Annotated in this window: 38 protein-coding genes and 1 pseudogene; 9 read left to right on the top strand and 30 right to left on the bottom strand. The window is 48.2% G+C overall.

Annotated elements, in window-relative coordinates:
* The coding region (locus BEB54_RS22965; protein ID WP_105282291.1) for a type III effector at positions 1-2,275 on the bottom strand (2,275 nt) is incomplete at its 3' end.
* A gap of 297 nt (positions 2,276-2,572) precedes the next feature.
* Here BEB54_RS22965 and BEB54_RS22960 point away from each other — a divergent pair.
* Positions 2,573-3,763, top strand: a complete 1,191-nt coding sequence (locus BEB54_RS22960; RefSeq protein WP_077900846.1) for a pentapeptide repeat-containing protein — start codon at positions 2,573-2,575, stop codon at positions 3,761-3,763.
* 141 nt (positions 3,764-3,904) lie between these two features.
* Here BEB54_RS22960 and BEB54_RS29465 read toward each other — a convergent pair.
* From BEB54_RS29465 to asnC, 25 genes and pseudogenes are all read right to left on the bottom strand, one after another.
* Positions 3,905-4,665: pseudogene (locus BEB54_RS29465) on the bottom strand (type III effector protein); the annotation flags it as partial.
* A gap of 277 nt (positions 4,666-4,942) precedes the next feature.
* Positions 4,943-5,668 (bottom strand): phosphate signaling complex protein PhoU, encoded by a 726-nt coding sequence (gene phoU, locus BEB54_RS22950; RefSeq protein WP_000377789.1) that lies wholly within the window; start codon positions 5,666-5,668, stop codon positions 4,943-4,945.
* A gap of 14 nt (positions 5,669-5,682) precedes the next feature.
* The gene (gene pstB / locus BEB54_RS22945; protein WP_000063126.1) at positions 5,683-6,456 is read right to left on the bottom strand and encodes a phosphate ABC transporter ATP-binding protein PstB; all 774 of its coding nucleotides are present in this window, start codon (positions 6,454-6,456) and stop codon (positions 5,683-5,685) included.
* Between the two features lie 90 nt (positions 6,457-6,546).
* Positions 6,547-7,437: a phosphate ABC transporter permease PstA gene (pstA, locus tag BEB54_RS22940; RefSeq protein ID WP_001252002.1), complete on the bottom strand. Its 891-nt coding sequence runs from the start codon at positions 7,435-7,437 to the stop codon at positions 6,547-6,549.
* Positions 7,437-8,396 (bottom strand): phosphate ABC transporter permease PstC, encoded by a 960-nt coding sequence (pstC, locus tag BEB54_RS22935; protein WP_000741620.1) that lies wholly within the window; start codon positions 8,394-8,396, stop codon positions 7,437-7,439. The genes pstA and pstC overlap by 1 nt, the downstream gene beginning before the upstream one ends.
* Positions 8,397-8,481: 85 nt before the next feature.
* Entirely contained in the window at positions 8,482-9,522 is a 1,041-nt protein-coding gene (gene pstS / locus BEB54_RS22930; RefSeq protein ID WP_000867152.1) for a phosphate ABC transporter substrate-binding protein PstS, read from the bottom strand.
* 246 nt (positions 9,523-9,768) lie between these two features.
* Positions 9,769-10,842, bottom strand: coding sequence for a fimbrial protein (locus BEB54_RS22925; RefSeq protein ID WP_032185530.1), 1,074 nt, complete (start codon positions 10,840-10,842; stop codon positions 9,769-9,771).
* A gap of 9 nt (positions 10,843-10,851) precedes the next feature.
* Positions 10,852-13,374: a long polar fimbrial usher protein LpfC-O113 gene (gene lpfC-O113 / locus BEB54_RS22920; protein WP_032185531.1), complete on the bottom strand. Its 2,523-nt coding sequence runs from the start codon at positions 13,372-13,374 to the stop codon at positions 10,852-10,854.
* 24 nt (positions 13,375-13,398) lie between these two features.
* Positions 13,399-14,130, bottom strand: coding sequence for a long polar fimbrial chaperone LpfB-O113 (gene lpfB-O113, locus BEB54_RS22915; protein ID WP_105277592.1), 732 nt, complete (start codon positions 14,128-14,130; stop codon positions 13,399-13,401).
* Between the two features lie 47 nt (positions 14,131-14,177).
* Positions 14,178-14,750, bottom strand: a complete 573-nt coding sequence (lpfA-O113, locus tag BEB54_RS22910) for a long polar fimbria major subunit LpfA-O113 (RefSeq protein WP_032185533.1) — start codon at positions 14,748-14,750, stop codon at positions 14,178-14,180.
* 305 nt (positions 14,751-15,055) lie between these two features.
* Positions 15,056-16,885 (bottom strand): glutamine--fructose-6-phosphate transaminase (isomerizing), encoded by a 1,830-nt coding sequence (gene glmS, locus BEB54_RS22905; RefSeq protein ID WP_000334093.1) that lies wholly within the window; start codon positions 16,883-16,885, stop codon positions 15,056-15,058.
* A gap of 161 nt (positions 16,886-17,046) precedes the next feature.
* Positions 17,047-18,417, bottom strand: coding sequence for a bifunctional UDP-N-acetylglucosamine diphosphorylase/glucosamine-1-phosphate N-acetyltransferase GlmU (gene glmU / locus BEB54_RS22900; RefSeq protein WP_000933745.1), 1,371 nt, complete (start codon positions 18,415-18,417; stop codon positions 17,047-17,049).
* Between the two features lie 352 nt (positions 18,418-18,769).
* Positions 18,770-19,189, bottom strand: a complete 420-nt coding sequence (locus BEB54_RS22895) for a F0F1 ATP synthase subunit epsilon (RefSeq protein WP_001251965.1) — start codon at positions 19,187-19,189, stop codon at positions 18,770-18,772.
* A gap of 20 nt (positions 19,190-19,209) precedes the next feature.
* Positions 19,210-20,592, bottom strand: coding sequence for a F0F1 ATP synthase subunit beta (gene atpD / locus BEB54_RS22890; RefSeq protein ID WP_000190506.1), 1,383 nt, complete (start codon positions 20,590-20,592; stop codon positions 19,210-19,212).
* Between the two features lie 26 nt (positions 20,593-20,618).
* Entirely contained in the window at positions 20,619-21,482 is an 864-nt protein-coding gene (atpG, locus tag BEB54_RS22885) for a F0F1 ATP synthase subunit gamma (RefSeq protein ID WP_000896498.1), read from the bottom strand.
* Positions 21,483-21,532: 50 nt separating this feature from the next.
* On the bottom strand, positions 21,533-23,074 hold the full coding sequence (gene atpA, locus BEB54_RS22880; protein WP_001176745.1) for a F0F1 ATP synthase subunit alpha: 1,542 nt from the start codon (positions 23,072-23,074) through the stop codon (positions 21,533-21,535).
* Between the two features lie 12 nt (positions 23,075-23,086).
* A complete protein-coding gene (gene atpH / locus BEB54_RS22875; protein ID WP_001288587.1) occupies positions 23,087-23,620 on the bottom strand; it encodes a F0F1 ATP synthase subunit delta in 534 nt (177 codons plus the stop codon).
* A 14-nt stretch (positions 23,621-23,634) separates the two neighbouring features.
* Positions 23,635-24,105 (bottom strand): F0F1 ATP synthase subunit B, encoded by a 471-nt coding sequence (gene atpF, locus BEB54_RS22870; RefSeq protein ID WP_001052219.1) that lies wholly within the window; start codon positions 24,103-24,105, stop codon positions 23,635-23,637.
* A 61-nt stretch (positions 24,106-24,166) separates the two neighbouring features.
* A complete protein-coding gene (gene atpE, locus BEB54_RS22865) occupies positions 24,167-24,406 on the bottom strand; it encodes a F0F1 ATP synthase subunit C (protein WP_000429386.1) in 240 nt (79 codons plus the stop codon).
* Positions 24,407-24,452: 46 nt separating this feature from the next.
* Complete coding sequence (atpB, locus tag BEB54_RS22860; RefSeq protein ID WP_000135618.1) at positions 24,453-25,268, bottom strand: F0F1 ATP synthase subunit A; 816 nt, start codon at positions 25,266-25,268, stop codon at positions 24,453-24,455.
* Between the two features lie 8 nt (positions 25,269-25,276).
* Positions 25,277-25,657 (bottom strand): F0F1 ATP synthase subunit I, encoded by a 381-nt coding sequence (gene atpI / locus BEB54_RS22855; protein WP_000116699.1) that lies wholly within the window; start codon positions 25,655-25,657, stop codon positions 25,277-25,279.
* 616 nt (positions 25,658-26,273) lie between these two features.
* Entirely contained in the window at positions 26,274-26,897 is a 624-nt protein-coding gene (rsmG, locus tag BEB54_RS22850; protein ID WP_000932851.1) for a 16S rRNA (guanine(527)-N(7))-methyltransferase RsmG, read from the bottom strand.
* Positions 26,898-26,960: 63 nt separating this feature from the next.
* The gene (gene mnmG, locus BEB54_RS22845) at positions 26,961-28,850 is read right to left on the bottom strand and encodes a tRNA uridine-5-carboxymethylaminomethyl(34) synthesis enzyme MnmG (RefSeq protein WP_000499784.1); all 1,890 of its coding nucleotides are present in this window, start codon (positions 28,848-28,850) and stop codon (positions 26,961-26,963) included.
* Between the two features lie 378 nt (positions 28,851-29,228).
* Positions 29,229-29,672: an FMN-binding protein MioC gene (mioC, locus tag BEB54_RS22840; protein WP_000763742.1), complete on the bottom strand. Its 444-nt coding sequence runs from the start codon at positions 29,670-29,672 to the stop codon at positions 29,229-29,231.
* A gap of 89 nt (positions 29,673-29,761) precedes the next feature.
* The gene (asnC, locus tag BEB54_RS22835; RefSeq protein WP_000432970.1) at positions 29,762-30,220 is read right to left on the bottom strand and encodes a transcriptional regulator AsnC; all 459 of its coding nucleotides are present in this window, start codon (positions 30,218-30,220) and stop codon (positions 29,762-29,764) included.
* Positions 30,221-30,371: 151 nt separating this feature from the next.
* Between asnC and asnA the strand changes: the two genes are divergently transcribed.
* Complete coding sequence (gene asnA / locus BEB54_RS22830) at positions 30,372-31,364, top strand: aspartate--ammonia ligase (RefSeq protein ID WP_000845107.1); 993 nt, start codon at positions 30,372-30,374, stop codon at positions 31,362-31,364.
* Positions 31,365-31,368: 4 nt separating this feature from the next.
* Here the strand turns inward: asnA and viaA are convergent, their stop codons facing one another.
* Both viaA and ravA read right to left on the bottom strand, forming a co-directional pair.
* The gene (gene viaA, locus BEB54_RS22825; protein ID WP_105277590.1) at positions 31,369-32,820 is read right to left on the bottom strand and encodes an ATPase RavA stimulator ViaA; all 1,452 of its coding nucleotides are present in this window, start codon (positions 32,818-32,820) and stop codon (positions 31,369-31,371) included.
* The gene (ravA, locus tag BEB54_RS22820; protein ID WP_001353548.1) at positions 32,814-34,310 is read right to left on the bottom strand and encodes an ATPase RavA; all 1,497 of its coding nucleotides are present in this window, start codon (positions 34,308-34,310) and stop codon (positions 32,814-32,816) included. Before ravA ends, viaA begins: the two co-directional genes overlap by 7 nt.
* A gap of 222 nt (positions 34,311-34,532) precedes the next feature.
* Here ravA and kup point away from each other — a divergent pair, with 222 nt between their 5' ends.
* The 7 genes from kup (at position 34,533) to rbsR (ending at position 42,436) form a co-directional block, all read left to right on the top strand.
* Complete coding sequence (gene kup, locus BEB54_RS22815) at positions 34,533-36,401, top strand: low affinity potassium transporter Kup (RefSeq protein WP_000102332.1); 1,869 nt, start codon at positions 34,533-34,535, stop codon at positions 36,399-36,401.
* A gap of 166 nt (positions 36,402-36,567) precedes the next feature.
* Positions 36,568-36,987 carry a D-ribose pyranase gene (rbsD, locus tag BEB54_RS22810; protein ID WP_046081400.1) on the top strand — a complete coding sequence of 140 codons (420 nt, stop codon included), beginning with the start codon at positions 36,568-36,570 and terminating at the stop codon, positions 36,985-36,987.
* Positions 36,988-36,994: 7 nt separating this feature from the next.
* Entirely contained in the window at positions 36,995-38,500 is a 1,506-nt protein-coding gene (gene rbsA / locus BEB54_RS22805) for a ribose ABC transporter ATP-binding protein RbsA (protein ID WP_000387771.1), read from the top strand.
* A 4-nt stretch (positions 38,501-38,504) separates the two neighbouring features.
* Positions 38,505-39,470: a ribose ABC transporter permease gene (gene rbsC / locus BEB54_RS22800; protein WP_000211858.1), complete on the top strand. Its 966-nt coding sequence runs from the start codon at positions 38,505-38,507 to the stop codon at positions 39,468-39,470.
* Between the two features lie 24 nt (positions 39,471-39,494).
* Complete coding sequence (rbsB, locus tag BEB54_RS22795; protein WP_001056273.1) at positions 39,495-40,385, top strand: ribose ABC transporter substrate-binding protein RbsB; 891 nt, start codon at positions 39,495-39,497, stop codon at positions 40,383-40,385.
* Positions 40,386-40,510: 125 nt separating this feature from the next.
* A complete protein-coding gene (gene rbsK / locus BEB54_RS22790; RefSeq protein WP_001361088.1) occupies positions 40,511-41,440 on the top strand; it encodes a ribokinase in 930 nt (309 codons plus the stop codon).
* Between the two features lie 3 nt (positions 41,441-41,443).
* On the top strand, positions 41,444-42,436 hold the full coding sequence (gene rbsR / locus BEB54_RS22785; protein WP_105277588.1) for a ribose operon transcriptional repressor RbsR: 993 nt from the start codon (positions 41,444-41,446) through the stop codon (positions 42,434-42,436).
* On the opposite strand, the gene mdtD is transcribed toward rbsR, so the two are convergent.
* Both mdtD and BEB54_RS22775 read right to left on the bottom strand, forming a co-directional pair.
* The gene (mdtD, locus tag BEB54_RS22780; RefSeq protein WP_001280843.1) at positions 42,402-43,829 is read right to left on the bottom strand and encodes a multidrug transporter subunit MdtD; all 1,428 of its coding nucleotides are present in this window, start codon (positions 43,827-43,829) and stop codon (positions 42,402-42,404) included. The two genes, rbsR and mdtD, sit on opposite strands and share 35 nt — an antisense overlap.
* Positions 43,830-43,851: 22 nt before the next feature.
* A complete protein-coding gene (locus BEB54_RS22775) occupies positions 43,852-44,544 on the bottom strand; it encodes a FadR/GntR family transcriptional regulator (RefSeq protein WP_001131177.1) in 693 nt (230 codons plus the stop codon).
* Between the last annotated feature and the right edge of the window lie 204 nt (positions 44,545-44,748).

Genomic DNA, 44,748 nt, shown 5'->3' with positions numbered 1-44,748 from the left:
CCTGGTAAGTTCGTATTTCATCATCTATTTTATCAATATCAATCTTAAAGTTATTTAATTTTCTTTGTATATCATTACGCGTCAAATTATCTTTGTTTTCACTAACTAGTTGTGCTTTCTCTTTCACAATTTTATTATGTTCTTTTGTTAATTCGTTAATTTTTTGCAATATATCCTCGTAACCCTCATTGGACTCTTTTACTTCCTGATAATATTTGGTTAAACTTTCCTTGTTAATTTTAAATATACCTGCTAAATTTTGAAAATCGAAAGCAAAATTATTGAGTGCTGAGTCGTAAAGTTCTTTAAAAGATTTTATTTTTTCTAGTTGATTTTTTAGCTCTATTTTGTCTATATCAACATCGTCAAATAGGTGGACAAGATCTTTAAATTTGAAATTTAAATTTCTATCAAATTGGTTATGAGACTCTTGCCTTTCTTTTCGGATAAATTCTTCTGAATATTTAAGATTTTCTTGTGCATTTGACTGCGAAATTTTTTCTTTTATGACAGATTCAACAAAGTTAATTCTGTCACGTCCCATCATATTGTTAATGATGTGTTGTGCCCTACTATGAATATCTTTGAAGATAAAAAAATTAACTTTTTCAATATCAAAAGAAAATTCCTCTTTAAACGATCCATTTTCATTATAGAGTGCGGCCAAAAACGACTGTAATTCTGCAAATGCTTTTTCATATATTAGCCGAGTATTTGGCAAGGATTTTTCAAGTTCCCCTATGTCTTTATATAGAGCATCTGCCTGATTTATGAAATTAGGTATTTGTTCTTTACTTATAGCTCCGTCTATATTCATATAAATGTATTTTTTATCGGTAAGACTACCTTGTGAATAAATTGTAGCAGAATCGATAGCACAGCCTTCGAGTCTGTCCTCTCTGTAACAATAGCCCAGATCCGCCCCGTGCAAACGACTATTTTTAAAGAAAATGTTATTATTCTCTGTATTTTCATTGCTATATGAAGAGTTAATACCTTTATTAATATTGTCTGCACATTTAATAAAATTATCATCTAACTTAAGAGTTCTCGATCTTCTTTCAATGCGTTCAGAAAAATACTCAATGGGGTTAAACATATATTTACCTGAACCAGCTTCACCAAGACCACTGTTTATTTTAATATAGTTCAAAGTACAATTATTAAATACTAGCCCATGATCCCTCCCCCTGATGTAATTATTATTAGACTTGTTGAATGAGTTTGCCAAAAATTTCATTCCAGGAGCTTCAAGTCCTGTGATATCACAGTTATAAAAATGACTCAGAAGTATACTCGATCCAGGACAACTACCTCCCTGAATTGTACAGTCTTGAACAAAAGACTGCATAAAGAGATAAGCCCCTAATTTTTCTTGGATATTGACGGGTTGTTTAACGGTGTAGACTTGAGACGTCTCACAACTATAATGATTTATTTCGCATTTAGAAATAAAACAACCTTTAAACATACCTATTATTGATTTTTCATTTCCTGACTCTGCAGTTTTTTCATTAGGATCATAAAAATGTATGTTGTTGAACTTACAATCTTCGAAATAACAATTTTCAAAAACTGGGCCTTCAAGGGTCGGAGTTTCTATATTTCCTGAAAAAGTTACATTTTTAAAACTACAATATTTTAATGAATTTAATACATCTTTAGGCAACGAAGTTAAATTGATAGTTGTATCAAAAACAGGAATTTTATTTTTAATAAGCGTCGTAAGTTTTACAGCATTATCAGAAAACTTTAATCTCTTCATGGGAGAATTATCAAAATGTAAATCATCAAGATAGTTATCAAGAGTGAATCTTTCAGAAAAAACTTGATGCTTATCGGCCTCATTTACAGTCTCCCCCGTGTAGAGATTAAAAGATCTACACACAACCACTTCATTATTTTCATTTGTGGTAAAATCTGTAGTAGTACTAAATCGCCATTGTTCTTCTACTTTGGCCAGAGATTTAATATTCTTGAACATCTCCGCTTTATTATCATTTTTTGTCACAAATTCGTAAATTAAGCTTTTAACTTGTTTAATATGCGATCCGGGAAAAAGATCGCGAATAAACTCCCACAGTGTACGTTTTTTAAATAATGCCCCATTACCATCCAGAATATTTTCAATATCCTTAAAATTTACATCGTATTTCTTATTATTAATATCTAAAGTAACCTTGTCAGAATATCCGTTATGCTTATGCTTCTCATTTTTCACCTCTGAAAAGGGATTAGCATTTATAAGAACATCTGATCTTAATTTAGCAACCATAAATCCTCCGATGTGCAATATTAGGGTGTTTAAAAATAACGACATCTAGATTGTTAATTAACACTACCGCTAGCCAGGTTAGCAACAAGTGTTACTTATATTACCAGTGAAGACTATAAAAAATAGCTCATTTCCCCCGATTTAATCCAGGGTGTTTACCCTGGATTCCCAATTTTTAGGCATAACGAATCATCCCTCAGGTAAACCGCAATATCTGAAAATGAGCGATTTTTTATAGCTGGTTATATTGTCAATGTTAGAATAAATAGATTTTATAATATGTTACCAAGGTGATTTATGGAAAATCTTATTGGCACTCCACCAAACTATGCAGTTTCCTATAAGAATATAGACAAGAAGCAACGGGAATATTTATGTCATCTCAATCACTTTTCTAAATTGCCTGACGATTTTTTGATAACTGGTCCAAGAAAAGACCTTTTTGATTATCAACGTATTTTAGATTGCGCATTTTCAAATTTACAGCATTTACTTCCTAAAGGACAATTACAGAAGATACAACAGAGATTAGACTCTCTTATGTACAAAAACAAGTTCCATCGTTTTCATGTTTTTTTATTAAAACTGTGCTCAAATACTTGTATTCCAGCCCCATCTGCCGATAACACTGTCTTTGATAACAAAATGCCATTTATATTAAGTGAGGAACAGATCGATGAAATTTCTTTTTTAAACGCATATCACATAGAAAAGAAAGGAAATAAAGACATTATTACATTGGATTTCGTTAGCAAGGATCATGCTCAGCAACTTAATTTTAGCACAACCATAGCATCAAAAAATGATTGCCTTCATATATATACAATAAACAACTATAACGCACAGATTATATTCGAAGAGGATTTAAATTTATATCCCAGTGAATTATCTCAATCATCACATTGGTGTTATCAGTTAATAAAAAACATGATTTCGTTATATTGTAGATGGACTAACAATTATGGAATCAATAAAACCTGTGCTTTTGATTTTAAAAACAATTCATTTTCTAACTCCAGGTTGGAGTTTATATCGTTTATTGCATGTTCTTTTTCACATGCCGATATGAATTATTCGATATTTCAAAATGTTAATCTTGATATGTGTGAGATACGTAATTGCAATTTTGACAAGTCAGAAATGAATTTCATTTCGTGCGTAGGAACAAATTTTAGTGATTCCACATTCGATAAAGTCAGAACAAAAGCGCAACTAATTAAGACACCGAGAGAATGGTCTGATAATATTTTGAAGTATTGGTTCTCAAGCTCTAATAAACGTAATATCCTCTTCACCCTTAATACAATATCTGATAGAGTCATAAAATTAAAAGGAGTCAAAGATATATTATCGTCATTGGTAGACCAAAAAGCTAATATTTATAGTGTAAGGCAAGAGCTTCTGGATTATCTTAATGATGATTTATATAAAAATGATAGAGAGATTACTTTTTATAAAGAATCACTACTGTTATTTTGCTCTGAATAACCAAAAAGATTAACTACAGCACTCTATTTTGTGTTTATATCCGTGTCAGGAAACAGGCTCATTTCAGCAGGATAAAACCGTAGAGTGCGATTGCGATGAACAAGAGATACCGACTTATTATTTAGTCTATTTTATTGCGTTAACTAATAAATGTTGTAAATTTACCAGCGCCTTTTCCCAATTATCAATCACATTAACATCTTTTTTTCTTGAATGAATTTCCATTAACTTTTTTATGAAAGATGAAATTTCATTTTCAGCTACAGCACTTTGCATGTCCATATAAGCAGGTGTTTTACTTTGTGTTTTTGAAGCAAAATCATAACTTAACCTGGTGGTTAAAGTAATATCACAATCATACAGGTTAATTCCACCGGCTAACTTGCCCAAGCAAGTATAATATAAACAGCAATGGCTAAGTTTTAAACACTTATCTATTTTATCATTTATATGGTTATTAGCTTTGACATTTGGGAAAATATTATTGTATATAAGCCTGAAAGAGTTTTATCCAGATTAAGTTTATTTTCACTTTTTCCAAAATATTTTCTTGGATCATGATCAAGTAAATCTTCAAGAATTCCATTTCGTTTGCATGTCATATTAGCATAACTAAAATCACAATCATCAAAATGATTATCATCGCTATAATCGCCTCTACCTTTTCTATAAAACGAAGTTTCTATAAAATCCATTTCTACACCATTAAACTTTTATATATTGCAACATAATAAACTACTTGCAATAATACTTGCTTCTTTACACTCTCCATCTTGAAGATTACAGCCATATATAAATTACTGCATAAACAAGTATGCACCGACAGTCTTACCTACTGCAGGTTCTTTATTTACAGAGTATATTTTTGATGTCTCTATCTTGAAATTTTTCATTTCACATTTGTTGTGCTTTGACATAGGGCTTTTACCCTGGTTTCTGTTTTTTTCTGTGAGGGTTACATTATTAATAAAAAAATAACAAGAATGTTTTTTAGAACAGAGCACTACATTAATATTCAAAAATTTGAATGAAATAATGTACATGCAATCTATTGGGAATAGCATCAAGGGGAGTTTGTGAGGCAATTTTTAGAGAAAATGTATATCTACCCGATAAATATGCATTACCGGGCTGATTGCCAGATGCGGCATAAAAGCCTTATCTGGCAATGTGTTAGCGTTACTCTTTCGGGTCTTTTCCCGCCAGCAGTTTATCCAACTCATCACCACCGACGTGACGGAAATCCTGACCTTTCACGTAGTAGAAGATGTATTCACAAATATTCTGGCAGCGGTCGCCGATACGTTCGATAGAACGTGCACAGAACAGCGCGGTAAGGACACTTGGAATAGTCCGCGAATCTTCCATCATGTAGGTCATCAGTTGACGAACAATACCTTCGTACTCCTGATCGACTTTTTTATCTTCCCGATAAATTCGCACCGCTTCGTCAATATCCATACGCGCGAACGCGTCCAGCACGTCATGCAGCATCTGGATAGTGTGACGCCCCAGTGATTCCAGACTTACCAACAATGGCTGATGCTGCTGGGAGAATTTCTCCAGCGCAGTACGGCAGATTTTGTCCGCCACGTCGCCAATACGCTCCAGCTCGGCAATGGTTTTGCTAATCACCATCACCAGACGCAGGTCGCTCGCCGTCGGCTGACGTTTGGCGATAATGCGCACGCAGGCTTCATCGATCGCCACTTCCATCATATTGACGTTTTTGTCGCCTTCGATCACCCGCTTCGCCAGATCGCTGTCCTGGTTATGCATCGCGGTGATCGCATCAGAAAGCTGCTGCTCCACCATGCCGCCCATGGTCATCACCTGCGTGCGGATGCTTTCCAGTTCGGCATTGAACTGGCCGGAAATATGTTTATTAAGATTGAGACTGTCCATAACGCACTCCTGAATCAACCGTAACGACCGGTGATGTAGTCTTCTGTTTGTTTCTTCGCTGGCTTGGTGAACAGATCGTCCGTGTTGCTGAACTCAATCAATTCGCCCAGGTACATAAACGCCGTATGGTCGGAACAACGCGCAGCCTGCTGCATGTTGTGGGTGACGATCACTACGGTGTAATCCTGCTTTAGTTCGGTGATCAGCTCTTCAATACGCCCGGTAGAGATAGGGTCGAGCGCCGAACACGGTTCGTCGAGCAGCAGCACTTCCGGGCGAATGGCGATACCACGCGCAATGCACAGACGCTGTTGCTGACCACCAGAGAGAGAGTAACCGCTCTGGTGCAATTTATCTTTGGTTTCGTTCCACAATGCGGCTTTGGTCAATGCCCACTGCACGCGCTCGTCCATATCCGCACGGGAGAGCTTCTCAAACAGACGAACACCAAAGGCGATGTTGTCGTAAATGGACATCGGGAACGGCGTCGGTTTCTGGAACACCATGCCCACTTTCGCACGCAGCAGGGCGATATCCTGAGTGTTAGTCAGGATGTTGTCGCCATCGAGCAAAATCTCACCTTCCGCACGCTGCTCCGGATACAGTTCAAACATTTTGTTGAAAGTACGCAGCAGCGTCGATTTACCGCAGCCGGACGGCCCGATAAACGCCGTAACCTGGTTTTTGGCGATATCCAGGTTGATGTTTTTCAGGGCATGGAATTTGCCGTAGTAGAAGTTCAAATTACGAACCTGAATTTTACTCGGGGCAGTTTCAACCATACTCATTGCAATCTTTTCCTCATCGTGCCTGATGCACTTCGCTAATCAGGCTTACCGTAGGCCGGATAAGGCGTTCACACCGCATCCGGCAAAGTGTTAACCGTGTTTATTCTTCGCAAAAACAACGCGCGCCAGAATGTTCAGCAGCAGGACGCACAGGGTAATAATCAACACCCCGGCCCAGGCCAGTTGCTGCCATTCTGCAAATGGGCTCATCGCAAACTTAAAGATCGTCACCGGCAGGTTGGCGATCGGCTGCATCATGTCCGTGCTCCAGAACTGGTTGGAGAGCGCAGTAAACAGCAGTGGCGCGGTTTCACCAGCAATACGGGCAATCGCCAGCAGGATACCGGTCATAATCCCGGACACCGACGCTTTTAGCGTAATCGCGGAGATCATCTTCCACTTCGGCGTACCCAGCGCATAAGCCGCTTCACGCAGGCTGTCCGGCACCAGTTTCAGCATGTTCTCAGTGGTGCGGATAACAATCGGTACCTGCAACAACGCCAGGGCAATCACGCCCGCCCAGCCGGAGAAGTGCTCCATTTGCGCCACCACGATGGTGTAAACAAACAGACCAACCACAATCGACGGCGCGGAGAGCAGAATGTCGTTAATGAAGCGAATCACTTCTGCCAGCCAGGATTTACGTCCATATTCCGCCAGGTAAATCCCCGCCATAATGCCCAGTGGCGTACCGAATACCGTGGCCCACAAAATTAACAGGCCGCTACCCGCCAGGGCGTTCGCCAGACCACCGCCTTCCGTATTTGGCGGCGGCGTCATTTCAGTGAACAGCGCCAGCGACATACCATCGATACCGCGAGTGATGGTGGACATTAAAATCCAGATCAGCCAAAACAAACCGAAAGCCATCGTCGCCATTGAGAGCGTCAGTGCAATACGGTTTTTGAGGCGGCGACGCGCCTGCATTTTGCGGCGGGATTCTGCCAGTGCCGCAGTGGTTTGCGTTTCAACCATAGCCATTAGCGTGCCCCCTCATTCTTAGCCAGGCGCATAATCATAAATTTCGATGCAGCGAGGACGATGAAGGTAATCACAAACAGGATCAGGCCCAGTTCCATCAGTGCGGCAACGTGCAGACCGGATTCCGCTTCAGCAAATTCGTTCGCCAGCGCAGAGGTGATACTGTTGCCCGGCATGTACAGCGAGGCGCTGTCGAGCTGGTAGGTGTTACCGATGATAAAGGTCACCGCCATGGTTTCACCGAGCGCGCGCCCCAGACCCAACATGATGCCGCCGATAACCCCATTTTTGGTGAACGGAAGAACGATACGCCAGATAACTTCCCAGGTGGTGCAGCCGATACCGTAGGCTGACTCTTTCATCATCACCGGGGTTTGTTCGAATACATCGCGCATTACCGCTGCAATGTACGGAATAATCATGATGGCGAGGATCACGCCTGCCGCAAGGATACCGATACCAAAGGCCGGGCCGGAGAACAGCGCGCCAACAATCGGGATATTCGACATGATATTGCCGACCGGCTCCTGGAAGTAAACGGCGAACAGCGGCGCAAAGATAAACAGGCCCCACATGCCGTACACGATACTTGGAATGGCTGCCAGCAGCTCAATGGCGATACCCAGCGGGCGCTTCAGCCAGCCAGGCGCAAGCTCGGTCAGGAACAGGGCGATACCGAAACTCACCGGGACGGCGATCAGCAGCGCGATAAACGAGGTCACCAACGTACCGTAGATCGGCACCAGCGCCCCGTAGATATCGTTCGGCGCATCCCACTCTTTGGTCCACAGGAAAGCCAGACCAAATTTCTGAATGCTCGGCCAGGAGGAGATGATCAGAGAGACAATAATGCCACCCAACATCAATAGCACAATCAGCGCCGCCAGTTTTACCAGCACGCTGAAAATTATGTCGCCCTTTTTACCCGGTGGGTTAAAAGCAGGCTTGGTTGCAGCCATAAGTTACTCTTCAGTTAAACGCGTTTACAAAGTCATTTTGTAATGCCGGATAAGCCGTTAATGCCTTATCCGGCATGGTGTTTTATTAGTACAGTGGCTTGCCGCTACTGTCTTTAATATTGGTCTTCCACGCAGCGCGAACTTGTTCAACTACGCTATCCGGCAGGCTGGCATAATCCAGGTCGTTCGCCTGTTTAGCCCCGGTTTTGTACGCCCAGTCGAAGAACTTCAGCACTTCTACACCCTGCTCTGGTTTCTTCTGATCTTTGTGGACCAGAATGAACGTGGTTGAGGTAATAGGCCATGCATCTTCGCCTTTCTGGTTGGTCAGATCCTGAGCGAATGTTTTGCTCCAGTCTGCGCCTTTTGCTGCATTAGCGAAGTTTTCTTCGGTCGGACTAACCGGTTTACCATCAGCGGAGATCAATTTTGTGTACGCCAGGTTGTTCTGCTTAGCGTAAGCATATTCAACGTAACCAATTGCACCCGGCAGACGCTGAACGAACGCGGCGATACCGTCGTTACCTTTACCGCCCAGACCAATCGGCCATTTTACGGTAGAGCCCGTACCAACGTTGTTTTTCCATTCTTCGTTCACTTTCGCCAGGTAGCTGGTAAAGACGAAGGAAGTCCCGGAGCCATCTGCGCGGCGCACTACAGCAATGTTCTGTGACGGCAGTTTTAAGCCCGGATTCAGTTTGGCGATGGCTTCATCATCCCACTTTTTGATTTTGCCCAAGTAGATGTCGCCGAGGGTTTTACCATCCAGCACCAGTTCGCCAGATTTTAGCCCCGGAATGTTAACCGCCAGCACAACGCCGCCAATTACGGTCGGGAACTGGAACAGACCTTCCTGAGCCAGTTTTTCGTCAGACAGCGGCGCGTCAGAAGCACCGAAATCAACGGTGTTGGCGATAATCTGTTTTACGCCGCCGGAAGAACCGATACCCTGGTAGTTAACTTTATTACCGGTTTCTTTCTGGTAAGTGTCAGCCCATTTGGCATACACCGGCGCAGGGAAGGTTGCACCTGCACCTGTCAGGCTTGCTTCTGCAAACACAGAGAAAGCGCTCATCGATAAGGTCGCGGCGACAACAGTTGCGACGGTGGTACGCATAACTTTCATAATGTCTCCTGGGAGGATTCATAAAGCATTGTTTGTTGGCTACGAGAAGCAAAATAGGACAAACAGGTGACAGTTATATGTATGGAATATGACAGTTTTATGACACAACGAGATTTATGCGTAATTTATTGATTTTTATAACCAGGCAAAAAGAAAAACCATGTCATCTTTTTGTCATGTCATGTGCAAATAGGTTAGAAAGAGGTGTCTGATGACAACGGTGCGAGGAGCACCGTTGTCCTTTGATTAACGAACAATTTCGATGGTGATAGTTGCCGTAGCGGTAAATGTTCCTGGCGCGGGTCGTGCACCAGTGAGGCTCGCAGGCGCAGCAGAAAAAGTTACATTGCCAGCTTTCTCACCAATAACGCTTGTTGCTCCCATATCAGTTGGTAGTTCGCCACCGTTTACGTTGATTTCCCTGTTATTTTTATCGTAGACTTTTATCCCTACATTTGGGTTTGATGTTACAACCATCGAATTATCGCTACTGGGTTCAGTAGCATAAAAAGAGGTAGTGATATCATCCGTATTCATTATTCCTAAATACTCACACTTAATAGTGACAGTTTTGGTGATTTTATGCGCTGACACAGCACTCCCGACAACAGATGAAAAATCTGCGGCTGGAATAGTACTAAAATCAAAATTAATTGGCTGTAAACTATTAATTTCACAACTTTGTGGCGCAGTGATGTCTCCACGAACATAAACATCAGCCATCGGCTGTGAATAATCAATCGGTGTGTCACGGCTGATAGTTCCGTACAACTTCGCAACAAGCGTTGTGGGAATAGTTACCTTTCCCGCAAAGGGTTTTTTAATATAAAAATAAATCTTAGCCTTGGCACCACTAGAAATATCTAATGGCTCCTCTCTTCCACACTTATATACTGTAGTTACATCAGGATCATTAGCATGATACTCGAATGGTGCATTAACAAATCCGACCCCTAAAAGATCAATTGCTATACCCACATCCAGATGTGGATTAAGATTATAGTAATTTACATTAGAATGAACCCCAGCATAACTTAAAGCATCATTTATTTTTGCCGTGTAGTAAATATAGGGAAATTCACCGACCTTTCCTGTATTACAGTGACAATGTGCCGGATAAGACCCGCCATTAGTTACTGTTGTATTAAATGTGGTCCCCGCTTTATTCTGAGTTGCCGTAATAACATATCCAGGAAAATCAAGCACACTATGAAAAACGCCATTATCCGGAGTACAGATACCTTGAGGGGCCGCAAGAGTCGTACTCGTGTAAAAAATGGCGACAATAGAAAAACACCACAACAGAATATTATTTCTCATAAAAAACCTTTAATTACAGGTGACACTCTGCTCAATTAAACCATTCTCATTTTCTGGTACTGAAAGTGAGTAGCCAAAGGTACATTTCGTGACTGCGTCTCCTCCCCAGGATAAAGTGACCTGCCCTTTATCTGACAGACCCGAGAGATAAAGCTCACCAGAATCACCGACTATTCCTGAATCGGCGGTACTTGTGTTTTGAACTGAGGCAATGGCGCCAAAAGGTGCCGGTTTACCATTTGCATTTACCACTCTGAAAAGAACACGGTAACCCACATGCGTCACAAACTCCGCTTTAACCACTGCGCCGCGAGTGGGGACCATCGTAACGACGGTATTATCGAGTTCAACATTCGACTTAGAGAAATAGTTGTCGCTGATCGCTACCCGGTTTTCATCATAAGGATTTAGCTGTGTCTTAACCGTGTAACCACGCCAGTCTGTTGCCGCCCCGCGCATATTATCAATTTCCAGACCTGCGGCTCCCGGTGCTTTAATAAGAGCGATGGTTTCACCCAGTTCCTGGCTAAACGTTATCCCTTCACTATGCGCCAGAATGCCACCCCGGATACCATAATTGAGTCGCTGAGAATTTTGGCTGTAGTTATAACTGCCGTTTAACGTGCCGTAGGTACCGTCATAGGTCAGCGACATATTACCGCCTACTTGATCATCGCGGCTGTTATAGGACTGCATGAGATTCCAGGAGAGATTATTTTTCTCCAGCGCCGTACCGCTAAGACCAAGTTGATGCGAGCTACCAGAATCATCATTTTGCGAAACCGAATAGGTGGCATAACTATTTCCCCACCAGCCCGATAATGGAACTGATAAAGAGAGCATGTAGATTTGTTCGCTGGTGTTATCATTGGCATAACTATTACTGGTCCCTTGCCGGGCCGTATTGGAATAACTCCACGAGACGTTCCACGAGAGTCGCTTCCAGCTACTGCTGTAACCAAATTGGATTAATCGTTCGACATCATCTGTGTGCCAATATTGCTGGCGGCTTAATGTCAGGTATAAGTTGCCATAATCTCTGCCCAGCGATTGCGTTAACGTTCCTTCCACACGGCTGCGACGGTTTCCGGTTTGCCAGAAATCTTCTGGACTATTTTGCCGGGAGGCCCATTCATTGAGGGTATAGTAGCCTTCGGTGGAGTAACGATAGCCAACCAGGCGTAAGCTGGTGTCTGTATCGTCAAAACGTTTTGAATACAGAAAACGATATGACTGACCCGTTTCCGTATCATCATCTGCAAATTTCGCTCTGGCATGTGTCGCATCTAAAGAGATGGCTCCCAGAGCACCGAGATCTTTACCTACCCCCAAAGCAACAGAACCATACTTTTCAGCAGCCTGTACGCCACCATACAAGGTAAAACCGTGGGGCAAGCCATGAAGGATCTGTGCCTGAAGCACGTCAGGAGTAAAACCATCTTCATCGCGCAGTTCCCCCACGCTAACATCTACATCGGTCTGACCTTCACGTTTGAGGATTGCCAGCGACGCATAAGGCTGGGTGAATCGTTGTTCACTACCATCTTCTTCCTTAATAGTCACATCCAGGTCGCCGCCTGAGCTGGCAGTATTGAGGTCGGTGATTTCAAAGGCACCTTGTGGAACGGCTGACTGATAAATTACGTAGCCGTTCTGTCGAATGATGACGGTGGCGTTAGATTTTGCAATCCCACGAACCACAGGCGCGAAGCCATTCTGGCTGGCGGGTAACATATCTTTATCAGTATAAAGTCGTGCACCACGGATTTGCGTGCTGTCGAAAATATCGCTCGCCGTCCACGTATCGCCAATCATAATCTGGCTTCTTAACGCAGCAATATCACGTTGTATCCAGGTACTGATAGAGTTGTATTCCGCACGACCATCGGTGGTGTTCAAGGTGCTGTAATTGCGGAGTCGCCACGGCCCAATATTGAGTCCGTTACGCAGGTTGAGATAACTGGTATCGGTCTCCTGTGAGCTGTAATCCGAGCGCAGAGTATGTGAACCGGAAAAATCGTAGTTGATAGTCAGTGCGTTAATTCCCTCATCCCAACGCGTGGGGCTTATGTAATCGTAAGCCATCGCATCCATATAGATCTGGGGAATGGTGATATTCAGTTGCAGCTTATCGCCGTCCAGTTGCCATGTTGAGCCTTCAATGCGTGGTGCAGGGTCAATACAGGCCTGGTCATCCACTTTATTGAGCGATTTCAGCGCGTCAACTTTTACACCAAAGGAAGTCAGCGTTTTTTTAACCGCGACAAAGCAGGCGTGCAGATCGGCATCAGGGTTATCCTGAACAAAAGTCACATCCTGCCGTTCGAACATTTTGCCATTGATAAAAATATCAACACTGTAGACGCCGGGAGGTATGTGATTCGCTTTGTTAAACTGGCGAATATCGACTCCGGATTGATGGTCTATTTCCAGCAGCGCCGGATTAAATATGCTGACCTCGGCCATCACACTTTGCGAGAAAACGAGACATGTCCCTGCCGTCAGACCAACTGCTATTCTGGTCGTAACCATAATTCGCCTATCCTTATGCAATGCTTACAACGCTTGCTTTAATGGTTCGCTTATCGCACCGTAATCATTAATAAATCGCCAGGTCATTTGGCTACCCGAAGAATTAGCAGGCAACGGTAACGTGAGCGTCTCGAAAGGGCGGATCATGTTAAGAGGTACATCATGGCCATCAACAATGACATCCATCACGCTGATATGAATCGGGTTAGGGTTCTCAGCAATAAGATTTCGGCCTTCCCGATGCCACTTCACCTTTGGTGCGGCATCTTCGGGAATCATGCGGATAGATGCCGGTCTCCAGAAAAGCTTAATTCGCGTTTTAACGGCGATTTCCAGCGAGTTCGCTTCTTTGTTGCTCGCAGAGGGTGGAATATTTTTGATATTTAGCCAGAAGACAGACTCTCGATCCTCTGGTAATGACAAACCTTTAGTGTGGACAATACGTAATATTTTTTCTTGCGCGGGTTCTAACCGTGATACCGGAGGAATAACAATAAATGGCGCTTTAGTTTTATCATCTTTATTAAACGGATCCACCCATGCCTGGATGAGATAAGGAATTTTTTCTTCCTTACTAAATACAGAAATAGATTTATCAGCATTATTACTCAAATAAACAACCCGTGTACCGCCAATGACAACACCTGCACAGGTCAATGTCGGCTGGAGGAAAAAGATGCTTAGAATAATAATCCTCAATAAATTACACGAAATTGTTGTTTTAAAGAGCCTAATTAAACAACTTTTTCTGGACATAACGACTCCCTGGCCAAAGCCAACTGAATAAAAAGGCCCTGTATTAATTATTTCTTATATTCGACGGTGAATTGTGAATCCGCGTTTGCTGTACCCGCCGTTACGGTCGCATTGGTAGCAACATAGCGTGCAATAAACTTCATTTCAGCCTTACCGTCAGCGTCGATTGTGCTATAAGCAGAGTCATTATAAAGTTTAACCTGAGAATTATCCGCCCGGTTAAAAATACGAATACCGACGCCGGTTGCCGCAATCGCTTGTCCTGTACCGGTAAAATCGCCAGGTGTACCTGATGTCAGCGGTGTACCCACTTTCAGGTCACCGTCTCCACCAGGTGCTTCAGTACCATCGAAACGGACGGCTGCCTGAGTATAGGTTGCTGGGCAATTTTCCAGTTTAATACTAAATTGCTGTGGTGACGCCAGGCTGCCTACTCCTGAAAACGCACTTTTACTGACCTTACCAAGAGGTACTGTTTGATCGGCGGTATCGGAAGTCACTTCGCATGTGCTATCGACAATTTCACCGACAAAGTGAACAACGCCATCTTCTGCAAGTGCATTTCCGGCTAACATTAAAGATGCCAGCGTAATTGCACCGCCAATAATATTACGTTTCATACAAACTCCATTGATATAATATATCCTTCAGTCTAAATCATAACTTAAATTAATAAGTGATTTTATGATTCAGAGGCATAGTACACCAAAGGGGTATTTTTATCTAAAAATAATATTAATTATGCGAAATTAAATATAAATTTATTATATAAATATTATTAAAACAGTAAAAAATCAAGTGCGTAATAGGACATCACCAATAATTCAGAATATATTTATATTAATTTGTGCATCAATAATAAACCGTTGATACACTTTATAAAAAAGGCCGCCCGTCGGCAGCCCTTTTATATCAATGATGAAAATTACTCAACCGTTACCGATTTTGCCAGATTACGCGGCTGGTCAACGTCAGTGCCTTTAATCAGCGCAACGTGATAAGCCAGTAACTGCAGCGGAACGGTGTAGAAGATCGGTGCAATAACCTCTTCCACATGCGGCATCTCGATGATGTGCATGTTATCACTGCTCACAAAACCAGCATCCTGATCGGCAAAGACATACAACTGACCGCCGCGCGCGCGAACTTCTTCAATGTTGGATTTCAGTTTTTCCAGCAGTTCGTTGTTCGGTGCGACGACGATAACCGGCATATCCGCGTCAATCAGCGCCAGCGGACCGTGTTTCAGTTCGCCTGCTGCGTAGGCTTCCGCATGAATATAAGAGATCTCTTTCAGCTTCAATGCGCCTTCCAGCGCAATTGGGTACTGATCGCCACGGCCCAGGAACAGCGCGTGGTGTTTGTCAGAGAAATCTTCTGCCAGAGCTTCAATGCGTTTGTCCTGAGACAGCATCTGCTCAATACGGCTCGGTAACGCCTGCAGACCATGCACGATATCATGCTCAATGGAGGCATCCAGACCTTTCAGGCGAGACAGCTTCGCCACCAGCATCAACAACACGGTTAACTGAGTGGTGAATGCTTTGGTGGACGCCACGCCAATTTCCGTACCCGCATTGGTCATCAGCGCCAAATCGGATTCACGTACCAGCGAAGAGCCAGGAACGTTACAGATTGCCAGCGATCCAAGGTAACCCAATTCTTTTGACAGACGCAGACCCGCCAGGGTATCCGCGGTTTCACCGGACTGCGACAGAGTGATCATCAGGCTGTTACGACGCACGGCTGATTTGCGATAGCGGAATTCAGAGGCGATTTCAACATCGCACGGAATACCTGCCAGCGCTTCAAACCAGTAGCGGGAAACCATACCGGAGTTGTAAGAAGTACCACAGGCGAGGATCTGAATATGCTCAACCTTCGACAGCAGTTCGTCGGCGTTCGGTCCCAGCTCGCTCAAATCAACCTGACCGTGGCTGATGCGCCCGGTAAGGGTGTTTTTGATCGCGTTCGGCTGTTCGTAGATCTCTTTCTGCATGTAGTGGCGGTAAATACCTTTATCGCCCGCGTCATATTGCAGATTGGATTCGATATCCTGACGTTTCACTTCCGCGCCAGTTTTATCGAAGATGTTTACCGAACGGCGAGTGATTTCCGCAATATCGCCTTCTTCAAGGAAGATAAAGCGACGGGTCACTGGCAACAGCGCCAACTGGTCAGAAGCAATAAAGTTTTCGCCCATGCCCAGGCCAATCACCAGCGGGCTACCAGAACGAGCCGCCAGCAGGGTATCCGGGTGACGGGAGTCCATAATTACCGTACCGTACGCGCCGCGCAGTTGCGGAATAGCACGCAGAACAGCCTCACGCAGAGTACCGCCTTGTTTCAGTTCCCAGTTCACCAGGTGTGCAATCACTTCGGTGTCGGTTTCAGAAACGAAGGTATAGCCACGTGCTTTTAACGCTTCACGCAGCGGTTCATGGTTTTCGATGATGCCGTTATGCACCACCACAATGTGTTCAGAAACATGCGGATGCGCATTCACTTCTGAAGGTTCGCCGTGCGTCGCCCAGCGAGTGTGAGCAATCCCGGTGCCGCCATGCAGAGGATGTTCTTCCGCTGCCTGGGCCAGCATCTGGACTTTACCGAGGCGACGCAGGCGGGTCATATGACCTTCTGCATCTACAACCGCCAGACCGGCAGAGTCATATCCGCGGTATTCCAGACGACGTAAACCTTCAAGAAGGATTTCTGCTACATCACGTTGCGCGATCGCGCCAACAATTCCACACATAGTTTTTGATTCCGATTTATATCGTTGTCGGTCAACCTGTATGCCCGTTTTTCGGGCGCCCCGAGCCTTTGTAGAGAGTGGGGTTATTTTTATAGTTACTGCTTGTGGGCGGGAGATTATGTTATCTCCTCACCCCATATGGCCGGATTACCCAGCCAGAATTACTTTTTCTTTACCGGACGACGCCAGCCTTCTTTTTGCGACTGCGGCACACGGCTGATTGCCAGAGCATTTTCGCCAACATTACGCGTCACAGTTGTACCCGCAGCAATGGTTGCGCCTTTGCCTACCGTTACCGGGGCCACCAGCTGAGTATCGGATCCAACAAACACATCGTCGCCAATAATGGTTTTAAATTTATTGGCACCATCGTAGTTGCAGGTAATGGTTCCTGCGCCGATGTTGACGTTATCGCCAATTTCCGCATCCCCCAGGTAAGTCAGATGACCAGCTTTCGAGCCTTTACCCAGACGCGCTTTTTTCATCTCAACGAAGTTACCGACGTGTGCGCCTTCCAGCAACTCAGCACCAGGACGCAGACGGGCAAACGGGCCAATGGTACAGGCCGCTGCCAGATTCGCATCTTCCACAACGGTATACGGGCTAATTTCGCAATCATCGCCAATCACGCTGTTTTTAATCACGCAACCGGTGCCGATTTTCACGCGATTACCGAGAGTCACGTTGCCCTCGATGATAACGTTAGTATCAATTTCAACATCGCGCCCGTGAGTAAGCGTACCACGCAGATCAAAACGCGCCGGATCGCGCAGCATAACGCCTGCTAACAGCAGCTTTTCAGCTTGTTCGGACTGATAAACGCGCTCCAGTCGGGAGAGTTGCAGGCGATTATTCACGCCTTCTACTTCGCTTAAACGTTGCGGATGAACGGCAACAATTTCACGTCCTTCCTGATACGCCAGCGCAATAATGTCGGTGATGTAGTATTCGCCCTGCGCATTATTATTGGTTAGCTTCGCCAGCCAGCGTTTCATATCTGCGCCGTTGGCGATCAGAATGCCGGTGTTGATCTCCTGAATCTGACGCTGCTCGTCGGTGGCATCTTTGTGCTCAACAATGCCGGTAACTTTGCCGTTTTCACGGGTGATACGTCCATAACCGGTCGGATCATCCAGTTTCACCGTCAGCAGACCAATGCCACCCTGCGGTTTAGCATCACGCAGGCGCTGGAGTGTTTCAACAGAGATCAGCGGCACGTCGCCGTAGAGCATTAAAATGTCTTCGTCATCGGCAAAAAAAGGTGCGGCTTGCTGCATTGCATGGCCCGTACCCAGCTGTTCTGCCTGAAGCACCCAGTTCAGGTTATCGTCTTTCAACGCCTGTTTAAGCAGATCGCCGCCGTGACCGTACACCAGGTGAACGTGCGCTGCGCCTAATTCATTCGCAGCATCAATGACATGCTGAACCATCGCTTTCCCGGCAAGGGTATGCAGCACTTTCGGAAGATCGGAATACATGCGCGTGCCTTTACCTGCGGCAAGGATCACTACGCTCATAGCATTATTCAACATACGCGTCCTGACTGTAATTTGAGAACGAATTTAAACCGCTTCACCTTGAAAAAACTACATTTTTTTCATCGTGAAATGGACAGAGGATAAATTGTTCAATAACGGATTATCCCCGCTGACGAAAGTGCCATTTTCGACCATCGTCACGCCTTTTGTCTGCAGAAAATTAAGGCAGTACCTTCATTTAAGCGTCAGGTGGATGTTTTTGCTCTTATTTCGATCAATGAATAAACGGGAAACAGGGGGGTTTTATATCAGCAGGATCTATGTGAACGCTCTTCAGGACGGGTCAATACGCGTAAAAAAAAGCCAGCCTGTTTCCAGACTGGCTTTTGTGCTTTTCAAGCCGGTGTTACATCGCTTTTTTGGTCAACTCGATAACGCGCAACTGCGCGATCGCTTTGGCCAGTTCCGCAGACGCCTGAGCGTAATCTACGTCGCCGTGAGAGCTGCTAATGTGCTCTTCAGCCTTACGTTTCGCTTCCATGGCTCGCGCTTCGTCGAGATCCTGGCCGCGAATTGCGGTGTCGGCCAGAACGGTCACGTTGCCAGGCTGCACTTCAAGAATGCCGCCAGACAGATAGATAAACTCTTCGTGACCGTGCTGTTTCACGATGCGAATCATACCAGGCTTAATGGCGGTGAGCAGCGGTGCGTGGCCAGGGTAAATGCCCAGTTCACCTTCGCTACCCGTTACCTGGATTTTCTCGACCAGACCAGAGAACATTTGTTGCTCTGCGCTGACGACGTCCAGGTGGTAAGTCATTGCCATATCACCCTCCGATTAAGGCGTTAAAGTTTTTTGGCTTTTTCCACAGCTTCTTCGATGGAACCGACCATGTAGAACGCCTGCTCCGGCAGGTGATCGTATTCGCCTTCCATGATGCCTTTAAAGCCACGGATGGTGTCTTTCAGGGAGACGTATTTACCCGGAGAACCGGTGAATACTTCTGCCACGAAGAACGGCTGGGACAGGAAGCGCTGGATCTTACGAGCGCGCGCTACCACCAGTTTGTCTTCTTCAGACAGTTCATCCATACCCAGGATGGCGATGATGTCTTTCAGTTCCTGATAACGTTGCAGGATGGACTGAACGCCACGCGCGGTGTCGTAGTGTTCCTGACCAACCACCAGCGGGTCCAACTGACGGCTGGTAGAGTCCAGCGGGTCAACGGCCGGGTAGATACCCAGAGACGCGATCTGACGGCTCAGTACCACGGTTGCGTCAAGGTGCGCAAAGGTGGTTGCCGGAGACGGGTCAGTCAAGTCATCCGCAGGTACGTATACCGCCTGTACGGAGGTGATAGAACCAGTTTTGGTGGAGGTGATACGTTCCTGAAGAACGCCCATCTCTTCCGCCAGAGTCGGCTGATAACCTACCGCTGAAGGCATACGGCCCAGCAGTGCGGATACTTCCGTACCGGCCAGGGTGTAACGATAGATGTTGTCAACGAACAGCAGAACGTCACGACCTTCGTCACGGAATTTCTCAGCCATGGTCAGGCCGGTCAGTGCAACGCGCAGACGGTTTCCCGGCGGCTCGTTCATCTGGCCATATACCAGGGATACTTTGTCGATAACGTTGGAGTCGGTCATTTCGTGGTAGAAGTCGTTACCCTCACGAGTACGTTCACCTACGCCCGCAAACACAGAGTAACCGGAGTGCTCGATCGCGATGTTACGAATAAGCTCCATCATGTTTACGGTTTTACCTACACCCGCACCACCGAACAGACCGACTTTACCGCCCTTAGCGAACGGACACATCAGGTCGATAACTTTGATACCGGTTTCCAGCAGTTCCTGAGAGTTTGACAGCTCTTCGTAGGAAGGTGCTGCGCGGTGAATCGCCCAACGCTCTTCTTCACCGATCTCGCCTTTCATGTCGACCGGTTCACCCAGTACGTTCATGATACGACCCAGAGTCGCTTTACCTACCGGGACTTCGATCGGGTGTTCGAGGTCTTTTACATCCAGACCGCGACGCAGACCGTCGGAGGAACCCATTGCGATGGTACGCACGATACCGCCGCCGAGCTGCTGCTGAACTTCCAGCACCAGACGCTCATTACCATTTTGCACCTCAAGAGCATCGTACACGCGCGGTACGGCATCCTGAGGGAATTCGACGTCAACTACGGCGCCGATTACCTGGACAATCTTTCCAGTAGCCATCTTAAATCCTCTACGAAATAACCTGTTTAAACCGCGGCGGCCCCCGAGACGATCTCGGTGAGTTCCTGAGTAATGCTGGCCTGACGAGCTTTGTTGTATACCAACTGCAGCTCTTTAATCAGGCTGCCGCCATTGTCGGTCGCGGCTTTCATCGCCACCATACGGGCGGCCTGCTCGCTGGCCAGGTTTTCAACCACGCCCTGATAAACCTGAGATTCGACATAACGACGCAGCAGGGTATCCAGCAACGCCTTCGGATCGGGTTCGTACAGGTAATCCCAGGATTTATGTTTCAGATCATCATCATCTGATGCCGGTAACGGCAACAGCTGGCTGATGGTCGGAACCTGAGACATGGTGTTAATAAATTTGTTGCTGACAATGTAAAGCTTGTCCAGACGGCCTTCATCGTAGGCCTGCAACATCACTTTTACCGGACCGATCAGTTCGGACAGGGAAGGGTTATCCCCCATGCCGGTGACCTGGGCAACAACATTGCCGCCCACGGAGTTGAAGAACGACACGCCTTTTGAGCCGATCATTGCGAGGTCGCATTGAACGCCTTTGTCGGTCCAGGTCTTCATTTCCGCCAGCAGTTTTTTGAACAGGTTAATGTTCAAACCACCGCACAAACCACGGTCGGTCGACACCACCAGGTAGCCCACGCGTTTAACGTCGCGGTCTTCCAGGTATGGGTGCTTATATTCCAGATTACCGTGTGCAAGGTGACCAATCACTTTGCGCATGGTTTCTGCATAAGGACGGCTGGCCGCCATGCGATCCTGCGATTTACGCATTTTGGAAGCGGCGACCATCTCCATCGCTTTAGTGATCTTTTGCGTGTTCTGGACGCTTGCGATCTTACTACGTATCTCTTTTGCGCCGGCCATGAGCTTCTCCTCAATGCCTTGCGGCCTGCCCTAAGGCAAGCCGCCAGACGTTACCAGGATTGGGTTGCTTTGAAGGAATCGAGGATGCCTTTCAGCTTGCCTTCGATTTCGTCGTTGTAGCCACCGGTCTGGTTGATCTCTTGCATCAACGGAGCGTGATCACGGTCGACGTAAGCCAGCAGAGCGGCTTCGAAGCTGCCGATTTTCGACAGTTCAACATCCGCCAGGTAACCACGTTCTGCTGCGAACAGAACCAGAGACTGCTGCGCAACGGACATCGGCGCATACTGTTTCTGTTTCAGCAGTTCGGTCACTTTCTGACCGTGGTCAAGCTGCTTACGTGTTGCATCGTCAAGGTCGGATGCAAACTGAGAGAACGCTGCCAGTTCACGATACTGTGCCAGAGCGGTACGGATACCACCGGACAGTTTTTTCATGATCTTGGTCTGTGCTGCACCACCAACACGGGATACGGAAATACCCGGGTTAACCGCAGGACGAATACCGGCGTTGAACAGGTTGGTTTCCAGGAAGATCTGACCATCGGTAATGGAGATTACGTTAGTCGGAACGAACGCAGAAACGTCACCCGCCTGAGTTTCGATAATCGGCAGCGCGGTCAGAGAACCGGTTTTCCCTTTCACTTCACCTTTGGTGAAGGCTTCAACGTATTCGGCGTTAACACGCGCAGCACGCTCCAGCAGACGAGAGTGGAGGTAGAATACGTCGCCCGGGAATGCTTCACGTCCTGGCGGACGACGGAGCAGCAGGGAGATCTGACGGTAAGCAACAGCCTGTTTAGACAGGTCATCGTAAATGATCAGCGCATCTTCACCGCGGTCGCGGAAGTATTCGCCCATTGCGCAACCGGCATACGGCGCCAGGTATTGCAGTGCAGCGGATTCAGACGCGGTTGCTACCACAACGATGGTGTTAGCCAGTGCGCCGTGCTCTTCCAGTTTACGTACCACGTTAGAAATAGTGGACGCTTTCTGGCCGATAGCGACATAGATACATTTGATACCGGAATCGCGCTGGTTAATGATGGCATCGATTGCCAGTGCGGTTTTACCGGTCTGACGGTCACCGATGATCAATTCACGCTGACCACGACCGATTGGGATCATGGAGTCAACGGCTTTATAACCGGTCTGTACCGGCTGATCTACGGACTGACGTTCGATAACGCCCGGGGCGATAGCTTCTACAGCAGAGAAGCCGTCGTGATCCAGCGGACCTTTACCGTCGATTGGTGCACCCAGAGTGTTAACCACACGGCCCAGCAGGCCACGGCCAACCGGAACTTCCAGGATACGGCCAGTACACTTAACTTTCATGCCTTCGGCAAGGTCAGCGTACGGCCCCATAACAACCGCACCTACAGAGTCACGCTCGAGGTTCAGTGCGATAGCGTAACGGTTACCCGGCAGGGAGATCATTTCACCCTGCATACAATCGGCCAGGCCGTGGATGCGGATAACACCGTCACTTACAGAAACAATAGTACCTTCGTTGTGAGCTTCACTCACAACATTGAACTGAGCAATGCGCTGCTTGATCAGTTCGCTGATTTCGGTGGAATTCAGTTGCATGCTCCAGTCCCCTTAAGACTGCAAGACGTCTGCAAGGCGCTCAAGACGACCGCGTACGCTGCCATCAATGACCATATCACCCGCTCGGATGATAACGCCTGCCATTACAGACTTATCGATTTTGCAATTCAGCTTAACTTTGCGTGACAGACGTTTTTCCATCGCAGCAGAAATTTTCGCGAGCTGTTGTTCACTCAACGCGGCAGCGGAAATGACGTCTACCTCAGCGGTAGCCTCACTCACAGCACGCAGGTGAATAAACTGCTCCAGAACATCCGGGAGCGCGTTAAGACGACCATTTTCAGCCATAACCCGAATCAGGTTCTGACCGTTTTCGTCCAGTTGCTCACCACAAACTGCGATAAACGACTCGGCGAGCGTTTCTGGCGCAAGCGCGCCAGAGAGAAGCTCTGCCATTTGTTCGTTTTTGGTTACCTCGGCGGCAAACGCCAGCATGTCCTGCCAGCGTTCTACACTTTGGTGTTCGACGGCAAAGTCAAAAGCTGCTTTGGCGTAGGGGCGAGCTACCGTAATAAATTCAGACATCAGCCCCTCCCTCCTTACAGTTCAGCGACAAGTTTATCCACGATGTCGCTGTTAGCAGCTTCATCCACGGAACGTTCGATGATCTTCTCGGCGCCAGCAACAGCCAGGATAGCAACTTGCTTACGCAGCTCTTCACGGGCACGTTTACGCTCGGCTTCAATTTCCGCCTGCGCCTGGGCCACGATTTTAGTACGTTCCTGCTCTGCTTCAGCTTTAGCTTCGTCCAGAATCTGCGAGCGGCGTTTGTTCGCCTGCTCGATGATTACCTGGGCTTCCGCTTTCGCTTTTTTCAGCTGGTCGGTCGCGCTGGCCTTTGCAAGGTCAAGGTCCTTATGTGCTCGTTCTGCGGAAGCAAGGCCGTCAGCAATTTCTTTTTGACGTTTTTCGATGGCTGCCATTAATGGCGGCCATACGTACTTCATGCAGAACAGAACGAACAGGACAAACGCGATGGCCTGGCCGAGGATTGTTGCGTTAAGATTCACAGCACAATGCCTCTATTTAGTTAACGTTCTGATATTGCTCTTTAAATAAAAGCAACGCTTACTACGCGACAGCGAACATCACGTACAGACCCAGACCTACAGCGATCATCGGGATAGCATCCACCAGACCCATAACGATAAAGAACTGAGTACGCAGCAGAGGAATCAGATCAGGTTGACGCGCTGCGCCTTCCAGGAATTTACCCCCGAGGATGCCGATACCGATCGCAGCACCGATTGCCGCCAGACCCATCATCACAGCGGCAGCCATGTACAGCAGATCCATATTCAGGTTTTCCATGACAGTCTCCAGTTTGTTTCAGTTAAAACGTAGTAGTGTTGGTAAATTAATGTTCTTCAGACGCCATCGACAGATAGACGATCGTCAGAACCATGAAGATGAAGGCTTGCAGCGTAATGATCAGGATGTGGAAAATGGCCCACGGCACATTCAGGATCCACTGTGACCACCACGGCAACAGACCAGCAATCAGAATGAAAATCAGCTCACCGGCATACATGTTACCGAACAGTCGCAAACCGAGTGAAACTGGTTTGGACAGCAGGCTTACCCCTTCAAGGATTAAGTTGACAGGAATGAACGCCCAGTGATTGAACGGCTGCAGCGTCAACTCTTTCGTGAAGCCGCCGATGCCTTTCATTTTGATGCTGTAGAACAGAATCAGGATAAATACGCCCAGTGCCATAGACAGCGTTACGTTCACGTCCGCAGACGGAACCACACGCAGTGCCGGCAGACCCAGTACATGTTCAGCGATGTACGGCAGCAGGTCGATAGGCAGTAAGTCCATCAAGTTCATCAGGAATACCCAGACGAAAATCGTCAGGGCCAGCGGAGCAATCAGCTTGCTCTTGCCATGGTACATGTCTTTCACGCTACCATTAACAAAGCCGATCACCAGCTCAATCGCGGTCTGAAACTTACCTGGCACGCCGCTGGTCGCCTTTTTGGCTACACTACGGAATAAAACCAGGAACAACAGACCCAGCACCACCGAGAAGAACATGGAGTCAATATTGATTGTCCAGAAGGTGGCTGGGGGGTTATGCGGATCCACCAGCGAGAATGTACGCAGGTCCAGCTGAAGGTTATTCAGGTGGTGTCCTATGTAATCCTGCGGCGTCATATTTTCTGAAGCCATGATGCCTTTTACCCTTTGTTGTTAATTACAGCCGGTGCCAGTATCTGAACCACCAGCACCAAAACCCACGTAACGATCAGCGGCAAGAATACCGCCTTTAAAACCGCCAACGCCACCACCAGTAACACCAACATCGCCAGAACTTTAAAAGCTTCGCCAAATGCGAATGTCCAGGCCACCCGGCCTTTCGCTGGTGTATGTGCCTGGTGACGCCAGGCAAATATCATAAACAAAACGTTAGGCAGAAAGACTGCCAGGCCTCCACTTAATGCAGAGACGCCCCAGAAGGGGTCTTTGAGGCTGAACAGCAATCCACTTGCTATCACCACCAGTAACTGAACGAGCAGAAGCTTCCGAGCAACGTTTCGACTCACGAGCGACACAGACATCACGTTTTTCACTCCTGCTCCCTTCGAGGTATGCCGCGTGTCGTATAAAACTTTCTTTAAGGCTTAGAGTCAAGCATCAAAAAGCGGTCAAATTATACGGTGCGCCCCCGTGATTTCAAACAATAAGTAGCCAAAAGGTGAATAAATGTTTAAATATTTTTCCAGTGCATACAATTGCGACTTTTCTGCTAACGCTGTTCGATCATGAAAAACTGTAAATAACGCGTAAACACTGGCGATAAAGCGTGCTTCAGATCACATATTGAGCATGTTCGCGCACAGCATATTTATTTACTTGGCAAATGATGCCATTGCAAGTTTATGATATTTAAGTCCAAAAACAGACACTCTTTTAATAAGTGACACTTACACAACAAAAACCACCCATTGACATTTTTAATAATATTTTAACAGATGATTATGGTTCTTAGCGCCGATTTTTAGCAGCCTGATATTTTCACTGCTGACTTATTTTCTGCTTACCCAAAAAAGCCACGTTAGGTCGTTGATGCAAAAGAGTGAACGTGGCGTTAAATGTAACCAGTTATATCAGTAGAAAACCTGGTTGTTGTTAACAGTCTAACCGGTCATTTTTTTATGTTTTTTTTGATAAAAATTAAATTTTATTTGCTTTAATCACCACCAGATGACGTTCGCCATCCAGGGCCGGAACGTGAAGTTTAACCACTGATTCGACCTGATATTCTTCGGGCAACAAAGCGATTTCATCTTCCGGTATTTGGCCTTTCAGCGCGTAGAAACGACCTTGCTCACCAGGAAGATGGTGGCACCAGCTCACCATATCGTTCAGAGAGGCAAAGGCGCGGCTAATTACGCCATCAAATGGCGGCTCAGAAGGAAACTCTTCTACCCTGCTCTGTACTGGCTCAATATTCTCCAGTTTAAGCTCATGTTGCACCTGACGAAGGAAACGCACGCGTTTACCAAGGCTATCCAACAACGTGAAATGGGCTTCAGGACGCACGATAGAGAGTGGAATGCCAGGCAGTCCTGGTCCGGTGCCGACATCGATAAACCGATCACCTTGCAGATACGGTGCCACCACAATGCTATCGAGAATATGGCGTACCAGCATCTCATTAGGATCGCGGACCGAAGTCAGGTTGTACGCTTTATTCCATTTATGCAGCATATTCACGTAGGCAATTAGCTGGTTTTTCTGGTGATCGGTAAGCGAAATTCCTGCGTCTTTCAGCAGAGAGGAGAGTTTGTTGAGCACGGTGATTACCTGTTCTTGATGCGTAGCCCGGTAAGCGGGTGCTTACCAGGCATTTTTAATGCGTTATGCGCTACGACGCAGCATACCCTGTTTTTTTAGCCACACCAGTAGAATGGAGATGGCAGCAGGCGTGACGCCAGAAATACGCGAAGCCTGACCGATAGAAGCCGGTTTGTGATCGTTAAGTTTGGCGATCACTTCGTTAGAAAGACCGGATACCTGGCGGTAATCCAGCGTCGCTGGCAGCAAGGTATTCTCGTTACGCTGCTGCTTTTCGATCTCATCTTGCTGGCGCGCAATATAACCTTCGTATTTAACCTGAATCTCAACCTGTTCCGCCGCCTGTTCGTCTGTCAACGCAGGGGCAAAAGGCGTCAGCATGGTTAATTTTTCATAAGTCATTTCCGGACGACGCAGCAGATCTTCACCACTGGCTTCACGGGAAAGCGGCGCAGTCAGGTGAGCATTCACTTCGGCTGCAGCTTCCGCCGACGGGGTTACCCATGTCGATTTCAGACGCTGACGCTCACGCTCGATATTCTCAAGCTTCTCGTTAAAGCGCGCCCAACGTTCGTCATCCACCAGGCCCAGTTCACGACCGATTTCAGTCAAACGCAGATCCGCATTATCTTCGCGTAGCATCAGGCGATATTCTGCACGCGAGGTAAACATACGGTACGGTTCTTTGGTTCCTAAAGTGCACAGGTCATCAACCAGTACACCGAGATACGCCTGAGAACGTGCCGGAGCCCAACCTTCTTTGTCAGCAGACAGGCGAGCAGCGTTAAGACCAGCCAGCAAACCTTGCGCAGCGGCTTCTTCGTAACCGGTAGTGCCGTTAATCTGACCAGCAAAGAACAGCCCCTGGATAAACTTGCTCTCCAGCGTCGGTTTCAGGTCGCGAGGATCGAAGAAGTCATACTCAATGGCATAACCCGGACGCACGATCTTCGCGTTTTCCATCCCCTGCATGGAGCGGACGATTTGCATCTGCACATCGAACGGCAGGCTGGTGGAGATACCGTTCGGATAAATTTCGTTAGAGGTCAGCCCTTCCGGTTCAAGGAAGATCTGATGCTGATTTCTGTCGGCGAAGCGCATGACTTTGTCTTCGATCGACGGGCAGTAGCGTGGGCCGACACCTTCGATCACCCCTGCGTACATTGGGCTACGATCGAGGTTACTGCGGATCACATCATGGGTTTTCTCGTTGGTATGAGTGATATAACACGGCACCTGCTGGGGATGCTGGGACGCATTGCCCATAAACGAGAATACCGGCATTGGGTTATCGCCATGCTGTTGCGCCAGCACGCTGAAGTCGATAGTACGCGCATCAATACGCGGCGGTGTCCCGGTTTTCAGACGACCAACGCGCAGCGGCAGTTCACGCAAACGGCGAGAGAGCGGAATGGACGGCGGATCACCAGCACGGCCACCGCTGTAGTTATCCAGACCGATATGAATTTTACCGTCGAGGAACGTCCCAACGGTGAGCACGACGGCTTTGGCACGGAACTTCAGTCCCATTTGGGTAACAGCACCGACCACGCGATCGTTTTCGACAATAAGATCTTCAACCGCCTGCTGGAAGATCATCAGGTTCGGTTGGTTCTCCAGCGCCGTACGTACCGCCTGGCGATAGAGTACGCGATCCGCCTGAGCACGGGTAGCACGAACAGCCGGACCTTTGCTGGCGTTTAGTATCCTAAACTGGATGCCTGCTTGATCGATCGCTTTCGCCATCAGGCCGCCGAGTGCATCCACTTCTTTTACCAGATGTCCCTTCCCAATACCGCCGATCGCCGGGTTGCAGCTCATCTGCCCCAGAGTGTCGATATTGTGTGTCAAAAGCAGAGTCTGTTGACCCATACGCGCCGCGGCCATCGCGGCCTCGGTGCCTGCATGACCCCCGCCAATGATGATGACGTCAAAAGGATCCGGATAAAACATGGTGATTGCCTCGCATAACGCGGTATGAAAATGGATTGAAGCCCGGGCCGTGGATTCTACTCAACTTTGTCGGCTTGAGAAAGACCTGGGATCCTGGGTATTAAAAAGAAGATCTATTTATTTAGAGATCTGTTCTATTGTGATCTCTTATTAGGATCGCACTTCCCTGTGGATAACAAGGATCCGGCGTTTAAGATCAACAACCTGGAAAGGATCATTAACTGTGAATGATCGGTGATCCTGGACCGTATAAGCTGGGATCAGAATGAGGGGTTATACACAACTCAAAAACTGAACAACCGTTGTTCTTTGGATAACTACCGGTTGATCCAAGCTTCCTGACAGAGTTATCCACAACAGATCGCACGATCTGTATACTTATTTGAGTAAATTAATCCACGAGCCCAGCCATTCTTCTGCCGGATCTTCCGGAATGTCGTGATCAAGGATGTTGATCTTCAGTGTTTCGCCTGTCTGTTTTGCACCGGAATTTTTGAGTTCTGCCTCGAGTTTATCGATAGCCCCACAAAAGGTGTCATATTCACGACTGCCAATACCGATAGCGCCAAAGCGGACCGCAGAAAGATCGGGCTTCTGTTCCTGCAATGCTTCATAGAAAGGAGAAAGGTTGTCCGGAATATCTCCGGCACCGTGGGTTGAGCTGATAACCAGCCAGATCCCCGAGGCAGATAAATCTTCCAACAGCGGACCGTGCAGCGTTTCGGTGGTAAAACCCGCCTCTTCCAGCTTTTCAGCCAAGTGTTCTGCCACATATTCGGCACCGCCGAGGGTGCTGCCGCTGATAAGAGTGATATCTGCCATAAACCGCCACCTTTATTAAGAGTGGCGTATTGTACGCTGTGAACGCGTTGGGATCTACCTGTGGAAAAGTATGGGATTAAAAAAGCTGATCATGGCTTAATGGTACGCATGATCGGGTTTTGCAGGACGATCAGTGTCTCGGTGGACTGAATTTCATCAATTGTTTGGATCTTGTTGATAAGTACATGCTGGAGAGCATCGATCGAACGGCACATCACTTTGATAAAGATGCTGTAGTGGCCAGTTGTGTAATAGGCTTCAGTGACTTCATCGAGGCTTTCCAGCTTTGCCAGCGCGGAAGGATAGTCTTTGGCGCTCTTTAATATAATTCCGATAAAGCAGCCTACGTCATAACCGAGCTGCTTCGGGCTGACATCAATACGCGCCCCGGTAATGATCCCCGCCTGCTTCATTTTCTCTACACGAACGTGAATCGTCCCCGGACTGACGCCAAATTGTTTCGCCAGTTCGGCGTAAGCGGTGCGCGCATTGCCCATTAATGCTTCCAGGATGCCACGGTCCAGATTGTCGATCAGATAATTTTCCATAGGATTTTCTTATGCGGATTGATGATTCATTCTATTTTAGCCTTCTTTTTTAATGAATCAAAAGTATGTGAGTCTTTTTATTGAATGATTATTGCATGTGTGTCGGTTTTTGTTGCTTAATCATAAGCAACAGGACGCAGGAGTATAAAAAATGAAAACCGCTTACATTGCCAAACAACGTCAAATTAGCTTCGTGAAATCTCACTTTTCTCGTCAACTGGAAGAACGTCTGGGGCTGATCGAAGTCCAGGCACCGATTCTTAGCCGTGTGGGGGATGGCACGCAGGATAACTTGTCGGGCTGTGAAAAAGCGGTGCAGGTAAAAGTGAAAGCTCTGCCTGATGCCCAGTTCGAAGTGGTTCATTCACTGGCGAAGTGGAAACGTCAGACCTTAGGGCAACACGACTTCAGCGCGGGCGAAGGGCTGTACACGCACATGAAAGCCCTTCGCCCCGATGAAGACCGTCTTTCCCCGTTGCACTCGGTCTATGTTGACCAGTGGGACTGGGAACGCGTAATGGGCGACGGCGAGCGTCAATTCTCGACTCTGAAAAGCACGGTAGAGGCGATCTGGGCGGGAATTAAAGCAACCGAAGCTGCAGTTAGCGAAGAGTTTGGCCTGGCACCGTTCCTGCCGGATCAGATCCACTTCGTACACAGCCAGGAGTTACTGTCTCGTTATCCGGATCTCGATGCCAAAGGACGTGAGCGGGCGATTGCGAAAGATCTTGGCGCGGTATTCCTCGTCGGGATTGGCGGTAAGTTGAGTGATGGTCATCGTCACGACGTGCGCGCACCGGATTATGATGACTGGAGCACCCCGTCAGAGCTGGGCCATGCGGGTCTGAACGGCGATATTCTGGTATGGAACCCGGTACTGGAAGATGCGTTTGAGCTTTCTTCCATGGGGATCCGCGTGGATGCCGATACGTTGAAACATCAGCTGGCGCTGACCGGTGATGAAGATCGTCTGCAGCTGGAGTGGCATCAGGCGCTGCTGCGCGGTGAAATGCCGCAGACCATCGGCGGCGGTATCGGGCAGTCTCGTTTGACCATGCTGCTGCTGCAACTGCCACATATCGGCCAGGTTCAGTGTGGTGTATGGCCGGCAGCTGTTCGCGAGAGCGTCCCTTCTCTGCTGTAATAATTTATCGCCGCCAGCGTCTGAGCAGGCGGCTTCGCATCCCGGTATCAAAGCGCCAGATATGATCGAAAATGCGCATGATGCCGGGTTTGCCATGTGCCGACATCGCCACGGCATGAAAGCGATGCTGATGTACCTGCTGCAACTCTTTCACTTTGCTCGTCACGTCGTCAGGCAACCGCTGGGCGATAAAATCAGAAATCACCACCGCATCGGCGTCAAACCACTCCCGACTTTGCAAGCGTTCCATAATGGCGCGAAAACAACTGGCAAGATCGGTACCACCACGAAACTGCTGGCTTAAAAAGCGGATCGCTTGCTCAATACCTTGTGGGCCTGAAAGCTCATAACGGACGATCTCGGTGGAAAATAGCATAATATAGCAGCGCCGGTTTTCAGCGAGAGCAATGCGCATCAAGGCCAGGCAGAACGCTTTCGCACACTGTTCATTAAAGCCGCCCATTGAGCCGGAAGTATCCACGCAGACAATAAACGGTCCGCGCGGCTGTTCGTCGTAATCTTTATGCACCACCGGGCGTTCGATCACTTTTTCACGCCACGACTCACCGTGCAGGCGATAGGTGAGCAACTGTTTTTCCACCAGCCGACGGTAAAACTCATATTCCAGTTCCGTGATCCCCAGTGTCGCCAGTTCTGGCGGCAGGAGACGTAAAATATCGTCGCTTTGTTGCAGACCATCAACCTGCTCAGGAACTGTCGCCGGTTCGCGCACCATGGTGCGGAAGGTTTCCATCTGCGCATCGTTGCGCGGTATTGATTTGGCTTCCCGGGAACGCCCCAACTGTTCTGCCAGGCGTTTCAGTTCCGGCTGTTCGTTAAGAAATTCACCGTATTTCACAATCAACTGATAGTCGCCACGTTTAAGCTGACCGGCGCTCATATCCCACAGACGACCAGCTGCGGTATTGTTATCTGCGAGAATCGGTTCAAGTTGCCCGCTCAGCGTCATGCGTTCCTGAACTTCACTCAACAGTTGTTCGCGTTCTTCTTCTAATAGCTGTTGATTTAACGTCGTTGCTTGCACGATCAGACTTAAACGCCAACGCTGGAGAAAAAGTGTGTGTAACGCTGAAGTGATCGTGCTGTTAGCATCAACCAACTGTCGGGCTTGTTCTGCCCATGGGGAATTCAGACGATGCAGTAAGTCCAGGATCTGTGGTAGCTGCACAATAAACTGCGGCGTGGAGAGGAGCTGGCTTTCCTGATAGCACATCACCTCTTCGGTGAGTTCCGGCGGGACTCGGGCATCTTTCAGCCGACTGCGCAGCGCCTCACGCCAGCGGGGAACATCATCAGTGATTGCCGCCTTCAGTCGTGGGAATTTTTCAAAGAAGACTGCCAGCTGCGGTGAGGCCAGCAGCGCGATGATCATCTCTTCGATCAATCCCTCTTCGCTGACGGCCAGCATCACATTAAGCGTATCCAGCGTTAGCATTGTTGTGCCTGGCGAATCTGGGTGCCGACATCCTGTAGGCTGGCTTCAATGCGACCTAACCAGTCGCCAGGGATAAACAGACATTTTTGCTGTTCGCTGAATAAAGCGTGTTGCTTGCGCCAGTCGCTTTCAAGCTCTTCCAGTTGTTGTTTTATTTCACCTGGCAGACCTTCAGCCGATGAACCGGGAAGTGCCAGCGTACTGCCTTGTAAACTTACATCGCGTACGACAAGATGTTGGGCGCTATCAACTTCCAGATTCAGTTTCTGGGCAAAGCCGATACCGTTCAGTTTGCCGCGAATTTCACCACCTCTGCTCAGCCACTGTTCCAGCGCGCTACGCTCAAAGGAGATATGAACCACTTCCATATCATGCAGTTTTAACGGTTTTTGCAGCAGCAGAGTCAGAGTGGAAGCAGTAACGTTAACAGGGAGTTGATACTGCTGACGACGGCTGAAAATGCCGCCCAGACGAATTACCGTTAAGGCTGTTTTATCGCTTTGTTGCTGCTGTAGTTGCAGGTGACGTTGCACAATCGCGCCCAGGCGGGTCAACATCCCTTGCTGTTGCCAGGCATGACCGGTCATCAATACATCAATTTGTTGTTGTATCAAATTCAGGCTTTGCGCGTCATACCACAGGCAATCTTTCAGCAAAATGAGATCTACCGGGGCAACAGCACTGCGACCGCTAAAAAAGGCGCTGGCCTGCAATAAGCGGATCGCTTTTTTCCAGCGACGATCCGAGACATAAGGCGCATCCGGTAATTTATCCAGTTGCTGGCGCAGCATAAAAATCAGCTCAAATACATGATCGGGCAGCGTAATTTCACCAATCTCTTTCTGCCAGCGTTCATATTCTTCATCAGTGACCTGCAAGGAGGCAGGAACCGGATTGTCATTTTCATCCTGTTGACTGGTCAGCATGGAGCGGAAATTCGCTTTATCCTGCACTTTATCTAACCACAGACGAATCAGCATGCGGTCATATAACGCTTCCAGACTGCTGTCTGCTTCCGGCAGCTCGTTGGAGGCCGCTACCAGCAGACGCATCGGGATTTTTTCTACGTGTGCACCGTTGCGAAACTGGCGTTCGTTAATGGCAGTGAGCAGGGTATTAAGTATTGCCGGGCCCGCTTTCCAGATCTCATCCAGAAAGACGATTTCTGCTTCCGGCAGGTAACCGCTGGTTAAACGTTCATAGCGCCCTTCATCTTTTAGCGCCTGAATAGAAAGGGGACCAAAAACTTCTTCCGGCGTGGAGAAGCGGGTCATCAGATATTCAAACGCGCGGGCATTCTGAAAGGCGAATTTTAAGCGCCGAGCGATCAAACTTTTGGCAATGCCTGGCGGGCCAAGGAGGAACACACTTTCACCACTTAATGCCGCTAATAAACACAAGCGGATGGCGTGGCTACGTTCATAAAGCCCCTTTTCCAACGAACTGCTCAGGCGGGAAATTCTTTCCGCTAATAAATGAGGGTGAGCCATAATGAAGTGGCGTCCTTTCGTCAAAAGTTCTGCGTAAATTGCGAGTATAGACGTTTCTTGCTGGTGGCTAAAATAGTCTCAAAGGGGGGTTATTTTTCTTTGAGCCAGGTTAATGTGGCCGCATTTAGGAGTACGATTTTGCCGTTAATCGTGCATACTGTGCGCTTTTTTGTGGGCCAAGGGACTAAGCACACATTTCATATTTCAACGAAAGACTAGTCTATGAGCACTGATAATAAGCAATCGTTGCCCGCGATTACCCTCGCGGCGATTGGAGTTGTCTACGGCGATATTGGTACCAGCCCGTTATATACACTTCGTGAATGTTTGTCCGGCCAGTTTGGTTTTGGCGTTGAACGCGATGCCGTGTTTGGCTTTTTATCGCTGATCTTCTGGCTGCTAATCTTTGTGGTTTCCATTAAATATCTCACCTTCGTGATGCGGGCAGATAACGCCGGTGAGGGGGGGATCCTGACGTTGATGTCGCTTGCCGGGCGTAATACGTCGGCGCGAACCACATCAATGCTGGTGATTATGGGGCTAATCGGCGGCAGCTTTTTCTATGGTGAAGTCGTCATAACACCCGCTATTTCGGTGATGTCTGCCATTGAAGGTCTGGAAATCGTCGCCCCGCAGCTGGATACCTGGATAGTTCCTCTCTCAATCATCGTTCTGACTTTACTGTTTATGATTCAAAAACATGGCACGGCTATGGTCGGTAAGCTGTTTGCGCCGATCATGCTGACCTGGTTTTTGATTCTGGCAGTACTGGGGTTACGTAGCATTATTGCTAACCCGGAAGTGCTGCATGCGCTGAATCCGATGTGGGCGGTGCATTTCTTCCTTGAATACAAAACGGTTTCTTTTATTGCATTAGGGGCAGTGGTGCTGTCGATTACGGGGGTCGAGGCGCTGTATGCTGATATGGGGCACTTTGGTAAGTTCCCGATTCGCCTGGCGTGGTTCACCGTCGTATTGCCTTCATTAACTCTTAATTACTTTGGCCAGGGCGCTCTGTTGTTAAAGAACCCGGAAGCGATTAAGAACCCGTTCTTCCTGTTGGCACCGGACTGGGCGCTGATCCCGCTGCTGATCATCGCCGCACTGGCGACGGTAATTGCCTCGCAGGCAGTTATCTCTGGCGTCTTCTCATTGACGCGTCAGGCCGTACGTCTGGGATATTTGTCGCCGATGCGCATTATTCACACCTCCGAAATGGAGTCTGGGCAAATCTATATTCCGTTTGTGAACTGGATGCTCTATGTCGCGGTCGTGATTGTGATCGTCAGCTTTGAGCACTCCAGCAACCTGGCGGCGGCGTACGGGATTGCGGTGACCGGAACCATGGTACTGACATCTATTCTCTCGACTACCGTGGCACGTCAGAACTGGCACTGGAATAAGTATTTTGTTGCGCTGATCCTGATTGCTTTCCTTTGTGTTGATATTCCATTGTTCACCGCTAACCTCGATAAACTGCTCTCCGGCGGCTGGTTGCCATTGAGCCTCGGTACGGTGATGTTTATCGTGATGACCACCTGGAAGAGCGAGCGTTTCCGCTTGCTGCGGCGGATGCATGAACATGGCAACTCTCTGGAAGCGATGATTGCTTCGCTGGAGAAATCACCGCCCGTTCGCGTGCCAGGGACCGCGGTGTATATGTCGCGTGCAATCAACGTCATTCCCTTTGCACTGATGCATAACCTGAAACATAACAAGGTGTTGCATGAGCGGGTGATTCTGTTAACTCTGCGCACTGAAGACGCGCCATATGTCCATAACGTCCGTCGGGTACAGATTGAACAACTGTCGCCCACTTTCTGGCGCGTGGTGGCAAGTTATGGATGGCGGGAAACGCCAAACGTGGAAGAAGTTTTCCACCGCTGTGGTCTGGAAGGGTTAAGTTGCCGGATGATGGAAACCTCCTTCTTTATGTCGCATGAATCACTGATCCTCGGCAAACGTCCGTGGTATTTGCGTTTGCGCGGCAAGCTGTATTTGCTGTTGCAACGTAATGCGCTGCGCGCACCGGATCAATTTGAAATCCCGCCAAACAGGGTTATCGAACTGGGTACTCAGGTCGAAATTTAACGCCAGACGCCTCCTTTCTCCATAAGGGGGCGTTTTTGTTTTCATGGTTAATCACCATGTAAAACGTTTCGATGTTGATCACATTTCCGTAACGTCACGATGGTTTTCCCAACTCAGTCAGGATTAAACTGCGGGTCAGCGAAACGTTTCGCTGATGGAGAAAAAAATGAAAAAAGGCACCGTTCTTAATTCTGATATTTCTTCGGTGATCTCCCGTCTGGGACATACCGATACGTTGGTGGTGTGTGATGCTGGTTTACCCATCCCCAAAAGTACAACGCGTATCGATATGGCATTAACCCAGGGTGTACCTTCTTTTATGCAGGTGCTGGGCGTCGTCACAAATGAAATGCAGGTCGAGGCTGCCATTATCGCGGAAGAGATCAAACAACATAATCCGCAACTCCACGAAACGTTGCTCACTCACCTTGAGCAGCTGCAACAACACCAGGGAAATACCATTGAAATTCGTTACACCACGCATGAACAATTCAAACAACTAACCGCAGAAAGTCAGGCGGTAATTCGCAGCGGAGAATGTTCTCCGTATGCGAATATCATTCTCTGTGCTGGCGTGACGTTCTGAGGCCGTCATGGAAGCATTACTTCAGCTTAAAGGCATCGATAAAGCCTTCCCGGGCGTAAAAGCCCTCTCGGGCGCAGCGTTAAATGTCTATCCTGGCCGCGTGATGGCGCTGGTGGGCGAAAACGGCGCGGGTAAATCCACCATGATGAAAGTGCTTACTGGTATCTATACTCGCGATGCCGGTACGCTTTTATGGCTGGGGAAAGAAACGACGTTTACCGGACCGAAATCATCCCAGGAAGCCGGCATTGGAATCATCCATCAGGAACTGAACCTGATCCCGCAGTTAACCATTGCCGAAAACATTTTCCTCGGTCGTGAGTTTGTTAATCGCTTTGGCAAAATTGACTGGAAAACCATGTATGCCGAAGCGGATAAATTGCTGGCTAAACTTAACCTGCGTTTTAAAAGTGACAAGCTGGTGGGCGATCTTTCCATCGGTGACCAGCAAATGGTTGAAATTGCCAAAGTGCTGAGCTTTGAGTCGAAAGTCATCATTATGGATGAACCGACCGATGCGCTGACCGATACCGAAACCGAATCCCTGTTCCGCGTCATCCGCGAGCTGAAATCGCAAGGCCGCGGTATTGTCTATATCTCCCACCGCATGAAAGAAATCTTCGAGATTTGCGATGACGTTACCGTTTTTCGTGATGGGCAATTTATTGCTGAGCGCGAAGTGGCATCACTGACCGAAGATTCGCTGATTGAGATGATGGTGGGCCGCAAGCTGGAAGATCAATATCCGCACCTGGACAAAGCGCCGGGAGATATCCGCCTGAAAGTCGATAATCTCTGCGGACCTGGCGTTAACGATGTCTCTTTTACTTTACGCAAAGGCGAAATTCTTGGCGTCTCTGGTTTGATGGGCGCAGGTCGTACCGAACTGATGAAAGTGCTCTACGGCGCACTGCCGCGCACCAGCGGTTACGTCACCCTGGATGGGCATGAAGTCGTTACCCGTTCACCGCAGGATGGCCTGGCAAACGGCATTGTGTATATCTCTGAAGACCGTAAACGTGACGGTTTAGTGCTGGGTATGTCAGTCAAAGAGAATATGTCGCTGACTGCGCTGCGTTACTTTAGCCGTACTGGCGGCAGTTTGAAGCATGCCGATGAACAGCAGGCAGTGAGTGATTTTATTCGTCTGTTTAATGTGAAAACGCCGTCGATGGAACAGGCAATTGGTTTGCTCTCCGGTGGCAATCAGCAAAAAGTGGCGATTGCCCGTGGACTGATGACACGCCCCAAAGTGTTGATTCTTGATGAACCTACCCGTGGCGTAGATGTTGGTGCGAAAAAAGAGATCTATCAACTGATTAACCAGTTCAAAGCCGATGGCTTGAGCATCATTCTGGTGTCATCGGAGATGCCAGAAGTATTAGGCATGAGCGATCGCATCATCGTCATGCATGAAGGGCATCTCAGCGGGGAATTTACTCGTGAGCAGGCCACCCAGGAAGTGTTAATGGCTGCCGCTGTGGGCAAGCTTAATCGCGTGAATCAGGAGTAAAAAAATGACAACCCAGACTGTCTCTGGTCGCCGTTATTTCACGAAAGCGTGGCTGATGGAGCAGAAATCGCTTATCGCTCTGCTTGTGCTGATCGCGATTGTCTCGACGTTAAGCCCGAACTTTTTCACCATCAATAACTTATTCAATATTCTCCAGCAAACCTCGGTGAACGCCATTATGGCGGTCGGGATGACGCTGGTGATCCTGACGTCGGGCATCGACTTGTCAGTAGGTTCTCTGTTGGCGCTGACTGGCGCAGTAGCTGCATCTATCGTCGGCATTGAAGTCAATGCGCTGGTGGCTGTCGCTGCCGCTCTCGCGTTAGGTGCCGCTATTGGTGCGGTAACCGGGGTGATTGTAGCGAAAGGTCGTGTCCAGGCGTTTATCGCTACGCTGGTTATGATGCTTTTACTGCGCGGCGTGACCATGGTTTATACCAACGGTAGCCCAGTGAATACCGGCTTTACTGAGAACGCCGATCTGTTTGGCTGGTTTGGTATTGGTCGTCCGCTGGGCGTACCTACGCCAGTCTGGATCATGGGAATTGTCTTCCTCGCGGCCTGGTACATGCTGCATCACACACGTTTGGGGCGTTACATCTACGCGCTGGGCGGCAACGAAGCGGCTACGCGTCTTTCTGGTATCAACGTCAATAAAATCAAAATCATCGTCTATTCTCTTTGTGGTCTGCTGGCATCGCTGGCCGGGATCATTGAAGTGGCGCGTCTCTCCTCCGCACAACCCACTGCGGGAACTGGCTATGAGCTGGATGCTATTGCTGCGGTGGTTCTGGGCGGTACGAGTCTGGCGGGCGGAAAAGGTCGCATTGTTGGGACGTTGATCGGCGCATTAATTCTTGGCTTCCTTAATAATGGATTGAATTTGTTAGGTGTTTCCTCCTATTACCAGATGATCGTCAAAGCGGTGGTGATTTTGCTGGCGGTGCTGGTAGACAACAAAAAACAGTAATAACGACTACAGGACATCTTGAATATGAACATGAAAAAACTGGCTACCCTGGTTTCCGCTGTTGCGCTAAGCGCCACCGTCAGTGCGAATGCGATGGCAAAAGACACCATCGCGCTGGTGGTTTCCACGCTTAACAACCCGTTCTTTGTATCGCTGAAAGATGGCGCGCAGAAAGAGGCGGATAAACTCGGCTATAACCTGGTGGTGCTGGACTCCCAGAACAATCCGGCGAAAGAGCTGGCGAACGTGCAGGACTTAACCGTTCGCGGCACCAAAATTCTGCTAATTAACCCGACCGACTCCGACGCAGTGGGTAATGCTGTGAAGATGGCTAACCAGGCGAACATCCCGGTTATCACTCTTGACCGCCAGGCCACGAAAGGTGAAGTAGTGAGCCACATTGCTTCTGATAACGTACTGGGCGGCAAAATCGCGGGTGATTATATCGCGAAGAAAGCGGGTGAAGGTGCCAAAGTTATCGAGCTGCAAGGCATTGCCGGTACCTCCGCAGCTCGTGAGCGTGGCGAAGGTTTCCAGCAGGCCGTTGCTGCTCACAAGTTTAATGTTCTTGCCAGCCAGCCAGCGGACTTTGACCGCACCAAAGGTTTGAACGTAATGCAGAACCTGTTGACCGCTCATCCGGATGTTCAGGCTGTGTTCGCGCAGAATGATGAAATGGCGCTGGGCGCGCTGCGCGCACTGCAAACTGCCGGTAAATCGGATGTGATGGTCGTCGGATTTGACGGTACACCGGATGGCGAAAAAGCGGTGAATGATGGCAAACTAGCAGCGACTATCGCTCAGCTACCCGATCAGATTGGCGCGAAAGGCGTCGAAACCGCCGATAAAGTGCTGAAAGGCGAGAAAGTTCAGGCTAAGTATCCGGTTGATCTGAAACTGGTTGTTAAGCAGTAGTTTTAATCAGGTTGTATGACCTGATGGTGACATAAATACGTCATCGACAGATGAACGTGTAAAATAAAGAAAAGCAGGGCACGCGCCACCCTAACACGGTGGCGCATTTTATGGACATCCCGAATATGCAAAACGCAGGCAGCCTCGTTGTTCTTGGCAGCATTAATGCTGACCACATTCTTAATCTTCAATCTTTTCCTACTCCAGGCGAAACCGTAACCGGTAACCACTATCAGGTTGCATTTGGCGGCAAAGGCGCGAATCAGGCAGTGGCTGCTGGGCGTAGCGGTGCGAATATCGCGTTTATTGCCTGTACGGGTGATGACAGCATTGGTGAAAGCGTTCGCCAGCAGCTCGCCACTGATAACATCGATATTTCTCCGGTGAGCGTGATCAAAGGCGAATCAACAGGTGTGGCGCTAATTTTTGTTAATGGCGAAGGTGAGAATGTCATTGGTATTCATGCCGGCGCTAACGCAGCCCTTTCCCCTGCGCTGGTGGAGGCGCAACGTGAGCGTATTGCTAACGCATCGGCATTATTAATGCAGCTGGAATCACCACTCGAAAGTGTGATGGCAGCGGCGAAAATCGCCCATCAAAATAAGACTATCGTTGCGCTTAACCCAGCTCCGGCTCGTGAACTTCCTGACGAACTGCTGGCTCTGGTGGACATTATTACGCCAAATGAAACGGAAGCAGAAAAGCTCACCGGTATTCGTGTTGAAAATGATGAAGATGCAGCGAAAGCGGCGCAGGTACTGCATGAAAAAGGTATCCGTACTGTACTGATTACTTTAGGAAGTCGTGGTGTATGGGCTAGCGTGAATGGTGAAGGTCAGCGCGTTCCTGGATTCCGGGTGCAGGCTGTCGATACCATTGCTGCCGGAGATACTTTTAACGGCGCGTTAATCACGGCGTTGCTGGAAGAAAAACCGTTGCCGGAGGCGATTCGTTTTGCTCACGCCGCCGCAGCGATTGCCGTAACACGTAAAGGCGCACAACCTTCCGTACCGTGGCGTGAAGAGATCGACGCATTTTTAGACAGGCAGAGGTGACGCTTGGCTACAATGAAAGATGTTGCCCGCCTGGCGGGCGTTTCTACCTCAACAGTTTCTCACGTCATCAATAAAGATCGCTTCGTCAGTGAAGCGATTACTGCCAAAGTTGAAGCGGCAATTAAAGAACTCAATTACGCGCCATCAGCTCTGGCGCGTAGCCTCAAGCTCAATCAGACTCGAACCATTGGCATGTTGATTACTGCCAGTACCAATCCTTTTTATTCTGAACTGGTGCGTGGCGTTGAACGCAGCTGCTTCGAGCGCGGCTATAGTCTTGTTCTTTGCAATACCGAAGGCGATGAGCAGCGGATGAATCGTAATCTGGAAACGCTGATGCAAAAGCGCGTTGATGGTTTGCTGTTACTGTGCACCGAAACGCATCAGCCTTCGCGTGAAATCATGCAACGTTATCCGACAGTGCCTACCGTGATGATGGACTGGGCACCGTTCGATGGCGACAGCGATCTTATTCAGGATAACTCGTTGCTGGGCGGAGACTTAGCAACGCAATATCTGATCGATAAAGGTCATACCCGTATCGCCTGTATTACCGGCCCGCTGGATAAAACTCCGGCGCGCCTGCGGTTGGAAGGTTATCGGGCGGCGATGAAACGTGCGGGTCTCAACATTCCTGATGGCTATGAAGTCACTGGTGATTTTGAATTTAACGGCGGGTTTGACGCTATGCGCCAACTGTTATCACATCCGCTGCGTCCTCAGGCCGTCTTTACCGGAAATGACGCTATGGCTGTTGGCGTTTACCTGGCGCTATATCAGGCAGAGTTACAGGTTCCGCAGGATATCGCGGTGATTGGCTATGACGATATCGAACTGGCAAGCTTTATGACGCCACCATTAACCACTATCCATCAACCGAAAGATGAACTGGGGGAGCTGGCGATTGATGTACTCATCCATCGGATAACCCAACCGACCCTTCAGCAACAACGATTACAACTTACTCCGATTCTGATGGAACGCGGTTCGGCTTAGATTTACGCTGTCTTTTGATCAAATTATTACCATCGGTTGTTTTCAGAAGCATGAACATTGCTGCTGAAGCAACAGTAATAATGCCCATTGTGATAAACGTATAGTGGAATTGTTCGACAGTCGTTGTGCCTTCCATCCCTTCATAAACGCGAAGGACGGCCGCACTTACAGCAACGCCTAAACTGATAGACAGTTGCTGCGTGACCGCCAGAACACTGTTACCGCTGCTGGCGTTGTCATCGGTCAGATCGGCAAGTGTGATGGTATTCATCGCGGTAAATTGCGTCGACATAGCCATCCCTAATATAAACAACGGCAAGATCAGCATCCATATCGCCATTGCTGGTGATTGCAAAGAGAACTGAGCGATCATTAGCCCAATAATTACCGTGATCCCCACTAACGTATGGCGATAGCCCAGACGACGTAAGACTTGGGTAACCATCGATTTTGCAATAATGGAACCTAACGCTGTCGGTGCCATCATACAGCCGGCAATAAACGCCTGATAACCAAATCCTACCTGTAACATCAATGGCATAAGGAACGGTACACAGCCGGTCCCCAGACGGGTTGCAATATTGCCTACGATACCGATCGAGAAAGTGCGGGTTTTAAATAAATCTAATGAAATTAATGGATTTAGCGTGCGTCGTGCATGGAGAATATAGAGAAGCAGTAACCCGATGCTGGTGACAATTACCGTCAAGGCAATCCAACTGGCGACAATCTTTTCACCGAATAGCTCTATTCCGCTTGAGAAGAGAACAAGGCTGAGGCCAAACAGCAAAAAGCCAGTGATATCGAATCTGCGTCGTGCGGTGGTGAAATTGGGCATATGTTTGCGCGCGTAAAGAAGGCCGGCAATACCTATGGGGATATTGATTAAAAATATCCAGTGCCAGGTTGCCCAGGTGACCAGCACGCCGCCAAGTACGGGGCCTAAAATTGGCCCCACCAGACCCGGCATGGCGACAAAATTCAATACAGGAAGAAGCTCATTACGAGGATAAGCACGCAGTAAGGCCAGCCGAGCAACAGGCATCATCATTGCGCCACCTATCCCCTGAATAACCCGGAAGACAACCAGCTGTGGTAGCGAGTTAGAAAGTGCGCAGGCCAGAGAACCCAATGTGAACAGACTCACGGCAAGGGTAAATATGCGACGCGTACCGAAGCGATCGGCTAGCCATCCGCTTACCGGAATAAGCATCGCCACCGTCAGCGTGTAACTGATGATGGCTGATTGCATCGCGAGAGGAGAACGATTAAGGCTATGAGCGATTGCGGGTAAGGCGGTATTCAGAATAGTGGCATCAAGTGCCTGCATGAAGAAGGCCATCGCCGCGATCCACGGCAAACCCGCCATACTGCGCTTCTTTTTATCGCTCATTCAATGTCCTGTTATCGGGGTGTCACTTATCAGGTGAGCGTAGCAGCGCCTGACAAGCTTTAAATGCCGCGTCGCCATCGCTTTGGATAATCGCATCAACAATCGCCTGGTGCAGATCCAGCTTTATCACTGTGTCGCTGGTAATTGACGTGAAGTAAGTGTGATAAACCGAATGGAAGAGCGAGGCGAATGAGGTCAAAAACGGATTGGCGCTCATTTCATAGATATGCTCATGCCAGGCCATATCGACCTCAATCCAGCGTTCACGGCGAAAGTTCTCTTTTAATGCCACCATTTCGGCCATTAACGTATTGAGATGCGCCTTCTGTTCCGCGGTGCCAACCGTTGCAGCCAGTAGGCAAGCTTGCGGCTCCAGACAGATACGCATAACCAGAAAGTGATCGATGACCTGATGAAAGTTCTCTTCTGTCATCCACCAGGTAAGCAATTCCTGATCAAGAAAATTCCAGTTTGATTGTGGCATGACCCGGGTACCAATTCGTGGTCGCGGTAAAACCATCCCTTTTGCCGTTAACGTTTTAACCGCTTCGCGTACCGCTGTACGACTCACTCCAAATTGCTCGCCCAGCTCAATCTCACCAGGCAAAATGGTGCCGGGTTCATATTCACCTTTTAAGATCCGTTGCGCCAGCTTCTCAGCCAGAACATACGAAAGGTTTTTCTGTGCAGCTAACTGTTGTGCGCTTAAAGGCATTACTAATCTTCCTTTTTCTTTTTATTCCTCTTTAGTATGCCACCAGGAAGTGTGATTACGGTTGCAAAAACGGCAAATTGCTTGTTTTATGGCACATTAACGGGGCTTTTGCTGAAAAAATGCGCGGTCGGAAAATTATTTTAAATTTCCTCTTGTCAGGCCGGAATAACTCCCTATAATGCGCCACCACTGACACGGAACAAC

Origin of the sequence: Escherichia sp. MOD1-EC6021, from assembly GCF_002965245.1 — a bacterium.
GTDB lineage: Bacteria > Pseudomonadota > Gammaproteobacteria > Enterobacterales > Enterobacteriaceae > Escherichia > Escherichia coli_F.
This window is presented reverse-complemented; position numbering and strand designations above follow the sequence as displayed.

Coding starts and splice junctions, on each gene's coding strand:
- BEB54_RS22960 (WP_077900846.1), top strand. CDS start 2,573: ATGGAAAATCTTATTGGCACTCCACCAAACTATGCAGTTTCCTATAAG.
- phoU (WP_000377789.1), bottom strand. CDS start 5,668: ATGGACAGTCTCAATCTTAATAAACATATTTCCGGCCAGTTCAATGCC.
- pstB (WP_000063126.1), bottom strand. CDS start 6,456: ATGAGTATGGTTGAAACTGCCCCGAGTAAAATTCAGGTTCGTAATTTG.
- pstA (WP_001252002.1), bottom strand. CDS start 7,437: ATGGCTATGGTTGAAACGCAAACCACTGCGGCACTGGCAGAATCCCGC.
- pstC (WP_000741620.1), bottom strand. CDS start 8,396: ATGGCTGCAACCAAGCCTGCTTTTAACCCACCGGGTAAAAAGGGCGAC.
- pstS (WP_000867152.1), bottom strand. CDS start 9,522: ATGAAAGTTATGCGTACCACCGTCGCAACTGTTGTCGCCGCGACCTTA.
- BEB54_RS22925 (WP_032185530.1), bottom strand. CDS start 10,842: ATGAGAAATAATATTCTGTTGTGGTGTTTTTCTATTGTCGCCATTTTT.
- lpfC-O113 (WP_032185531.1), bottom strand. CDS start 13,374: ATGGTTACGACCAGAATAGCAGTTGGTCTGACGGCAGGGACATGTCTC.
- lpfB-O113 (WP_105277592.1), bottom strand. CDS start 14,130: ATGTCCAGAAAAAGTTGTTTAATTAGGCTCTTTAAAACAACAATTTCG.
- lpfA-O113 (WP_032185533.1), bottom strand. CDS start 14,750: ATGAAACGTAATATTATTGGCGGTGCAATTACGCTGGCATCTTTAATG.
- glmS (WP_000334093.1), bottom strand. CDS start 16,885: ATGTGTGGAATTGTTGGCGCGATCGCGCAACGTGATGTAGCAGAAATC.
- glmU (WP_000933745.1), bottom strand. CDS start 18,417: ATGTTGAATAATGCTATGAGCGTAGTGATCCTTGCCGCAGGTAAAGGC.
- BEB54_RS22895 (WP_001251965.1), bottom strand. CDS start 19,189: ATGGCAATGACTTACCACCTGGACGTCGTCAGCGCAGAGCAACAAATG.
- atpD (WP_000190506.1), bottom strand. CDS start 20,592: ATGGCTACTGGAAAGATTGTCCAGGTAATCGGCGCCGTAGTTGACGTC.
- atpG (WP_000896498.1), bottom strand. CDS start 21,482: ATGGCCGGCGCAAAAGAGATACGTAGTAAGATCGCAAGCGTCCAGAAC.
- atpA (WP_001176745.1), bottom strand. CDS start 23,074: ATGCAACTGAATTCCACCGAAATCAGCGAACTGATCAAGCAGCGCATT.
- atpH (WP_001288587.1), bottom strand. CDS start 23,620: ATGTCTGAATTTATTACGGTAGCTCGCCCCTACGCCAAAGCAGCTTTT.
- atpE (WP_000429386.1), bottom strand. CDS start 24,406: ATGGAAAACCTGAATATGGATCTGCTGTACATGGCTGCCGCTGTGATG.
- atpB (WP_000135618.1), bottom strand. CDS start 25,268: ATGGCTTCAGAAAATATGACGCCGCAGGATTACATAGGACACCACCTG.
- atpI (WP_000116699.1), bottom strand. CDS start 25,657: ATGTCTGTGTCGCTCGTGAGTCGAAACGTTGCTCGGAAGCTTCTGCTC.
- mnmG (WP_000499784.1), bottom strand. CDS start 28,850: ATGTTTTATCCGGATCCTTTTGACGTCATCATCATTGGCGGGGGTCAT.
- mioC (WP_000763742.1), bottom strand. CDS start 29,672: ATGGCAGATATCACTCTTATCAGCGGCAGCACCCTCGGCGGTGCCGAA.
- asnC (WP_000432970.1), bottom strand. CDS start 30,220: ATGGAAAATTATCTGATCGACAATCTGGACCGTGGCATCCTGGAAGCA.
- asnA (WP_000845107.1), top strand. CDS start 30,372: ATGAAAACCGCTTACATTGCCAAACAACGTCAAATTAGCTTCGTGAAA.
- viaA (WP_105277590.1), bottom strand. CDS start 32,820: ATGCTAACGCTGGATACGCTTAATGTGATGCTGGCCGTCAGCGAAGAG.
- ravA (WP_001353548.1), bottom strand. CDS start 34,310: ATGGCTCACCCTCATTTATTAGCGGAAAGAATTTCCCGCCTGAGCAGT.
- kup (WP_000102332.1), top strand. CDS start 34,533: ATGAGCACTGATAATAAGCAATCGTTGCCCGCGATTACCCTCGCGGCG.
- rbsD (WP_046081400.1), top strand. CDS start 36,568: ATGAAAAAAGGCACCGTTCTTAATTCTGATATTTCTTCGGTGATCTCC.
- rbsA (WP_000387771.1), top strand. CDS start 36,995: ATGGAAGCATTACTTCAGCTTAAAGGCATCGATAAAGCCTTCCCGGGC.
- rbsC (WP_000211858.1), top strand. CDS start 38,505: ATGACAACCCAGACTGTCTCTGGTCGCCGTTATTTCACGAAAGCGTGG.
- rbsB (WP_001056273.1), top strand. CDS start 39,495: ATGAACATGAAAAAACTGGCTACCCTGGTTTCCGCTGTTGCGCTAAGC.
- rbsK (WP_001361088.1), top strand. CDS start 40,511: ATGCAAAACGCAGGCAGCCTCGTTGTTCTTGGCAGCATTAATGCTGAC.
- mdtD (WP_001280843.1), bottom strand. CDS start 43,829: ATGAGCGATAAAAAGAAGCGCAGTATGGCGGGTTTGCCGTGGATCGCG.
- BEB54_RS22775 (WP_001131177.1), bottom strand. CDS start 44,544: ATGCCTTTAAGCGCACAACAGTTAGCTGCACAGAAAAACCTTTCGTAT.